The sequence below is a fragment of the Scytonema sp. HK-05 genome, from assembly GCF_963872035.1.
Taxonomy (GTDB): domain Bacteria; phylum Cyanobacteriota; class Cyanobacteriia; order Cyanobacteriales; family Nostocaceae; genus Kalymmatonema.
The window spans coordinates 1-57,671 of record NZ_CAWMYC010000119.1 but is presented as its reverse complement, the minus strand read 5'-3'; the positions used below and the strand labels follow the sequence as shown (position 1 = coordinate 57,671).

The following is a 57,671-nucleotide window of genomic DNA, read 5'->3' as shown; positions in this document are numbered from 1 at the left end:
GCTAGGAGTGGTGTTTGAAGAAGCAATCATTCTGGCGGTGTTAGGGTTTTTACCAGGTGTCACCGTATCCTTTGGGCTGTACGCCATGACACGGAACGCCACCAACTTACCAGTGATCATGACCTTGGCAAGAGCAATTCAGGTACAAGTACTGACCATAATTATGTGTATGATTTCTGGCGCAATTGCTACGCGCAAAGTCCAATCTGCTGACCCCGCTGATATGTTCTAAACTCATGTTGTACAGAGGACACGGGGAGGCACAGAGTAACTAATGACTAATGAAGATGTAGAGACGCTTCAAACAGCGCGTCTCTACAAATGACTAATGACTAATAACTAATGACTATGAAATCTGTCATATCTGTTCAAAATCTCAACCACTACTTTGGTAAAGGTCAACTCCGCAAACAAGTGCTATTTGACATCAGTTTGGAGATAAACGCCGGTGAAATTATTATTATGACAGGTCCGTCTGGTTCTGGTAAAACCACACTTCTAACCTTGGTAGGTGGGTTACGTTCAGCCCAGGAAGGGAGTTTGCGGGTGTTAGGACAAGAACTCTGTGGTGCAAATGCAGGAAAACTCACACTAGCACGACGCAGTCACGGCTATATTTTCCAAGCACACAACCTGCACGGTAGCTTAACAGCAGTGCAAAACGTCAGGATGGGTTTGGAACTGCACAAGGGTATTTCCCCACAAGAAATGCACAGACGCTCCGCCGAGATGCTAGAGGTGGTAGGATTAGGGCATCGTCTCAATTACTACCCAGATGACCTGTCGGGGGGACAAAAACAACGGGTGGCTATAGCCCGTGCGCTGGTGAGTCAACCCAAAATTGTTCTCGCAGACGAACCTACCGCCGCCCTTGATAGTAAGTCGGGTCGAGATGTAGTGAACCTGATGCATAAACTAGCAAAAGAGCAAGATTGTACCATTTTGTTGGTGACTCATGACAATCGCATCTTGGATATAGCCGATCGCATTGTTTATATGGAAGACGGTAAGTTAGCAAAAGCCCCTGCTACCGTTGGTTGACGTACTCCCCGCGCCTCAATGCACGGGGATTCTCAATCATATGTTTCAATGTAGGCTAAAGCCATACATTTCCACCTTTGTTCCTGTTTCTTAGACTCTTAACTAGATTGTTACCAATCCCCGCTCCTACCGTCTCCGCAGGCAATTTTATTTAAAGTCTACGACGCGTCCCGCCGCCGACTACGGTACAGTCATTCAGACTACGTTTCTACTCTCGGAGTCCACTCAAGGATATCCTGTATGGGTCGTCACCCAGTACCTTGTGCAATTCTACCAAAGAAACAACGAGTTAAAACTCGTTATCGTCGGGTTTCATCCCCCCCTTAAAAACACAGATGTAGTTTTCCTCCGTGCGTCAAACTACATCTTCCCTTCGGGACGCTACGCGAACAGGGGTTCTCACCCTGCCAATATGTTTTGATAGCAATAGACATTATTGTTCTTTTATTTTGCCCATTGCCCAAAAGACAGATATCTGCTGTTTAGCTTGGGCAAAGGCGCTGCTGATCAGCTACTGATTGCGTTGTTGACGACGAGTACGCATTTCCTCCCGATATTTTTGCAGTTGCTGTTTTTGCTCTGGAGTCAGGACTGCATCAATCTGGGTTTTCTGTGACTGCATGACTTGACGCATTTGGTTTTTCTGCTCATCAGTCAGATTCAAAGCAGCAAACCCACCCCGCTTTCCCTGGCGGTTTTGCATAGCGGTTTTTAACTGTTCTCGTTGCTGTTCAGTGAGAATTTTCTCCATTTCGGCGCGGGTACTGCTGCGGATTTCTTTGATTTTGGCTTTTTGTTCATCCGTCAGTCCCAAACGTTGCAGTGCTCCCCCTTTTTCCTGAGATTGTGCAACAACTAAGGGTGAAGAGGAGTTCGCCTCTGCTTTGACTGCGAGGGAGGTTGCACTTAAACTAAGAGCGATCGCCGCACCAATGAGTGATAAGTTTTTGAGTTTCATAAACTACCGCTGGGTTTCTCCTGCTTGATACTACTATCATAAAAATTTAAGTTTAAGGGTTACATGAGGAGAAAGTCACGAATACACCCATGACTTTAGTCATGGTCTATACAAGGAAATTCATCAGGCAACCTTGAAGTGCTTCGTTATCGGATGAATAATGGTGAAATTGTTTCTAATGATTGGAAATTTATATTTTTTTGTCAATCCGTAAATTCTCTGATTTTTACCCAAAAAGAGAGAAATGAAAAAATATACAAATTATACGCGCATTAGCTGAGCAATCTCTATAGCGGTTCGGGAGTTGAGTGCAATACATCAAGAAGTAAGAACCACAGATGGACACAGATGGACACAGATAAATAATTACTTCATCCAAACGAGAAGCGCTATAAAGCCAACCCTGTTTCTCAGAAAAATCAGATTTTTAGGATTATTATAATAACTAGTTGAACTTGGGTATTTTTTTGTGACCCGTCCAATTCAATTCAACAATCATCCTTTTCGATTTCTCCTTTATTTGGAGTGGATATTGCTAGCGTTTGCTGCTTTGACAGCAGCGCTACCATCTCACTCATACCGACTTCAGGCTAGGTTTCCCGAACTGACAATTTGTAGTCTGATGCTTTTTGGTTTGATGGGCTTAAGATTGCCCACTCGTAACCATATAACTAAAATAGTTTACACCGCAGCAGAAATATTTTTAATTTTAATAATTGATTTTTTCGGAGGAAGAACTGCTCGAATTTTTCCTTTTTTTTACGTAATATTAGTGACTCGTAGTTGCTTAATTTTCCAGTTACCAGGTCGCTTGGTAGTGACAGCTTTATCATTTGTTTTATTTTTGATAACATTTAGAAGGCGATTTGCACGCATAGCATTATCACCTGCATCACAAGAGCGTTTTTTGTTTTTTACTTTAAGTTTTGTGCTGGTATTCGGATTAGCTTTATTGTTTGTTTTACTGTTGATGAATGCAGTTATATCTGAGCGAGAAAGTCGAGAGAAACTAGCAATTGCTAATGAAAAACTCCGTCAATATGCTCTGCAAATTGAAAATCAAGCCACTCTTGAAGAACGCAACCGTATTGCTCGTGAAATACACGATTCATTAGGACACTCTCTGACAGCTTTAAATTTGCAATTAGAAACTGGTTTGAAGCTTTGGCAATCTAATCCAACAAAAGCGCAAGCTTTCTTAGCAAAGGCAAAAGAGTTAGGTTCTAAGGCGCTACAAGATGTGCGTCAATCAGTTTCTACTATGCGTTCTCATCCTTTGCAAGAGCAATCTTTAGAACAGGCGATCGCCTCACTTGCAGAAAATGTTCAGCGTTCAACTGGTGTCGCACCAATTTGTCAAATTCAGTTATCTCAACCTCTCCCAGTTGAAATGAGCACTGCTATCTACCGCATCGTCCAAGAATCATTTACAAATATCTGTAAATATGCCCAAGCCACAGAAGTTAAACTAGAAATAACCACAACTAAAAACAGTTTGCAGTTGACGATTTCGGACAATGGTATCGGGTTTGATTTTACGCAAAATACTACAGGTTTTGGACTTCAAAGTATGCGCGATCGCACTTTGGCACTAGGAGGCTATTTTAATATTAACAGCGCTCCTGGTTCAGGTTGCCAAATTACAGCTACTATTCCTCTTTCTAGGTCTTTACTAACTCCTCTGGGAAACTCATGACTAACATGATTCAAGTCTTAGTTGTAGATGATCAGAGTTTAATTCGTCAAGGATTAAAAGCTTTATTGGAATTAGAACCGGATTTAGAAGTAGTAGGAGAAGCAGAAAATGGGGAAATGGCACTTCATTTCATGGAAGAATTGTCCCCAGATGTGGTACTAATGGATATAAGAATGCCTGTTATGGATGGTGTTGCAGCCACTCGGGAAATTCAAAAGGGTTTTCCCGAAATTAAAGTCTTAGTGCTGACAACTTTTGATGATGATGAATATGTGAAGGCGGCGTTACAAAATGGAGCAATGGGTTATTTGCTCAAAGATACACCCTCAGAAGAGTTAGCTGTTGCTATTCGTGCCGTCTACAAAGGATACACTCAATTAGGACCAGGAATAGTTAAAAAACTTTTAACTCAATTTTCCAGCGTAACGCCGACTCAGTCATCGCCTCCGCCACCTAGCTTAGCTGAACTTACTCCGAGAGAAAAAGAAGTTTTGCAATTAATTGCTACGGGTGCTAATAACCGAGAAATTGCACAGCAACTTCATATTTCTGAGGGAACAGTGAAGAACCATGTCACGAATATTTTGAATCGTTTAAATTTGCGCGATCGCACCCAAGCTGCAATTTTTGCTAATTCTTTTTTGCCCTATTTAAATGACGATAGTTAAAATTTGAAAGCTACTTAAATAATTTTAGACACTCTTCTCTTAAAACCCCTCTTTGCACCTTGATTTTTCTAAAGCTTTTAGCAATAACCTCTTCACAGGATATGTTGATTTGAGATTGATGAACCGAAACTAAATCTTCAATAGAAGCACCATAGACAATTTCTGATATACCCGTCCAAACGCAAGCAGTTGCACACATCGGACAAGGTTCACCAGTGGTATATATGGTATAACCTTCTAAAGAAGGGTTTTGAAGTTGAGCGGTTAAATTGCGAATGACATTAATCTCTGCATGGGCAGAAGGGTCGCTGTCTCGCTTCACAGTATTATAAGCTAGAGCAACTACTTGGTTATCTTTGACAATCACAGCACCGTAAGGCGCATCTCCTTTCTTTGCTTCTTCCAGCGCCAAACGCATAAATTCTTCTGAGTTCATATAAGCTTAAGAGCCGAAAATTATTATTATCAAAAATATAACACATTCAATTTTATTGCATTAAGCAGTGCTAAATTATCAGCCTTGAGGTAAAAATAAGAAATGACAGGCTCAGCATTTGGTACTCAGGACTATTGTGCTGCATTTGTTAGACGTGGCTTTTGTGAATTATGTTACTTACCAGAGAAAAAACAGCATTTTACTTGCAAGACTTGGAGACACCAGTAGGTAAATCTGTGAATTTAACCATTGCTGGTCTGGTTTTTCTATCTTCAGTAAGTTTTGTAGCACAAACTTATAATATTCCTGACAATTTACGGCTACTTTTAGATGGTATAGACCAGGCAATTTTGTTAATTTTTGCAGCAGAGTATTTACTGCGGCTGTGGAGTGAAGAAAATAAAATTAAGTATTTCTTTAGTTTCTATTCAATCATTGACTTAATGGCAATTTTGCCATTTTTTCTAGGCGCAGATGCTATCAGCTTTATCCGACTGCTGCGATGGTTCCGAATTTTACGGTTAATCAGGTTTATAGATAATAAATTTTTATTTGGTATTAGTACAGAAGATACTTTGATTTCTGTACGGATATTATTTACTTTATTTGCAATTATTTTTGTATACTCTGGTTTAATTTATCAAGTAGAGCATCCTGTTAACCCAAAAAATTTTGCAACTTTTTTGGATGCTTTTTATTTTTCCATTGTGACAATGACAACTGTGGGTTTTGGCGATGTCACTCCAATTTCTGAACTAGGTCGCCTGCTAACAGTGTTGATGATTTTAACAGGTATTGCCCTCATTCCTTGGCAAGTAGGTGATTTGATCAAGCGATTAGTCAAAACCGCTAATCAGGTGGAAACCGTTTGTTCTGGATGTGGTTTGTCTTTCCACGATGCAGATGCTATATTCTGCAAGAATTGTGGAACGAACTTGAGAAAAGATTGACTAAAAAAGAACTGAGAAATCAGAATTTAGAAGGTTTTTTGCTTGCATATTGAGATTGTGCTCCACAAACTGGCAAATAATTGCGTCTAATAAAAATAAGTGGCTATTTGCTAGTTAAGAGTGCGACTGGAGAACTTTACTTAAGTAATATATTATACTATATAGTCGGATGCATCAAAAATTTTTACATTTGGAGTGCCAAAAAAAATAATTTTTTATAACTTAAGGTAGATGTTAAAAAGATTATTATATTAAATATAGCGTTTTGCTCTCTTACAAGTGTGATTTTGGCACTTTGCATCTGCCATTTTTATCAGCACCGTCAGGTGACTTGTCAAGATTTTTCGCTCTCCATGAGTGCGCCCCACTTGATGGGTGTCTTAGGGGTACTCATAGTTTACTTCTGATTTCACAAGTATCCAGTTTGAGATGAGGTTAATATAGATGCTCCTGGCAGATGTGGCGATGAGTAGCACTTACGATCCACGGCTTGTGGCGCTTTCGATAGTGATAGCTGTCCTTGCTTCGTACACCGCTGTTGATTTGGCTGGGCGGGTAACAGCAGCTCAGGGACGGGCCAGACTTGCATGGTTAATTGGCGGCGCGATCGCCATGGGAATGGGCATCTGGTCAATGCACTTTGTTGCTATGCTCGCCTACAGTTTCCCGATACCGATGAGCTATGACGTGTGGATTGTGCTGCTGTCAATATTGCCTGCGATTATTGCCTCGCTTGGCGCACTTTTCCTCGCCAGTCGCCAGTTCTTGAGTCAGCGACGATTGCTCATTGGTGGAGTGTTAATGGGCATTGGGATTGCGTCGATGCACTACATTGGTATGTTAGCAATGCGAATGCAAGCAGCGACTCAGTATCAGCCTGTGCTGTTTATACTTTCTATAGTCATCGCTATAAGTGCGTCGATACTAGCGCTGTGGATTGCCTTTCACCTGCGTTTGCAGATTGGTAAAGGCAGTATACGACGCAAGATTTTGAGTGCATTGGTTATGGGGGCTGGAATTTCCGGGATGCACTATACAGGGATGGCTGCTGCGTCTTTCACACCAACTCAGGTGAGGGGTGCAGGCACAGCAGCCCAGGAAATGCAAGCTTCTTTTACTTGGCTGGCTGTGGGCATCGGCATTGCTACGCTGATTATCTTGAGTTGCACGCTGCTGACTGCCTTCGTAGATCGGCGAATAGTGACTCAAGCAATGCTCCTCAAACAGCAACAAGCAGAAGCTGAGCGATCGCAGCTATTTACCGAAGTTACTCTCCGCATTCGGCGTTCTCTCAAGTTGGAAGATGTCCTCAACACAGCCGTCACTGAAGTCAGGAAAGCACTCAATCTAGACCGCGTTATCGTCTACTACTTCAATCGTGATTGGAGTGGCACGATCATCGCCGAGTCGGTAGCACAGGGTTGGATGAAAACGTTAGGAAAAACAGTCGATGATCCGTTTCGCGAAGATTACATCGAAATGTACAAAAATGGTCGAGTCCGAGCTACAAATAACATTTACGAAGCGGGTTTTACAGATTGTCACCAGAAAATTCTAGAAGGCTTTCAAATTAAAGCCAATATCGTTGCACCTCTTTTACAAGATAATGAGCTTTTGGGTTTATTGTGCGGTCACCAATGTTGTGGACCTCGCATCTGGCAGAAGTCAGAAATAGATTTGTTCGGGCAATTAGCTATTCAGGTAAGCATTGCTCTAGAACAAGCAAATCTTTTGCATCAATTGCAACAGGCACAAAAAGTGCTGCGGGTACGTGACCTGGCGATCGCCGCCGCTAGTAACTCTATCATCATTACAGACCCGCATCAGCCAGATAATCCGATCGTCTTTTGCAATGCCGCATTTGAAACCGTCACTGGTTATTCACCAAAAGAAGTGCAGGGACGTAACTGCCGATTTTTGCAAGGACCTGACACCGATCCAGATACTATTGAGGAAATACGCACAGCAGTACAACAGGAGCGTGAATGTCATGTCATTATCAAGAATTACCGCAAGGACGGTACCGCGTTTTGGTGTGAATTAAGCATTTCGACCGTGCGAGACGTAACTGGGAATGTGATAAATTTTGTCGGCGTGCAATCAGACATTACCTCACGCAAGCAGGCGGAAGAGGAATTGAAGCGTAGTAAAGAAACTCTCCAACGTCAACTTGTAGAACTTATTAGCGAGGTTCAAGAGGTCGCCAAAGGTGATCTGACAGCTCGGGCTGAAATTACAACCGGTCAAATCGGGATAGTCGCTGACTTTTTCAATGTGATCATCGAAAGCTTGCGGCAAATAGTTATTCAAGTGAAACAAGCTGCCCAACAGGTCAATGTTTCTGTGGGGGAAAACTCTCATGCTATCAGTCAATTAGCAGATGAAGCACTCAATCAGGCTGAAGAAATTACCCGCACCATTGATTCAGTCGATCAAATGAGCCTCTCTATTCAAGAAGTCGCCAATAGTGCCCATCAAACAGCAGAAGTTGCTCGCGCATCTGCGAGTACTGCCTTAGTTGCAGGTGAAGTCATGGAGCTTACTGTTTCTAGCATCTTAAATTTACAAAAGACAATTACTGAAACAGCCGAAAAGATAAAACGTTTCGGTGAATCATCCCAAGAGATTTCTAAAGTTGTGACATTGATTAATCAAATCGCATTGCAAACCAATTTATTATCTATCAATGCCAGTATTGAAGCCTCCCGCGCTGGTGAAGAAAATCAAGGCTTTATTGTCGTCGCTCAAGAAGTCGGTCGCTTAGCAGCCGAGTCAGCCGAAGCGACCAAAGAAATTGAATACATAGTACAAAATATCCAATCAGAAACCAACGCAGTCGTCGAAGTGATAGAACAGGGAACGACTCAGGTCGTGGAAAGCGCTTACCTAGTTAAAGACGTTAAGCAAAGCATGGAGCGAATTGTAGAAGTGTCTCGTCAAATCGACGAGTTGGTGGAGTCGATTTCTCTGACAACAGTGTCTCATGCTCAAACTTCTCAAGCTGTCTCTCTTTTAATGAAGGAAATTACCAAAGCATCAGTTCGCACTGCTGATTCGTCTCGCGTTGTGTCTACGTCTTTACAACAAACTGTAGAAGTCGCGCAGCAATTACAAGCATCGGTGAGTGTATTTAAAACTGAAGTGTAATTCATCAAAGTTAAAACCGAACTTTCCTTATAAGGTTATGATTCTGTTTGCATCCAATTTTCCAAAATAATTCCCGGAACTTTCAACATATCAGAATCATTAGAAACCAGAATTAAGCCGCGTGTTATTGCCGTTGCTGCTAGGCTCACAACCAAGATAAATTAATACTTTTCGCCGACTAATTCCACGAAATGGCTCTTTTCGTGGAATGCTCTATGTTTTGTCTATAAACCCCAAAATTTTTCGTTCTCCATTATGCAATCACAAGCGAAGATTACACGTCTGCTAGCAGTCTTGCCTTCCTAAGAAAGAATTGTAGTACAGTCTCTTCTTTGGAAATAATATCCGCTTTGCTGTCCATACCTAATTGAATGGAACACTGTTGTTTGCCCTTACCTAATAAAACGCTTTCTGGCTCAATTGTGACTTCATAAAAAGCACTTGGTGCACCCAACTTCTGGCTGGCAACTGTTGTAGTGCTGCTAGGAGCATGACCATTAGCGTTGGGTGAAATCGCATCTGGGGAAATCGTCTTCACCTGGCCCTTGAGGGTGCCGTAGTCTGGATAGGGACAAGCAGAAACCCGCAAATGTACCTTTTGACCTATCTTAACTTTGCTTATTTCTTGAGAGTCAACTACAGCCTTTACCACTAAGCCAGTGTTACTGGGAGCGATTTGGGCAATTTCATCTCCAGAACGGACAGTCTGGCTAGAATTTCGCAAGTTTAACTTAAACAAAGTACCATCGGCGGGGGCAGAAATTATGGTTTGACTGAGGTCGATTTCCACTTGTTGAAGTTCGCTGCTGTCCCTTTCTAGCTGTTTTTCAAGTTCAATCTGTTTCTGGATAATGGTTTGATGTTCTTTAGCTAAGGTGGCGAGAGTGGCTTTTCCCATGGCTTTTTCTTGGCCAAGACGCTCTGTTGCTATTGCTAGTTCTGCATTACTGGGATTCAGGGCAGTTTGAGCGCGTAACCGTCTAGCAACAGCCGCTGAGACCGCTTGTTGTAAACGTTTTATTGTTTGTTTTTGTGCTCCAACTGCTGCTATTTGTGCTGACACTGCTTGTTCCTGTTGTTTGACAGCTAGTTTTACCTCCTCCAATTGATCCAAAGTAAGGGCTCCTTCTTTAGCTGCACTTTTATATCGGTCTTGCTTTGATTGAGCTGCCTTCAAAGAAGCCTCGGCTGCCCTTAAAGTTGCTTGTGTTGATTTTAACTGCTCCTGGGCTGTATGCAATTCTTCCTGAGCTATCCCGATATTGGCTTCGGCTTCTTGGACTTCGGTTACCGTAGTAATTTGTTTATCTCGATATTCGCGGTGGCGACCGCTCAATTCTGCATTTGCAGAGGCAATAGCACGGTTAATCCTGTCAGTTTCAGCTCCTATTTGGCTATTAAGGGCGTTGATTTGGGCTTTGACTTGCATCAGTTGTAATTTAGCTTGTTCGATGTTGCTTTGCAGTTGGTTCTTTTTGGTTTGTAGTTTGGAATCATCAATAGTGGCAATCACATCTCCTTTTTTGACAGTTTGATTTTCTTTGACGGCGATGTGTATAACTGTGCCTTCTGTCGCTGCTTGCACAATTCTTAATTCACCAGCAGGACGAACAATGGCCTGTCCTTTCACAGTTACTTTATATTTGGCAACAGCAGCAACTGGGATAGCTAAACTCAATACACAGAGGATAAACAATCCACCAAAGTTTGTCCAACGACTGATAGGAGGTAAAAATTCCTTTTCAGCAGTGAATGAAGAGTCAGAATAAAATTGGTTAAACATAGCAAAATGAGAGAAAAAAAAGAAAATAAAGGTTAGGAGTGTAATAGAATCAAGGCTAAATTTTGAAAGTTATGGCGTTCACAAATGGAATGAACCACAGATGCACACAGATAAGTTTGTATTTCATGGCACTGCATCTTGAACTTGACTAATGACCAGTCACAAGCGATCGCACAAAACCATTTTTAGATGGGAGAAAATCGTCTAGAAAATCTAAGTGGCTGCCGGGAATGTGACGTAATTCTTCTGGAGTTCCTTGGATTGTTACACGTCCTTGTTCTAAGAGGACAATCCAATCAGCCCGCTGGATAACTTTGGGACGGTGGCTAATCATAATTGTAGTTTTCCCTTGGCGGTAATAGAAAAGTTTATCTAACACCTCAGCTTCACTTACTGGGTCAAGAGCCCCAGTGGATTCATCTAAAATAAGTATTGGCGGGTCAGTCACTATAGCTCTAGCTATGGCTAATCTTTGCCGTTGTCCACCAGAGAGATTAGCACCAAATTCTCCTAAAACTGTTTGATATTTGTCGGGAAGTTTTCTAATAAATTCATCTGCACCTGCTATTTGGCAAGCTTTCACAATTTGTTCAAAAGTAATATTAGGGTAACTAAAGCGGAAGTTGTCGATTATTGAGCGACTCCAAAAGTGAGGTTCTTGAGGTACTAATACCACCTGCTGACGCAGACATTCCAATGAGAGGTCTTGCTGATTATAAATGTCATAGCAAATATTCCCTGACTGGGAGGAATATAAACCGGCAATCAATTTAGCTAAGGTACTTTTACCACAGCCAGATTTCCCAATTAAGGCAATAACTTGACCACCTTTGATATTCAAGGAAAAATCTTGCAGAAGGTCAACTCTACCCGCATGATGAAAATTGAGGTCAGTGCAGGTAATATCAGCATCGCCAGGAATTTCTGCCCAAGGTTTTTTAAAGTCGTTTTCATCTTCTGGAGTCGCATCAATCACCTCTGTCAGACGTTGAATCACAATTTGAGCAGTGATAAACTCATCAGCTAACCCAATGACAGAACTTAAAAAACCTAGAAAGTTGCCACTCATACCGTTAAACATCAACAATTGCCCAATGCTTAAAGTATGATTAATTACCAAATGGCTGCCCAACCACATCACGCCAATATTAATCAAAGTCGAAAAAATACCTGTAATAGTACCGCTGTAAAGTCCCAGTTGCATACGACTCCAGCTTAGGTTAGCAAGGCGACCATAATTGGTTTGATACTCTTCCCAAGCTTGGGGTGTAGCTTGAGTCGTTTTTAACACCTGAACACCGCGAAATGTTTCAACAAGAAAGCCTTGATTTTCTGTACCTAGTACCAGCAGATTGCGGCTTTTCTGACGTAATGCAGGCAGAAACAGTAGGTTAATCGCTGTGACGAGAATAAATGCAATGATAGAAGCAACAGTCAATTCCCAACTGTAGAACAGCATCAAACCCAAAGAAACCAGAGCAATAAAAAATTGGCTAGGTAAACCAAGAACAATTTGGGAAACTAGGGCATTTATTGCATTCACATCTGCAATACGGCTAACGACTTCCCCACTACGACGCCCTTCAAAGTAGGATAGGGGCAAGTGCAAAAGTTTTCGCCCATATTCTAAAATTAAGCCTAATTGCAGACGTTGAGCAAAGTGACCAATGAGGTTAGATTGTACCAAAGCGATCGCACTCCTGATCAGGTTCATGGCGATAACCCCAATTGCTACAGTGCCTAAAAGTTGGGTATCTCCCCGTACCAGTACATCATCGGTAAGCAATTGCATCATAAAAGGTGAGGCGAGGGAAAGTAGTCCAATCACGATGTTGATGGCAATTGCTTGAGCTAGTATGAATCGATAGGGCCAAACTCGTTGGAGGTAACGAGCAAAACCACCGATTTTATCTGACTCTTGTTGATAAAAGCGGCTGTCGTCTGGTTGGAGTAGCAACATTACGCCATTAGCCCAACCGATCATTAACTCTTTGCGAGTCAGGTAACGAATACCAACGGCAGGATCGACAATTACGTATTTCTTGCGTTTCATACCGTATAAAACTACCCAATGATAGCCTTTCCAGTGAATCACAGCTGGTAGAGGAACTTCGTGCAATCGGTCGAGTAACTCTGCGTTAGCTTTCACTTGACGGGCATTAAATCCCAGGACTTCTGCACCCCGCTTCAAACCTAGCAAGGAAGTTCCCCGCGCACCAGTACCTACCGCTTCTCGTACTCGGTTGAGAGTAAAGGTACGTCCGTAGTGTTTAGCAATTGTAGCAAGGCAAGCAGCGCCGCAGTCTTCTTCTGAGTGTTGTAAAACAGTTTGGTATTTCATAATTAGGATTCAAGAAATAGGAATACAAAATTCAAACTTCAAAAAACTAAGGCAGACTTTTGAATGAGAGCAGTTGTCAGCAAATGAATGATATGCTTTATATTCAAATTATCTAGGAGATAAAAATTTTATAGTTGAGGTAAAATCAGGACTAGATGATTCTGTTTTTTTTCGACATCTCACAAAAATTCAGGTAAATTCAGGGGGTCAATTAGGTGACATTTTTATGTACTTCTGCACAAACTAAAAAAGTCGAGATTTTCATCTCGACTTAGAGAAATATTCAAAGTATGTTGATGGATAAGTTTCTTGACTTCACCTAGCAGCAAACATAAAGCCGACTAGAGCAATTATGAATTAGAAATTATGCAGTCATTGAGTTGGCTTGACAAGTGAGTTTATGCTAGAACACTGTACTTCACTTCATAAGTAGACCCATTTCCAGAGACTCTAATGGGTGGGATATCTCCAGTTGGGTTCTCACTAACAGTGAAACTACCTACAGATTCGTCACCAGAAAATCTGTCGTAATCGATAAGACTGACTTTTGCAGAACCGAAGAATCCGCGACCTTGGTCTACGTAGGCAGTATCTCCTGAAGACATCTGATGCTCTCCCCATACCTTTGTATCATTGATTTTGATATAGAGTTCGTCATCTTTCCCCTTTCCATCAGCACCAGCGACAATAGCTTTAACGCTATGAATCCGTAAGAAGGCACCGCCTTCAATAACAGCAGCTTCTTCAGCAGTTAATTCAGTAAACAATTGAGAATTTTGGTTGTTGGCGTTTGCTTGTTGTTGTGACATGATTTGTTTTTCCTTTCTTTTGTGTCTTGTTTGTTTTTGGATTTCAGCAACCTTTCGTTGCTTCATGTTCAAATTATGTTTGATATTTGAATGGAATTGTTGAGGTAAAATCAGGACTAGATTATTCTGTTTTTTTCGACATCTCACAGAAATTCAGGTAAATTCAGGGGTCAATTAGGTGACATTTTTTATGTATTTCTGCACAAAATAAAAAAGTCGAGATTTTCATCTCGACTTAGAGAAATATTCAAAGTATGTTGATGAATAAGTTTCTTGACTTCACCTAGCAGCAAACATAAAGCCGACTAAAGCAATTATGAATTAGGAATTATGCAGTCATTGAGTTGGCTTGACAAGTGAGTTTATGCTAGAACACTGTACTTCACTTCATAAGTAGACCCATTTCCAGAGACTCTAATGGGTGGGATATCTCCAGTTGGGTTCTCACTAACAGTGAAACTACCTACAGATTCGTCACCAGAAAATCTGTCGTAATCGATAAGACTGACTTTTGCAGAACCGAAGAATCCGCGACCTTGGTCTACGTAGGCAGTATCTCCTGAAAACATCTGATGCTCTCCCCATACCTTTGTATCATTGATTTTGATATAGAGTTCGTCATCTTTCCCCTTTCCATCAGCACCAGCGACAATAGCTTTAACGCTATGAATCCGCAAGAAGGCACCGCCTTCAATAACAGCAGCTTCTTCAGCAGTTAATTCAGTAAACAATTGAGAATTTTGGTTGTTGGCGTTTGCTTGTTGTTGTGACATGATTTGTTTTTCCTTTCTTTTGTGTCTTGTTTGTTTTTGGATTTCAGCAACCTTTCGTTGCTTCATGTTCAAATTATGTTTGATATTTGAATGGAATTGTTGAGGTAAAATCAGGACTAGATGATTCTGTTTTTTTTTCGACATCTCACAAAAATTCAGGTAAATTCAGGTAAATTCAGGTGCCTTATCTTTGCAAGACCTCCACTAAAAAGATTTATGCAAAAAGTCTATTGAGTTTCTCTGGTTCTTGAAGACCATTAACCGAACTGCATACAATACGACTCTCATAAGCTGATTTACGAACCGACAAACTCTGTAGAGAGGCTTGCCATGGCGCGTCTCTACACACCGAAATTTCCACTGATAACCCTTAACCAAGTACTATTGGAACCGTATTCAGGTATTGTTTATCTATAGCAAAATATGGAATAGTGTGATTTAAGTATGTATTTGAGTTTATTCACCCATTCCAGTCAAATAGAAAAGAATGCTGAGATTACAGTTAAAAACTTTATTTATCCTTCCTTTGGTAATCTTTAGCTGGAGTACCTTATCCATTTCCTCACTAGCACAAACTCAGAAATCAACCACAGACAACACTTCGCAGACCAAAATTCGCTTTATTCCAGCTCAAACTAGCCCTCCTCCTGACAGAGGAACACCCCCCTCAAAAGAAGGAACAGGAAGCCGAGGAGACTGTCTTTACAAACAAAATAAGCCACCATTAACTAAGTTAGTGGGTAGTCATAACTTGAAGTTGACTGCTAAAGAGCATCCTACTTTTTGGATATATGTACCTTATTCCTCTACCGAGGCGAACGAGGGCGAATTTTCTTTGCAGGATGGGGATGTGGAGGTATATCGGACTCGTTTTAAGTTAAATGCGACACCTGGAATTGTCAGTGTTAGTCTACCGTCTAGTGTTACACCTTTAGTAGTTGGTAAAGAATATCGTTGGTATTTGGACATCAATTGTCCCAGTTCTGTATCTTCTAGCGAATCATCTACACCAGCTTCTTTGACAGGCGTTGTGCAACGTGTATCAGAATCATCTCAACTTCAACAGGAGTTAAATGCAGCAAAAACACCTCTAGAAACGATTGCTACTTACGCTAAATATGGTATCTGGTTGGAAACCTTGTCGGAGTTAGCGCAACTACGTCTGAAGCAACCACAAGATGTCCAACTGCGCAATGCTTGGGTTGAATTATTAAGCGCTGAAAATGTCGGCTTAGCAAGCATTGCTAATGAGAAAATTGTTGGCAATGTTATAACCAATTCCCTACCAAAATAAAAGATGCCCAATGATATGGACGATGAAAGTCTGTACTTGGAAATTCTTTCAAAAAAGCAAGTTGGACATTGCGTAACGCTTCCGCTTTTGTAGTTTGTGGATTACTAAGTTCTTGGTAGAACTTAATCATAAACTCGGAGGTGGAGGCATCATTAATTTGCCATAAGGTAGCAAGAGTACTGCGTGCCCCTGCGCGAATTGCTACCCCCGCCAGTCCTAATGCAGCTCGTTTGTCTCCCGTTGCAGTCTCACAAGCACTAAGGACGAGTAATTCTATCGGCTTAGCACTTCTTTGATAATCTAAACGTAGTAAGCTATCTAAATCTTTAACTTCAATGCGTTCCTGCCAATCTAAAATAAAAGTCTGTTCTGGGTTAGAACTAAATTTCCCGTGAGTTGCCAGGTGAACAATATTAAAAGGAGTAGAATTAATTTTTTGGCGGATATTTTGTTGCAAAAAATTTTGATTTTCTATAATTTGACTGCGCTTAACTTTTTGTCTAATTCCTGTCAATTCTACTGCTACATTGTCTATATTTCCTAAGCCTTCTTTTTTAAAGCTGGGAGCGTTAGTAGCACCTCCAATTAGGAGACTTAATGATTCTCTTCGTAGTGCTTTTGGTTCAAGTAACTGCAAACCAGAGGTAACACTCACAGCATACCTTTCTACTAAATATTTTTTCCCATCGTAGAGGGCTGCCATTGGTAAGTTCTCTAAAGAACCATCGAGAACAAATACCAAAGTTTTAATGTTGCTTTGCTCTCGGTTTATTGTGCTTTCTAGTTGCGCTTCAAATGGTCTAATTAACCAGTTATACAGTTGTTGAGCTTCTTTTTTAATTTGATTCGGGCTAGTACTGCGTCTTTTTAAAGATTGCCGCAGTTGTCTAGCAGCTTCATCTACTTGCTCTATGAAAACATTTTGATTTCCATAGTGACGCAAGTTATCAGTACCTGGTAATTTGAGAACAACTTCCAAACGGTCTGGCAAAATAATTGGATAAATAACCGCTGTGTAGGGATCTAAATTATCAATATTTACTAATGCTGGTTTAGCGCAAGCATCCCCAAAAAAGTTATCTAATTCTGCTAGTCGGAGTGCTTCCATCACACTACGAACTTGAATCAGATTCTCTCGACTGGGGTTAGGGGAACGCAAGAGCAAATCAACCAATTGCCGATAAACTGGTTCTACGCTATCTCGGAAAGAAAACTGAACTTCTGGATTTAAAATAACTAAATCGTTACGTAAGTTATTCAGGGTATGAAAAGCTTGAGTATAATATATAATTGCCTGAGCATTAGCATCCCGAGTCTGTAATTTCTTTTCTGCTTGAGTTTGCAGAATTTTTCCCATTTGCCACTGCCACTGATAAGCAATATCCGGTGCATTGATCGCCTGAGCAATTACCAAGGCAGATTGAGTAAATTTTATTGCATTTGACCAGTCTAAAGTTGTTTCATAAAATTCCCCGAAAACGCCAAGGGCGTATGATTCAGCTCGTTTATCTGCTAGGGTTTTGGCTTGTTCAACTGCAGTACTCAATATCTGAGAAATTTGTGGAAAATGAGAGATTTTTTTTCCAAAAATCTCCAATTTTATAAGATTTTGAGCAAAATTGACATGAGCATAAACAGAAATTCGACTAGGAGGTAATTGACTAAGAGAGGAGGAAATTTGTGACAGTAAATCTGGTAGAGATGAGTATTGTTCAGTCTCAATTAACAATGTAAACTGATTTAACAATGCTTGATTTCGCGTGATGGGTGACTTTTGAATGAATGCTGCTTGTTGATAGTGGTTTAATGCTTTTTGAGTATATGTTTTAAAATTCTCTGTATCTTTTAATTCTTTTGCTCGGCGTGCGATCGCTATTTCGGTATTGCCTAAACTGAGTAAGGCTTGACTTTGTGTTTGGGGTAAACCTACTTGTTGGGAGATTGCTAAACTAATTTGTAAAATTTCCTGGGAACGCTCTAAATCCTTCCCTTGACGGCGGATATTACCAATATTTAGCAAGCCATTTGCCTTTAAAAAAGAGTCGGGTTGTTTATAAATTTGCTGTTCTACCTGAGCCAAAATCTTCTCAGATCGCCGATAAAGTCCCAATACTTGCAGTGCTAAAGCTTGATTGATTTGGCTACCAATGATACCTACATTATCACCAGCTTGGGTATATAGCATTTCTGCTTTTTGCCAAGTTTCTAAAGCTGCTTCAGCATTGCCCTTTGCCAGTTGCAAGTGTGCTTGCGAGTTCAAAGCCTGAGCGCGAACCTGGTTGAATTCTTTGCTTGGTGGTATTTTTTTTAATAAATTAAAGCTAGTATTAATTGCCGCTTCTGCTTCTTGCCATTGCCCTAGTTTTTGTTGAGCTAAAGATGTAAAACTCAATGCTTGAACCTGTTTAAGTATATCTCCTGCGGCTTGAGAGATTTTTGTTGCCTGCTGTAATGTTCTCGTTGCCTGTGTAAACTGCCCAGCATCATAATATTTTTTACCCTCTTGTAGCAATGCGATCGCCCGCAAGGGCTCGGCTCCCTTTGGGAGCATCGCCGTAAGGCGTGCGCTCTGCGCAATCGGCCTTGGGCGGGTGTTCTGCACCATCGCACTTTGCTGTGCAGTCACAGGAAACAAGGTGGGGATACTCAGGCTAAGTATCAAACTCAAAGTAGCGATTAGTATAAACCGGAAATATCCCATTTTTGAAGGTAAAACAGTCGTAGTGTTTGAGATTCTTGAAATTTAAAATTAGCATCCTACTTTTTTCTTTGACTGTTAGCATCCTTGAGGACTTAACCAAGTACCTTGAGGTGTTGCTACCGCAGGTTCTGCCGTCAGAATCACTGTGCCATCTGCACTCACGATCCAACCTTGAGCTTCAACAATTTTTGCAGATTCGCGGTCTTGTTTATTGAGTTGGTTATTGCTTGTAATAGAAATTGTCTTAGGTAAAACTTGTTGTTCTACTATCCGCCAATCTTCCCAAGCCGCATCCGGATTGAGGACTTCACGGGGAGAGGGAGGCAAACCACCACGACCTGTAACAATAAATTCGCTACCCTCACTGGCTGCAACGCATAAGTTCTGGTTAACTAATCCAGCAACATCAACGATGTCTGCGGGCAATTCTATCAGTCCTTGAGAGGGATCTACCTCTGGGGTGTTGAGTGTTACCTGACCGCTTAAGGAGGGGTTTTTTTGAGAAATGGCAGTAATATCATTACTGAGCAGCTTACTAGGGTCGATTTCTTCCGGGTCATCTGTTCCCAACAAAGTTTGGAGTTCTTGCCGACTCAGTGGTTTTATTCCAAAAATACTTTGGGCTGTAATGTTGACTTTACCTCCGCTTCCCTCAAAAGCATTAGCAGTGATGTCACTGTTTTCTGAAGGAACAGTGACTATGAAATTGGTCTTGATGTCGATATTGCCACCATCACCACCAGTAGTGCCTGCAGTACCTGCCGTTGCAGAAATGAAACTTCCACGACGCAAAAGCAATACATCTCCTACTGCCAGTTTAATATTGCCACCATCACCAGATACAGAATCAGCGGTCAACCTGCCAGTGTTGTCCAACTGGACTTTTGGTGAGTTCACTTCAATGTTGCCTGCGCGTCCCAAACCTTGAGACAGAACATAAAAGCCACTGGCATTCCCTAAATTGAGAATTCCTCTGGTTTGACCAGATTGAGCATATCTGGCAACTCGGTCACTGAGAGTAGCATCAATGCCATTGACAGTAACTCGGTCATTAGCATTCACCTTAATCTGACCTGCATCTCCCCTACCACTAGCAGTTGATAGAAGTTGCCCTCCATTGATAGCCTCAACTCGCCCCGCATTGACTGTAATATTGCCACCATTGCCATCACCATCGGTTCGGGCATTTACAAGGGCACCGTCTGATACCCTAAAGGAGCGAGTGTTAATAATAATATCTCCTCCTCTGTTGGGGGAAGTCGTGCGTGTAGATATTTCACTGGAGTCTCCTCTAGTGGCGCTTGCTCCAGAAATGTTGACAAAATCAGTAGCATTAATTTGAATTGTGCCTGCATCCCCTTGTCCATTGGTGTTGGCAAATACATTAGCACCATTAGTTAAGGAAAAAGAGCTAGCAGAGATGGTAATGTTACCCCCTTTGCCTCTTCCCCCTCTAGATACCAAGCTATAAATTCCGGTAGGTCTTTGTTTCAAACCGTCTATTGTCACCGCACCTGTAACATCAATATTGACATTTCCTGCATTTCCCTGTCCGGCGGAAGTATCACCCAAAAAAATTGCGCTTTGCAGTTGAGCGCCATCTTTTATAGAGAGTGAACTCGCACTTATATCTATGTCGCCGCCTTTACCCACACCCCTAGAACCCACACCAGTGCTTATGCCTGTACGGTTACCTGTGATCAAAATAGAATCGGAAGCACGTAGTAATATGCTGCCTGCATTCCCTTGTCCATTCATACTGGTATTTAATACACTATTATTTAAGGACAAGGAACCAGAGGAGATAATAATATCACCACCATTTCCAGTAGCATTACGAGCTACGAGATTTTCAATTCCACTTGATTGTTCAAATCTAATTGCTCCTGTAGCATTGAGTGTAACGTCTCCTGCTTGAGCGTTAACCGAGCCCAAAGCTTGCCCGATACCAGCAAAAAGGGCACTATTTTCTAAAATGTCTAAATTCTGAGCATTAACTATAATGCTACCACCCGCATTACCATCTACAAATACACGCGCTCCATTAGTAAGACTCACATCCGCCCGCGCTGCATCACCAACAAAATTTAAACGGAAATTACTGCTGTCTCCTTGAAGTCCGACTGTTCCAGGGGAAGCCAATCCTCCCAACTCAACTCGACCATCAAAAGCATTTAAGTTCCCTCCATCCATACTAATATTCCCACCTACAAGCAATAGGCTTCGACCATTGGGAACACGCAAACCAAATGCCCTAAAGCCTGCTAAATCAAATCCTGCTGATGCTACTGAGTTATTTTGGATAGATGTATTGGTCGCAATTTGATTGAATAGAAAGGCAGAAGGATTAACGGTCAATAAGGAGGGAGTTTCAGGATTGGTAGCACTAAAAAATCCCTGATTACCAAATTGTAGAGCATTGGCAGTACTCACCACAAATGATCCCCCAACATCCAATCTGGCATTGCGCCCAAAAATAATCCCATTGGGATTGATCAAAAACAAATTTGCATTGCCATTAACACCCAGTACCCCCAAAATATTCGATGGGTTAGCGCCTGTCACTCGACCGATAATGTTTATAATTCCCTCTGGATTGTTGAAATAAACTCGTTGTCCCTCGCTAATATTGAATTCTCGAAAACTATGAAAAATATTATTATTCCGAATTGCCCCGCCATCTATACGGTCACCAGGAATGCCTTTAATATCAGCATTTGGGGTGACTAATGAAGCTTCAGCCCCCAAAGTTTCATCTGGGATAATTTGGGCTATAGCTGTGTTGCTCCAGCAAGCAAACACTAAAAATCCCACAAGTGCAGGCAGTGAAACTATCGCAAAATTAATACTCTCCCAAATTGATTTGGAAGGCTTGAGACTGTTCTTAGTCAGTCCTTTAGTGGTAAGACCCCAACTACGAACACGGGAAATTGTCCTCAATGAGTGACTACCCACACCAACAAGCTGGCTGAACATTTATATATATGTGTCTCTTGCAAAGCTAAAAAATATTTAAGCTGACTTTGGCCGTATCACAATCTATCTTTAAAAAATTTTTATTTTTTAATTTTATGTATTAATTATATCAAAAATAGTGAAATAAATACGTAGAAATCGTATTCACTACCGTTTTCCTATCCACTGCTCGTAGGCATCCTCTTCCTCTCTCCAAATAATAATGATCATTTTAATTAACGAATCAGCGAATATTTTATTTCTTGGAAATCCTAAGTAGTGTTATAGCTTTGATACCTTGTCATATTGTTGTATTGATATTAACAGCTTAATTAGTGTCTGGACCTTTGTCTTGCCTCATATTTTCTCAGTAGCAGTGGGGTTTTGGTGTAAAATATTCTTGAATAATTATTAGTATACAAGTAAAAAAGCGCAAATAAACAGAAGTATGTAACGAAAAGTAAACTTAGCTAAAACCCTCTTACTTTCTGTCGTCTGCCTTCTGCCTTGGCTCAACGATAAACATTCACGCCGACCTACTTAAACTATAAACTCGTTATGGATTTCAATTTAGATGAAGCTATTAAAACAGCAAATCAAGTTGTGTCTTCAAAATTCAACAGAAACTTAACAGATCTAGAAATTATTATTTTAAAAGGAGCTTGGCAGCGAGATGATTATGATACAATTGCTGCCAAACAACAATATGCTACTACTTATATTAGTCAAGATGTAGCCCCCAAATTGTGGAAAATATTAACAGATTCTTTAGGAGAAAAAGTTAAAAAAAGTAATTTTAAGGAAGCTCTTAAGAGACATTGGGAAATAAATTTACTATCTCAAAGTAGTTCTAAGCAACAAGTAATAAGCACTCAAAGTAATGTCAATAATATTTCAAATATTACCTTAAGATTTCAGGAATCTCAGCCAGAAAAAAATACGCCAATAAACAATGGAAACAGCGAAATAGAAAAACTAGAGATAGCTAATCTCGACTTTTATGTAGAGCGTCCTCCGATTGAATCACTTTGCTATGAACATATTTTGCAACCAGGTTCTCTCATTCGGGTTAAAGCTCCTAGTTTGATGGGTAAAACTTGTTTGATGACAAGAGTTCTAAGTCAGGTTGGAAATCAAGGTTATCAAACCGTGTATCTGAGTTTTGAACTAGCAGAGAGAAATATACATTTTACCAACCTCAATAAATTATTACGTTGGTTTTGCATAAATATTAGTCGCGAACTGCGGTTACCAAATGAATTAGATGAATACTGGGATGAGGAAGGAATAGGTTCTAAGGTTAGTTGCACTACGTATTTTGAAGAATATCTTCTGACACAATCTGAAAATCCACTGGTTCTCTGCTTGGATGAAGTGGATTTACTTTTTCCCTATCCCGAAATTTACGAAGATTTCTTTGGGCTATTACGCTCTTGGTATGAAAAGGCAAGAAGCCGTAAACTTTGGCAAAAATTACGATTAGTGATTCTCCATTCTACAGATGTTTACATTCAACTAAATATCAATCAATCTCCATTTAATGTTGGTTTACCTATTGAGTTATCTGAATTTAATCAAGAGCAAGTTTTAGAGTTTGCTCAGCAACATGGACTGGAGGCAAACACAGCTTTAGTTGAACCATTAATCGAATTAGTGGGAGGGCACCCTTACCTGTTAGAATTGGCTTTTGCTCACCTTAAAAGTCATCCGGATCTAACACTGGAGCAACTTCTAGCAGAGGCACCTACAGAATCAGGTATTTATCGTCATCATTTGTGGGAATATTGGTTGAATTTCCAACAACATCCTGAATTGGCTGCTGCTTTTAAACAAGTCGTTGATGCTAATTATTTGGTACAAATAGAACCTTTGTCAGCTTATCAATTACAGAGTATGGGATTAGTAAAACTCTCGGGCAATAAAGTCCAGCCACGTTGCAATTTATATCGTAAGTATTTTCAAATGCGTTTGGGCAATACAAAAACTGCATAAACTTATATGAATAAATTTCTTGCAAAAGTCACATTTATGAAAATGAAACTACAGAGTAACATAGATACACACAGATAATTTATCTGTGCCCATCTGTGCTTCTAAATATCCATTCATCCTACTTTTGCAAGAAGTCTAATATACATAGTGAGAGTACAAAATGATATGAATTCAGAAAAATTGAGGTAAATTGAGGAAAAATAAGGGTTTAATAACTAAGATTTTCTTTGACAGATATTGGAGTTATCGTATTAACATAACTTGCTTCTTTGAGGAAATCTCCGATGAGTGCTGCACCCCACTTTTACTATAAATATCAACCTGGGGGAAGTTTGCCTCCTAATGCTCCTACTTACATTGTCAGAGAAGCAGATTCGGAACTCTACAACGCTTTATTGGTAGGTGAATATTGTTATGTGCTCAATTCCCGGCAGATGGGCAAGTCCTCGCTCCGAATACATACAATGTTCAAGTTACAAGCACAAGCAATAGCCTGTGCCGAAATTGAATTAAGCGGGATTGGCACTCAAGAGATTACGGCACAGCAATGGTATGGAGGTATCATTCAAGAGTTAATTAGTGGTTTTGAACTAAAAGTAAATCGCCGGAATTGGTTGCGCGAACAAAATGACCTATCACCAATACAGCGTTTAGGAGAATTTATTGAAACAGTTTTGCTGAAGCAAATTAGTCAAAATATTGTTATTTTTATAGATGAAATTGATAGCGTTCTCAGCCTAAATTTTCCTACCGATGAGTTTTTTGCTTTGATTCGTAACTGTTATGAAAAACGGGCAACTAAGGCAGAATATAAGAGGCTTACCTTTGTACTTTTAGGAGTCGCAACGCCATCAGATTTAATTCAAGATGAATTTGCCACACCTTTCAATATTGGTAGAGCAATCGAATTAAAAGGTTTTCAAATTCATGAAAGTGCGGCTTTAGTTCAGGGATTAGTTGGTAAAGTGAGTCATCCCGAAGCTGCATTAGAGAAAATTCTTTACTGGACTGGCGGACAACCGTTTCTGACACAAAAATTATGTTGGTTAATTTCCCAAGAAGCAGAAGTACAAACCCTCGAATCTATTAACAAATTAGTCCATGAGCGAATTATTACTAATTGGGAATCTCAAGACCAACCAGAGCATCTGCGCACAATTCGCGATCGCCTTTGTCGGTGTGCAGAACGCGATGGCGCAGAGCACCCGCCCAAGGGCGATTGCACAAAGCCCAGTGCCAGAGGCAATCGCATCTTACGCAATGCTCGTTCTCGCGAACGGTTGCTGAAGTTATATCTACAAATTTTACAAAAAGGCAAGATTCCTGCTAAAAACACTCATGAGCATTTGGAATTACGCCTTTCTGGTTTGGTGAACTTGCATCAGGGTTGCTTAATCGTCAAAAACCCCATCTATCAAGCTGTTTTTGACCGCAATTGGATTAAGCAACAACTTCAGGAATTTGAGAGTCGGGTTAGTTTCCTGCCAATGAGAACTGTTGCTGTTGCCAGTGTTTTAGTCACTAGCTTCATTATTGGCATACGAACAGTTGGTTTTTTGCAAGCTTGGGAATTGCAAGCTTATGACCAATTGATGCAATTACGACCGAACGAAGGGCAAGATAAACGAATTTTACTAGTCACGATTACAGAAGAAGATGTTCAATCGCAACCCATCACTGAACGAGGCATGGCTTCCCTATCTGATCGCTCGTTAGCGCAACTACTTGTCAAATTGGAGCGCTCCCAGCCACGAGCTATTGGTTTAGATATTTATCGGGACATTCCTGTGAGAGGGAACAACAAAGAATTAACGACTAGGATAAAAAACAACAATCGCTTGTTTGTGATTTGCAAGTATGGCCAACCAGGTATTTCCCCTCCAAAAGAAGTTCCTGGTGAGCGTCAAGGATTTAATAATGTTTTATTGGATTCTGATGATATTCTCCGTCGTCATCTTTTAGCTGTAAGTGACAGTTCCCCTTGTCAGAATTATTATGCTTTTAATTGGCAGCTAGCCAAGCGTTACTTGGCTGACGAAGGAATCAAGAGTGTCTTTAGTTCAAATAAGTATTTGCAATTTGGTCAAACAGTCTTTAAAACTTTGGAAACAAACACGGGCAGTTACCAAAATATTAATGCCAGTGGTCACCAAATATTACTCAATTACCGCGCTGCCGAACCCATTGCTCAAAAAGTTACTCTTCAAGAAGTCCTTAGCTATCAGTTTAATCCTGACTTAGCGAAAAATCGCATCGTTATTATTGGTACGACAGATCCTAGTTTGAACGATCATCGTTGGCGGACCTCCTATGGTAGAGGTCAATGGTCTGTACGAAATTTGTCTGGTCTGGAAATTCAAGCGCACATGGTCAGCCAAATCCTTAGCGCCGTGTTGGATAATCGGCCCTTGATTTGGTGGTTGCCAAAATCACTGGAATTTCTCTGGATTTGGTTTTGGTCATTAATTGGCGGATTGATAGCTTGGCGCTTGAGGTTATCAGTAGCCATCTTACTAGGAGAAGGAATTACAGTTGGAGTTTTATACGGCAGTTGTTGGAGTTTGCTAGTTATACATGGTGGTTGGATACCTTTTATTCCTTCAGCTTTGGCTTTGGTAACGACTGCCAGTAGCTTAACTTGTATCTTGCACCTACCAGGAAAAAGAACGAATACACGAATAAGTCATGCAGGGAAGTAACATCAACAAACACTTGTGTTTTCACGCCTCGCTTCGGGGTTTACAGGAAGCCATCCTCTGAGCATCTTCGCGATTCATTAAACAAAAAAAAGGCGGGCAATAAAGCCCACCTTGAAAAGAAAGAGAATAGTTTGTTGCTAATTAACCCAGCAATTGTTTCGCTTTAGCTAACACATTATCAACACTGAAACCAAACTTCTCCAAACAGACACCGCCTGGAGCTGAAGCACCAAAGCGATCAATGCTAACTGTATCGCCTTCAGTACCGACGTACTTGTGCCAACCGAAACTGGCAGCAGCTTCTACAGACAAACGCTTGGTGACGGCTTTAGGCAGAATAGACTCTTTATAAGCCGCATCCTGTGCTTCAAATAGTTCCCACGAAGGTAGTGAGACAACACGGACTTTCTTGCCTTCGCTGGTGAGTTTCTCGGCTGCGGTTACACAGAGGCTCAATTCGGAACCAGTACCAATTAGAATCAGTTCCGGGGTACCCTCGCTATCGACCACTGTGTATCCACCCTTGGTCACGCCCTCAATCGATGTACCTGCCAAGTTCGGGACATTTTGACGGGTGAACGCCAACAGGGTGGGACGGTCTTCTTTCGCGTTCTCAATCGCCACTTTGTAAGCACCGGAAGTTTCATTTCCGTCTGCGGGGCGAATCACCGTTAGCTTAGGAATTGCTCGCAGGGAAGCGAGAGTTTCAATCGGTTGGTGGGTTGGACCATCTTCACCTTGTCCAATTGAGTCGTGCGTCATCACCCAAATCACGCCAGCTTGGGAGAGGGCAGATAAGCGGATAGCAGCACGCATGTAGTCTGTGAAGATCAAAAAGGTTGCGCCGTAGGGAATTAATCCAGAATCATGCAGCGCTATGCCGTTACAGATTGCGCCCATACCGTGTTCCCGCACGCCAAAGTGGATGTTGCGGTTTTGGTATTGTCCTGGCTGAAAGTCGCCAAAGCCTTTGATTTCTGTAAGGTTGGAGTGAGTCAAGTCAGCTGAACCACCAATGAGCTCAGGTAAAACCGGTGCCAGTTTGTTGAGGCAGGTTTCTGAGTGTTTGCGGGTGGCGACTCCTTTGTCTTCGGGTTTGTAGGTGGGTAGTACTTTATCCCAACCATCGGGCAGTTTGGCGCTAGTGTAGCGTTCAAATTCCGCAGCTTCTTGGGCATACTTGCCTTTGTAGGTGTCAAAGGTTTTGTTCCATTCAGCTTCGTAGTTTGCGCCGCGCTCAACAGCTTTGCGCCAGTGCTTAAGAGCATCTTCTGGAACGACAAAAGGCTCGTGTTCCCAACCCAAGTTTTCGCGGGTGAGTTTAACTTCGTCGCCACCCAAGGCAGCACCATGAACACCAGCAGTATTTGCTTTATTGGGCGAACCGTAACCAATGGTGGTTGTTACCTTAATAAAAGAAGGCTTATCGGTGACGGATTTGGCTGCTTCAATTGCTTTGGCAATTGCTTCTAGGTCTGTGTTGCCATCTTGAACGTGCTGGACGTGCCAACCGTAAGCTTCAAACCGCTTGGAAACATCTTCGGTGAATGCTATATCTGTAGAACCATCGATGGAGATGTGGTTGTCGTCGTACAGAGCGATGAGTTTGCCTAATCCCAAGTGTCCCGCGTAAGAACAAGCTTCACCAGAAACGCCTTCCATGTTGCAGCCATCACCTAAAATCACGTAGGTGTAATGGTCAACAATCTTGGCATCGGGTTTGTTGAACTTTGCAGCAAGGTGCGCTTCGGCGATCGCCAAACCGACTCCATTGGCAATTCCCTGCCCCAGTGGTCCTGTGGTAACTTCCACGCCTGGAGTCATGAAGTTTTCGGGGTGTCCGGGGGTTTTGGATTCCCACTGACGGAATTGCTTAATATCTTCAATGCTCACGCTGTCGAAGCCTGTCAGGTACAGCAGGGCATACTGCAACATAGAGCCGTGACCGGCAGATAGCACAAAGCGATCGCGGTTGAACCACTTGGGATTTTTGGGGTTATACCGCAAAAAGCGATCCCATAGCACAAAAGCCATTGGCGCTGCGCCCATAGGCAGCCCTGGGTGACCAGACTTTGCCTTTTCTACGGCATCAATTGCCAGAAAGCGGATCGAGTTAATACAAACTTCTTCGAGGGTTTGGGTTGCAACAGCCATAATAAGAGATTGTTCTTTACGACGGGTTAGCACTCTTTTGGTTTCACTACAGGGGAGGCAAAAAGCGATGACACTGTGTCCTTAGTGGTTCTTGAGGACAGTTCCAAAAAGGGTTTCCCTGTAGAAACTGTCCGGGTGTGGATTTTCCTTGCGAGTTTCCGGTGTGGATGTTCCTCAAGGGAAAACTCGCTTCCTTCCTACCGAACTGCTGAGTGGCGGGTTTTGCTAATCAGAGTTGTCATTCGCTTATTGCCGTGTTGCTTGAGATCCCCAATGCAGTATCCTCATCATCCCATTGGTACTTGTTGCCGGACAAGCGGCATATTTTGGGATTTTTGTTATGGATTTTGGATTAATTTTATGAGGGAATCCCCCTGTTATCGGTATTGAATGAACTTAATTATCAAGCGAACAGCCCTACACCCGCTCTTCACACCGTTGTTAACTACGCCTGAAGTCAGATACACGCATCTTAAATTTCCAACCTTAGACGTACTTCTTAAAGGCTAGTGTCACATTATGACCGCCAAAACCAAAAGAATTGGATAGGGCAACCTCAACTTTTGCTTTCCTGCTGGTGTTAGGCACGTAATCCAGGTCACAATCGGGATCGGGGTTTTCCAGATTAATTGTCGGTGGAATCTGGTCATTGGCGATCGCCAGTACTGTTGCTACCGCTTCAATTCCACCAGAACCACCCAATAGATGACCTGTCATTGATTTGGTGGAGCTAATTGGTATTATTGAGGCGCGATCGCCCAAAGCTCTTTTAATTGCGGCTGTTTCCGTCGGATCGTTCACTGGCGTACTGGTGCCATGAGCATTGACATAGCTCACCTGTTCTGGTATTAGTCCTGCGTCTTTGAGTGCCAGTTGGATGGCTCTTGCTGCGCCTTCGCCTCCGGGTACTGGAGAGGTCATATGGTAAGCGTCGCAGGTCATACCATAGCCAACAATTTCTGCATAAATTCTGGCTTTGCGACTGAGGGCGTGCTGTAGCTCTTCTAAAATTAAGATGCCCGCACCTTCTCCCATGACAAATCCGTCGCGGTCTTTGTCAAATGGTCGGCTGGCATGAGCCGGATCATCATTACGAAGCGAAAGTGTCCTAGCTGATGCAAATCCAGCCAAAGACAAGGGTGTAATTGCCGCTTCACACCCGCCACAAATCATTGCTTGGGCATATCCCCCTTGAATCAGGCGAAAAGCATCCCCTATGGCGTTTGAGCCTGCGGCACAAGCAGTGACTGAGCAGGAATTTGGTCCCTTAGCACCAGTGTGAATTGCTGTCAACCCTGCTGCCATATTGGCTATCATCATCGGTATCATGAAGGGACTACAGCGGTCGGGACCACGATTTAAGTAGATTGTTTGCTGCTCTTCCATCACCTTCAAACCACCAACGCCAGAACCAATAATGGTGCCAATTTGTTCTGCGTTTAGGTCATTGATGACTAATTGCGCGTCGCCGAGAGCTTGTTTTGCCGCCGAAACGCCAAATTGAGCAAAGCGATCCATGCGTTTGGCTTCTTTACGATCCATGTACTCATGCGGATCGAAGTTTTTTACCTCACCAGCAATGCGACAATCATGACGAGACGCATCGAACAAGGTGATTTCACCAATGCCATTGCGCCCGCTTATCAATCCTTCCCAATATTGGGCTGGTGTATTACCAATCGGTGTAATCGCGCCAACACCAGTGACAACAACGCGTTTACGTATAAAATCAGTCATGACAATAGTTAAGTGGCTCTTGATGCAGGCAGAACAAAATAGTGCTGAGTCATGAATGCTGAGCCCTGAGTAAAGTTCCGAGTTCCAAGCAATGTGTTCCGAGTCATTTTTTTTTACAAATGAGGCAACGCCAGTCGCTACCCTTACGGTAAGCCGCTGTTGCGTCTACAATCAAAGACACTTCCGCACAGCGCTGGCTTTTCGCTACTCAGCACTCAGCACTTTTTTAGGCGGATGTGGCAACTTTGTTGTTAATATAGTCAACTGCCTCTTGAACTGTTGTAATTTTTTCGGCAGCTTCATCGGGAATTTCAATGTCAAACTCTTCTTCCAAAGCCATGACCAATTCAACAGTATCCAAGGAGTCAGCCCCTAAATCATTAGCAAAATTCGATTGTGGTGTCACCGTCTCGGCATCAACGCTAAGTTGATCGGCAACAATTTTCTTGACCTTGTCAAAAATTTCCGTTTGGCTCATAGATAAAAGTCCTCAACAAGTTGCTATAATCCGCTGTTTATGGGGGATATGTTTTTGAGCATATTGATCTTAACGGAAAGCGCGATCATCCGTACACTGGTCTTGGATTTTCTTTGTTGAAAATCTGTATTCCGTTCCATTTCTAAATTTCGATAGAACAACCACTCCAAGAGCAGTTCGAGAGTAGAAGGTGCTACGCGATCGCTTACACTGTGTAAACAATGATGTTTTACAACTTTTATTAAATTTTTGTGAGGATGTGCATTTTCAGGATCGATAGCTTTGCTACCAACATTAAATAGTGATGATAAAACAGTTATTGACTAACCAGAATACTATGCTAACCCATACATTAAAATACGCATACTTCCCCGGTTGTGTTGCCCAAGGAGCTTGCCGGGAGCTTCATCAATCAACTGTTGCCCTCAGTCAAGCTTTGGGCATTGAACTGGTTGAACTTAAAAAAGCTGCTTGCTGTGGTTCCGGGACGTTTAAAGAAGATTCCCAACTGTTGGAAGATACGGTTAATGCCCGCAATATTAGTTTAGCAGAAGAGTTAAATCTACCACTGCTTACCCATTGCAGCACTTGTCAGGGTGTGATTGGTCATGTTGACGAAAGCCTCAAAGAATGCCAAAAAACAAATCCAGCATACGTTGAACAGGTGAATGGCTTGCTGCAAAAAGAAGGCTGTGTACCCTATCGCGGAACGACCGAAGTCAAACATCTCCTTTATGCCCTAATTACAGACTATGGTTTAGAGGAAATTCAAAAACGTGTGACCCGCAAGTTAGCGGGATTAAAATGTGCAGCTTTTTATGGCTGCTATCTCCTACGTGCCCAAAAGTCCATGCCTTATGATGACCCCTTCCGACCGGAAGGAATGGAAAATGTGTTTCGCACGTTAGGCGCAGAACCTATTTACTACAGAGGTCGTACGCAATGTTGCGGATGGCCGCTTTCCAGCTACGCCACCACCCAATCTTTTAAAATGGCGGGGATACATATTCAAGAAGCGCTAGAAGCTGGTGCTGATTGTATGGTTACGCCTTGTCCTTTGTGCCACCTTAACTTAGATTCGCGTCAGCCAGAGGTGGAAAAGGTAATTGGACAGAAATTAGGTTTACCAGTGCTGCATTTACCCCAGTTGATTGCTTTAGCAGTTGGGGTGAGTCCGAAAGAACTCGGTCTAGAACGGCACATCGTTTCCACCAAACCAGTTTTGGAAAAATTGGGATTGTGAGCAAAAGCTTGTAGGGTGCGTTAGCATTCGCTATCACAATTAACGTACCCTACAAGTTCACTTCCATGATTTGTCCGTAAAGGTCATTCTGTGTTCTGCGTTCTGGGTTCTGTATTGTGATCAATTGTTGAGTTACTGAGTTGGGTCACTGGTGTGAGCATGAACGCTGAAGTAGGTGTGCTTTCGCTTATTGATATCAGTACTGTATTGTGATCAATTGTTGAGTTGCTGAGTTGGCTCACTGGTGTGAGCATGAACGCTGAAGTAGGTATGGTTTCGCTTATTGATATCAGTACTGTGTTGTGATCAATTGTTGAGTTGGGCGATTCCGCCATTGGTGTGAAGGTGAACGGTGAAGTAGGTGTGGTATCACTTGTTAGTGTCGGTAGTGTATTGTTCTCAATTGTTAAGTTGCTTGGTTGAGCAACTGGTGTGGTTTCGCTTGTTAGTGTCGGTAATGTATTGTTCTCAATTGTTAAGTTGCTTGATTGGGTAGTTGGTGTGGTATCGCCTGTTGGTGTCGGTAGTCTATTGTTCTCAATTGTTAAGTTGCTTGATTGGGTAGTTGGTGTGGTATCGCCTGTTGGTGTCGGTACTGGATTATTATCAATTGTTAAGTTGCTTGATTGGGTAGTAGGTGTGGTATCGCTTGTTGGTGTCGGTACTGGATTATTATCAATTGTTACGTTGCTTGGTTGGGCAGTTGGTGTGATTGTGAACGCTGAATTAGGTGTGGTTTCGCTTGTTGGTGTCGGTACTGGAGTTGGAATTGGTGTAATTGGAGTAGGTGTAGGTTCTACGGTCGGTTGATTTTGTTCAGAATTTGGTGCCGCCGACGGCGTGAAAGTTGGGGTAGGTGTAACTTCTTCCGGTGTTGGTGTTGGTACTACAGTTGTCTCTGGAGTAGGTTGTATAAGTGTGGGTGCAACTGTTGTCGTGGGTGTCGCGGGTGCAGGTGTAAGTTTTCTTTTTAACTTCTCGCGCTTGGGAACGATTGGTTGTTGGTCTTCGATGTTTGGTTGTATCGGTGGACTGACTTTGGGTATAACTTCAGGAAGAGGTGACAGCGGAACAGTGACTGTGGATGGAGGTTCGATAATCAGTGACGGTCTGGCGGGCGCTGTGGGTTTCGGTTTGGGAATAGGTGACCGTTTAGTCGTTTTCGGCGCGGTGGTGGATGTTGGTGAGGGTAAGGGTGTGAAACGATGCCAGTTAAACCAAGCGAGTAATCCGCCTGAGGCTACAATTCCAGTCGTGATGACTCCTGTTGGAAACAGCAAGGCTTTTTTATACACACTTTTACCGGAGGGGGAAGTGTTCTCTGACGATACTATATTCATTCGAGTCAGGAGATGGTTAGTATCGTTGGTTGTCGGTAGGGGAGATTGTGTAAAGTTTTTTGGGGAATCGTTTACATTTGGGCGCTGGCTATTTTGAGTTGATGACCAAGATGGAGAATTTTCTAATAAATTAAGATTGTGGCGAGTTGCTGCAACTCCCATCGCGTCATCAAGCGATTCCCGTAATTGTATTGCTTTGGTAAGGTAATCTTTAGCTGTGCTGTTTTCTTCTAAACAAAGGGCACGAGTCCCTAATTGATGCAATGCCCAAGCTTGGGCAACTTTATCTGTTTCGCCTTGAGATGCTTGTAATCCCCGAGACAGGACTTGCTCCCACAAACCCCATTGCTTACTTAAAGCAAGTGTCTCTTCCACTGCTTTTACCAAGCGCAAGACATCTTTCCAACGACTCTCTCTAACTGCTATCTCTATAATTTGTACGATTGCATCGGTTTGGGATAACAAAATGTTGGGTTGCTGTTGATGTCGTTCCGCCCAATTTATAAAGTAGGCAATTGCTTTTTCCACAGGTGCTGTCAACTTCCATTCTGGCGGTAAAAGTTCAACTACAGTCTTACTGACCTGATATCGAGAACCATGAAACTGCACGAGATGACGCCTACGTAATCCCTCAAGTATATTAATAGCATCAGAAATTTCTGTGATATCAATTATCTGTTCACTTTCAAGCCCAACATCACCCATGACAGTTAATAAACTCAGAATAGTTCTTTGTGATGTTGATAGCGATGTGACTATTTGTTGCAGCAGATAGTTGCCAGGAGCATCTGTTGATAATAAACTCACAACTTCCGTAAGCGATCGCCCTTCTTCCAGTATGTTTGCCACTGCTATCTGCACTTTCATCGGATGCCCGTTGAAAATAGTACACAGCGATTTTGCCCCAGCGAGTTCTTCTGTGTTGAGAGAACGTTGCAGTTCCCTTTCCACTAAAGCCAGAGTATCATTTATCGATAATCCAGAAAGCAACATTGAGCGCCCCCTTTTTTTCATTCGCCCTTTTGACGAAGCGATCAAAAAGGTACACTGATGAGCCGCATTCATCAGCTCTTCCAATTCATCTTGGATAAGTCCATCATCATCCAGCACCACAAGAGCTTGTTTTTCTTGGAGTTGTTGACAGATTTGCTTATGAGTTGGTTTATAGGGAATGTTGCTTTCATAAAATGCATCCCATATAGACTGAAGTAAATCGTCTACATTTGGATGCACAGGAGATAAGCTAATAACACCACTAGGGAAAAGTGATTTGACTTGATTGTTCTGCGCCAAGTCACGCAATAAAACTGTTTTTCCAATACCGACTGTGCCGTAAAATTCTACTGATTCTCCCGATTGAAAGGCAGCGATCGCTTCTTTGATTGATTCTTGTCGATTCAGTATCGTATCTGAGGGCTGCTCAACTATCAATGGAGTGGAACGCAATCGCCAAGTCGATTTTTCTTCCTTGGTTGCGATATTCGCTGTCGCGCCTTGAGGTGAACCAATATTTATGATCCAATTTCCAACTTCCAGTTGGTCAGTCATTTCCTCCGGAATGTTTGTTATTATACTGTTTTTGCTCATATATTTTTCTTCAGCCAGATTTAGATTACTTTTTCTCTATTAACCGCAACATAGCTATCATTAAATATGCATTTTACATACATTTTTTCATTTCAAGAGATTTTTAAGTATATATACTTAAAAAGTTATTCTACAAAATTGTTTTGCTTTTATGACTTGGTTAACAAACAAAGCGAAGTGCGAATTTAACAGCAAAATGAACAGCTAGATGCTTGCTAATATTGAGTTAAAAATTAGCTTTAGGATGACAAAACTTGAGGCTATACGTACAAAGCCTACAAGGCAAGGGCTATAAATAAAATGAAGAGTCTTAAAAGCCAGATTCGATATTAAGTATGTCAGTAACAATAAATATTGCTAGGCAAAGAATTCTAGCAATCCTAAATAAATTGTGAAATTTTTTCTTCGTGTCTTTTACATCTACGTGGTTTGTCAAAAAATCTCACAACTCAAATAGGGCTCCTATAGTTGCTATAAAATTGAAACACTTTGCAATTGTCAGCGATAGTAGTCGATAGCAGTAAATTGAGCCACTCCCCTAACTAGAAGTTAGGGGATTCTGGCTGAAAGTTGGCGTTGACTTGTTGCCCGAACTCATTCGAGTTGGCTATCTGGTCAACGTTTTTCAGCTTGTCGGAGAACCGCTCTAAGGGAATCAGCCTACTTTCAGCGTCGCCTACTTGTTTGCGGTTTTTGGACTGTTGCTCAAACGCCTCCAACAGGAGCGACTCCGCCCCACAATACCCATTACGGGCATCTTGCAATAACAACGTATCGTCCTGATTAACGAACCTACTCAAATACGCACTCATTAAATCACGATGCATGACTACACCAGTTGCATCGTAATGCACTCTTTCAGACAGCGATTTCTTGATACGAGAACCGTCGTTTAGGAGTTTGACTAAGCGCTGTTTTTGGAGTAGAGAACTTGTGAACAGACCCGCCAGAATTTTCAGCTTTGCGAATGAGTTCTGATTGTACAAAACCTGGAGATTTAGCAGCTAGGGCTTTACCATAACGCTTCTGCCAACCTTTTACAGAGACTTTTTCAGTCTTGATATCTTTGCCATGTCGCAAGATTTCGTTAATCGTCTTGCGGTTTTGGGTTTTAGCGTACGCTGCCTTTTTACGTTGTAATTCCCGTTTCTTTTGAGCAGCTTTTTTATAATTACTAGACTTCTTCCATTGACGCTTACCCTTCTTGACTTTGCCTTTTTTAGTGACGGTGCGATGGCCTTTTTTTGCTTTGAAATGGGCTTAGGAGGGTCTCCCGACAGCAGGGAACTGGCTCTCCCGTTGGGCATTCCACCCCGATATAAATAACGTGCAATTGTCAATTCCTTTAATTCCTTGACACTTGCACTTCGGGGCTACCTGCCTCCCGTGTCATTCAGGTGTCTAAGTTTGATAATCCAAAGCATTTTGCAAAGCGAGAAAAAATTCTCAAGCGCAGACAACAAAAACTAGCACGTAAAATCAAAGGGAGCAAAAGGTACAAGTACACAAAAAGAGTAGCCAAAGTGTACGAACGGATGCGCTTTATTCACCTATAAGTTAAATCGCACACTCAGCAAACAAAGCCTGCAAAAGCAGCCCTTAGCGGCGCATCTTCATAGAGAAACGCTATTAGTCGTTACCATTGTTAAATTTACGTTGTAACTGTTTGAGGACTTGATACATTTCTGGTAGGCGGGTGAGAATAGCTGACACCTTCAAGTATTGTTTATGAGGTATAGCTGGAGTTCCAGAGACAATTTCTCCTGGTGCTACATCATTATGAATTCCAGTTTTTGCAGATGCGATCGCCCGATCACCAATCTTTACCTGATTGGCAATTCCCACCTGTCCAGCCAAAATAACACCATTGCCAAGTGTCACGCCTCCCGCCATACCAACATGACCTGCCAAAGCACAACCAGCGCCTATTTGGCAACCGTGACCTATTTGTACTAAATTGTCAATTTTTGTATTGCGACCTACTCGTGTTTCTCCTACGGCTGGGCGGTCGATAGCGCTGTTGCAGCCGACTTCTACACCATCTTCTAAAACTGTGTAGCCGGATTGTTCCATCTTCACCCAACCAGTTGAACTAGGAACAAAGCCAAAGCCTTCAGCACCAATAACAGCACCACTGTGAATCACACAATCTGCACCAATGCGAGTCCGTTCGTGAATGGTGCAATTAGCGTGCAAGGTGGTGCGATCGCCTATTTTGGCATCTGGATAAATTACCACATTGGCATGAATGCACACATGATTGCCAATTTCTGCTCCCTGCTGAATGACGACATGAGGACCTACATACACCTCGTTACCAATTTTTGCTGTCGGGTGAATAACAGCAGTAGGATGAATTTCTGGAGTGGGACGCCAAGGTTGGTAAAAGAGCGCGATAATTTTGGCAAATAAGAGTCTTGGTTCTTTTGTTGCTATCCAAACAATACCCCGTTCTAGTGCTTGTGTCTGCAATGTTTCATCTAAAGGCAAAATTAAAGCACTGGCACTGGTTTTGCTGACCATAGAAGCAAATCTTGCTCCTTCAATGTAGCTGAGAGTGCCCGTTGTCGCTTCATCTACTGCTGCTAACCCTGTAATTTCTGGGTCATTATCTTTATTACTGGAGTTGCTATTGGACGCAGCGGCGTCACCAAGTTTTTCTAAAATTTCACTGAATTTCATGGTTATTTTTTCACAAGTCCTAGATATGGACAAAATAATTGTCGCTTTTTGTTAGGATTATGTTCTTTGCATGGCGTACAATCAGGCAATAGTATAAAAAGTTACCTGATTGCACTCTGACTTCTGTATTGTGTTTTATTGCTTCAACAACAAATAATATAGGCTGCCATTGCCGCCAGTTACACCAGCGCGATCGCCAGCTAATTTGCCACTTCCCATAAAATAATCAACTCGTCCTGGTCCTTTGATAGCACTTCCTGTATCTTGGTCAAGGACGTAGCGGTTTACAGTACGATACTCTAGCTTTCCACCCCCAGCAGGATAAGGCAAACTAGTGTTGATGAGCGCCAATGCCCCTGGAGGCATAACAGATTTATCAGTCGCGATCGAACGTTCTGGTGTGACTGGCACACGAATACTTCCTGTAGCAGGTGTACCACCAGTTTCTTTGAAGAAGACAAAGCGTTCCCAGCGCGGCAGATAATTATTCATCTCTTTGGGATTTTGCTGGAAATACTGAAGCATAATTGGCATCGTCAAACCCTTTAAGGGTAGTTTGCCATCTTTCGCCAGTTGTCCCCCTATGCTTGTCCACGGGTAATCTGTTCCACCTGCATAGCCAACGGATGTTGTTGTGCCATTAGTTAACTTCAGTTGGGCAGAACCTTGAATTTGAACCATGTATGCGTCTAAACGATTAGGAAACCAAAATAACTCCAAACCTCGTAACGGACTTTTGTTGGTTGGCAAACCATCTTTTCCTTCTAACTCAATCCGTTTCGGGTGTGGTTTAGCCCATTTGTCGAAGTTAGGGGGGAGTCGATAAACAGGATATTTATATACTGAGGTGCGAACACGACTGGCGGAATAAACAGGCTCATAGTAAGCAGTAAACTTCACAGTCCCATTGCCATCGTTCCCAACTGACTTGTAAAAAACAAACTCCCTACTCACACCAGCTTGCAGTTGTGCTGGTGACTCAGAGTTGACAACCAATTGGCGGAAACGTTGCAAACTACGACGGACGCGCTCAAGGGTAATCTCTCTAATAGGATAATTCTGATACACTGCTATAGCTTTATCAGTTGTTAGGTAACGCAAGCTGTTGTCTATTGCCGTCAAAAGTGCGTTGCGGTCGCCAAGTCTACCGTTTCCACCCCAAATTTGTTCATCCCAACCCAAGCAAGTGTATGAAGTGTTACAGGTTGTTTCTATATCTACTGGTACTAACGATGGCAGAACCTGCTGGGGTTGGCTGGGTTGTGACGGTGGCAAATTCTCAGGTTGACCTGGAACTGGTATTGGTATCGGTGCTAAGTCAGGAACCTGCTGAGCAAAAACTGACCAAACCGGGTTAATAAGGGCAATTCCTAAACTTAATGACACAAAAGCAAGCGTTTTTCTCATGATTTAGGTAAATCTTTCGACACTAGAGCTAAAAATGGGTTTTACCCGGATAGCCACAATCCCAGACGGACGCACTACCATGTACTCACCCTGAATATTTTTGATCGGTACGCTGATGAAGTGAGTAAGCGCGCTGCAGGAGGTGAGAGCAGTGCTGTTTGCTCATCCTCATCCCCTTGGTGCTGTCGCCTATGACGGTTCCCATCCCACAAACAGTTCCCAAGGAAGTAGGAAGCAGGAACTCGCAACCAAAATTTTGGTAATTGCTCAAATTTTGCTAAAATTTAACAATAACTGAGTCTTTACTTATTTTTCATAATAGTCTGGTTGATATAAATAGTCAGATATTAACATGATTTGATAAATATTAGTTTACTTAAAAAAGTAAACTAATATTTCAATAAAAACCCCTAAGATTCAAGACATGCTAACTTAATAATTGAAGCTGAAAAGCTTCCCTGGCAGATAAAACAGCTAGAGGGAAAATAAGCAAAGAGGTAAAAGACGCTGTTAAATCTACATCTGTCTCGCAACAACGCAGCAACACCCAACTCGAATGATGATATTTCCTCAAATGTAGAGATACAGGGGGCAATGTAACTGAGGAGCGATCGCTTTTAAGAAGAGTGATAAACTCAGTACATCCCTAGGTAGAATAAACAAACAGAGGAAATAACTCATCTAGTAGAATGTTGGGTGTTGTTGTCATAATAAGCGCACCTAGGTGTAAGCTTGTACAAAGTTGAATAGATAGAGACAGTTGAAATAGCGCCTTATGTCAATTATTGCTCTGGGAGCATGGTATCTAGAGAATTATGAGCCGATTTTAGAACTGGAAAAACGCCCGCCGGATATTCGCGTCAATAAAAAAAGCCTACTGAAATCAGGATTAAGAGCGGATTTCTTGGAAGAGAGTGAGCAAGTAAAGAAATCGATTTGGTTTGGGCGCTATCTGGCAGGAGAAAATGTTGAGTTCTATATTGAGGGTAGTGGTGGTTATTGTGTGGCTAATATTGACTTGATAAGCCATGAAATATATTTCACCAAGCAGACTGTGTTAGCGCAGTTAGAACCCACAATTTTTTTATGCCATCAAACGGAGTATCCAGCAGCTAGTGAAGCGTTACGAGAGGGGCTGCTTGAGAGTTTGGAAATTTTGAACAGGCGATCGCGTTTACCTTTGTCTTTAATAGAGTCCTACCGCCCGAAGGAAGGTTCTCTGCGACTGAGCCGCACAATCATGCGAAAAATTCATAGAAGTTTGTTGTTTATTGCCGACGCCACGCCTGTTGCTAAAACCGACACTCAAGAAACTGCGCAATTGATTCCCAGTCCCCATGTCTGTGTTGAAATTGGCTATGCCATTCAAAGTAAGCGATCCGAGCAAATTCTCCTAGCTCAAATGCAGCGCCCAGACTTGCCGGGGCAGTTTCCCTTTGACTTACCATCATCGCAAATTTTGCAATTTCAAGACACTACAGAACTTGGTCAAATCTTGCCCCAAACAATTGAAACTCAACTTCTCCGATTTAAATTATTTGCTTGATCAGCTGTTCTTGCATATAAGGCATATTTCTTCGTGTTTTTTTTGCTAACTGAAAGCCACAGATCCCCGACTTCGTAAAAGTTGTCGGGGATCTTGTTTCGGGAGAAAAAGGGGGAGGTATTTCACAACTCCTGCAGGGATTACTATATGTGCCTGAAAAATATTATCATTAACACAAGATCACTAACCAGTTCCTACTTTTTTTCTTGTCCTTAATCCCTCACAATGATTTTAAAATCTGTACAACGGTAGATGTAAACAAAGTTAATGAAAAGCATAAATGACTTAGGATAGAGAATCAAATTTTCCCAGCCGACAATAAACATTACCACGCTAGATAGATGCGGTTAAAAAGCGTTCAATGTTAAGAGTCAACCGCTTGCGCCAACAAAATTCAGATCAAATCTCTTCACATTCAGTGGTTGCACAAACTGCAAGTGCAATCACTCTATTTGTCGGCTGCTTGGTACTACTTGGCTGGTGGCTCGACCTAGAATTTATCAAAAACTGCTTTTCTTTAAGCAGTGTGACCATGAAGGCAAATGCAGCTGTGTGCTTCATTTTGTCTGGCGTGTCCCTGTGGCTGGCTCAAGGGGCAGTAGGAGGAGAAAATACTCCCATCACCCCCTCATCCCCACGCCAGTCGCCTCAACGGGGGGAACCCCCGCACGGCGCTGGCTCCTCACTCTTATCCAGGCTGTGTGCAACAAGTGTCCTCGTCATTGCTGCGCTCACACTGAGTCAGTATGTGTTCGGCTGGAATCTCGGTATAGATGAATTGTTATTGCCTGACTCGCCAAATGCTTTTATGACATCTCATCCAGGGCGAATGGGATGGAACACAGCAGTGAACTTTTTGTTGATTGGCAGAGCGTTGGAGCTAGTGGGTGAACCAAAAACTCGGCGTAGCTATTGGTATGCGCAGATTTTCGCCCTGATTGCCGCTTTGATGTCCTTACAGGCGCTCATCGGCTATGCTTACGGCGTTGATATTCTCTACGGCTTTCCTCCTTACAGTACATCAATGGCGTTACACACCGCACTGGCGTTTACAGTGCTTTGTGTAGGTGTACTGTGGACTCATCCCGATGAAGGGTTGATGCGGATAGTCACGAGCGAAACTTACGGCGGCTTGCTGGCACGTCGGTTGTTACTAGCAGCGATCGCTGTACCTTTAGTACTAGGGTGGTTGATTCTCCAAGGACTAAGAGCAGAAGTTTACGAGCCAGCATTCGCGGTATCGCTTCTTGTCGTGGTGCTGATTGTCAGTTTCAGCGTCTTGATCTGGGAAAGTGTCGCGGCGCTGGAACGCATGGAAATTCAACGCGATCGCGTTAAAGAAGCCCTCAAAGCAAATGAAGAAAAACTCAATAGTTTTGTAGATGCTAACCTCATCGGTATTCTTTTTGGTGACATTCACGGTCATGTCCGCAACGCCAATAACGAATTTCTGCGGATGATTGGCTACACACCAGAGGAGTTACAAGCAGATAAAATCAGCTGGGTTGACATCACACCACCAGAGTATTTACCCCTAGATGCAGAACGCATAGCCGAAGCAAGGGACAAAGGTGCTTGTACGCCTTACGAAAAAGAGTACATTCGTAAGGATGGTAGCCGCGTCCCAGTTTTAATAGGTTACTCGTTACTAGGCGAAAAGCGCGAGGAGTCGGTGGCATTTATCTTGGATTTGAGCGCTCGTAAACAGGCGGAGCAAGCGCTACAACAGACCCAAGAGAGATTCCGTTTGGCACTTGATAACATCCCCGATGTCTTTGCTATTTACGATGCTCACCTGCGGTTACAGTTTGTCAATACAGCCGCATTGCAGCGAGTTAAAAAACCAAAAGAGGAAATTCTTGGACGCACTGACGAGGAAATTTTTCCCCCTCAGGCAACACAAGCTTATCTTCCCACTTTAATTAAGGCGCAAGAAACCCGCACCTTGCAAACAACAGAAGCTACAATCACCTTACCCGATTACGGCACATTCACCACAGAAATCAAATATCTGCCGCTTTTGGATGAAAACGGTGAAATAGAACAAATTCTTGCCTTTACTAACGACATCACAGAGCGTAAGCAGGTGGAGGAAACACTCCGCAATCAGCAAAAATGGCTGGAAGATTTGCTCAACCTCATGCCAATGCCGATGCTGTTGATAGAACCAGGAACAGCAAAGGTCACTTTCGCCAACGTTGCTGCGGACGTTGTGGCTGGGGGAAAATTCCCCAAGGCTGAATCATCCCAAGACTATGGTACTTATTACTACTCCACCGACGCGGCGGGAAATACTATTCCAGTAGAACAGGCTCCAGGCATGCGAGTTGCCCGTGGCGAACGTATTGAGGGATTTGAACTCGACTGGCACACCCCAGTAGGTGTGCGTTCCCTGCTGATATTTGCCGATACCCTAAGCGCAATGCATGGTCATCCAGCGACCTGTGTCTTGGTATTTCAAGACATTTCCAATCTCAAAAAGGTGGAAAAAGCGCTTTCATTGGGTTATAGAAGGCTCCAGTTATTATTCAGCACAGCAAGTGATTTACTATCAAGTCAGCAGCCTGTGGCATTGATTGATGGGTTGTTTAGAAAACTCTCGGAACAAATTCGTTTAGATGTTTACTTTAACTATTTAGTTGATGAAGATAAGCAGGTATTGCAACTGGCATCCTATAGTGGTGTGACAGAGGAATTGGGAAAACAAGTTGAGTCGATGAAGTTTGGTGAAGGGGTGTGCGGTACGACAGCACAAGACCGTCGTTCAATAGCTGTGGAAAATGTGCAGCAATCCACTGAACCAAAAACAACGTTTATCCGCTCTGTGGGGATTACAGCATATTACAGCTACCCTTTAATAGCGCAGGGACGGCTTCTGGGGACTCTTGCCTTTGGCAGCCGTAAGCGGTCCAATTTTACTCAAAATGAAATAGGGATGATGCAAGCAGTTTGCGACCAGATTGCCATTGCAATGGAACGCGCTGGCTTGATTGCTTCTTTACAACAGCAAACTGAGCAGTTGAGAGAGGCAAACCGCATGAAAGATGAATTTTTGGCAATCTTGTCTCACGAGTTGCGATCGCCCCTCAACGCTATCCTGGGTTGGGCGCAGCTTTTACGTTCCCGTCGCCAGCTAGATCCAACCAAGGTCGCTAAGGCATTAGAGACAATAGAACGAAACGCTAGAGCGCAAACGCAGCTCATTGAAGATTTATTAGATATCTCGCGGATGATTAGAGGCAAGTTACGGCTTAATGTCCGCGCTTGCGACCTCGTTGCCATCATTGATGCCGCCCTTGAAACCGTACGCTTGGCTGCTGAGGCAAAAGAAATCGATTTAAATTTTTATGTTTTAGATAATGGCTTGAGTAATACTGATGAAAATCCAGAATTTTCTCACACTCAAAATCTAAAATTCGCCCAGGAGCAACCTCATCATTTAAAATCGAAAATTCAAAAACCCAAGTTCTTGGTTTCTGGCGATGCAGAGCGTTTGCAGCAAGTCATTTGGAATCTGCTATCTAATGCCATCAAGTTTACACCCCAAGGTGGTCGAGTAGAAGTGCAGCTTAGGGTAGCCAAAGAAGGTGACAAGGAAGAGAACGGACTGGTATCCCCCTCATCGCACACCCCACAATATGCCCAAATCTCGGTAAGCGACACGGGTATCGGTATTAGTTCCGATTTTCTGCCATACGTCTTTGACCGTTTTCGTCAAGCTGATAGTTCCAGCACAAGGGCACATGGTGGACTGGGACTGGGGTTAGCAATTGTGCGTCATTTAGTAGAACTGCATGGTGGTACCATCCACGTAGAAAGCCCAGGTCAAGGGCAAGGTGCTACCTTCACAGTCAAGTTAGCGCTGCTCAATCATGAAGAAAAGAGGACAAGCGGACAAGCGGACAACCAGACAAGCCAATTCATTGCACAACCGCTTGCTGAGTTTGACTCCCAAACCTCAGATCCATATATTTCCCTTGAGGGCGTGCGGGTGTTGGTTGTAGACGACGAAGCTGATACCCGAGATTTTCTGGTCACTGTACTGCAACAGTGCCAAGCCGAAGTCAAGGCGGTGGGTTCAGCACGGGAAGCACTCAATACCATGACACAATGGAAACCAGATGTTTTGGTAAGCGACATCGGAATGCCAGAGGAAGATGGTTATTCTTTGATCCGCAAAGTGCGATCGCTTGAACGTGCTGGAGACATCTCCTCACCACAGCAAGGCGCAAAGATTCCAGCAGCAGCATTAACAGCATATGCCAGACCAGAGGATAGAATGCGAGCCATTCAAGAAGGCTATCAGCTGCATTTGCCTAAACCTGTTGAACCTGCTGAGTTAGCTACAGTCGTTGCTAGCCTGGTTGGGCGTACTTGACACCTTATATCATGTCCGCCTACTGAAATCTTGCACCATTCTCAAAACTCTTCGGGTGGGCACTGTTCACAACGTAAAAATAAGGGTTTGAGGAAAGTTAGGCAGTGCCCACCCGAAAAAAATTGCAATAAAGTAACTGGTGCAAGATGTGAACCTAATTACTTATAATTCCTGCTTTACCTCACCCCAACCCTCTCCGCGAGGTCGGAGAGGGTGCCGAAAGCTCTTGAGGTTGTTCGTTTTTTATAAGTGTTCATCCGGACATGATACCAAACTTCAAACTAAAAAACTCATCACTGCTAAGCATCATGTTTATTTCCTAGATGCTTTTATAAAAATTTACCTATACATAAATTAATTAAATTATTGCAATATCTGCATCCGAAATAGAGCATTCAAGAGCTGTATTTACAATCAACTTGTCAACAAGGCTATAAAAACTTTTGAAAGTTTCCTATGATAGTGTGGCACGTCATAAATGGCACACTCTTCTGCATTTTCATGTGTCATTCATCTACAATTTTAAGACGATTCAAGGTGCATATCTTCAACTCAAATAAAATTATTAAATTAATAATATTGTGAAAATTGAAGCATCTCCCATGATCATAACAAAAATATCCGCAAAAACACCAGTTCAACCACAACAGCTAGATACCATTAAGTTGCATAATTCGCAGCAAGCTTCTTTTTTGCAAGAAGTGATTGAAAACTTACAAGACGGTATCTTACTCTTAAACGAGACGGGCGAACTCATTTATACCAATACATCTGCTTATCGTATTCTTTCTCAACTCAATCAAGACAGTTCCAACTCCAATTTTATCCCACCTGCTATCTGGCGTCTTTGCAAAACATTACTAGACCGTAGCCTTTACCCCAATAAAATCATAATTTTATCTAATGAAATTGTAGTAGATCGGTCAAAAATTTTTCGCGTCAGGGCGAGATGGCTAAGCTTAGATCGATTTAACCGCTCTTGCCTTTTAGTGATAATTGAAAATAAATGTGAATCTTTGAAAAATGTTGCACTGGCTGAAGTTAGAAAATACGAATTGACACCGCGAGAAGCTGAAATTTGGTATCTTTATCGAGCAAAATACAGCTACAAAGAGATTGCTGCTCAGCTTTACATTACTGTAAATACAGTGAAAAAGCACATGAAAAATATTCACGCAAAGCGACAAGCCTGTTTAGATTGTGAGAATGAAGATTAGTTAGCATTCATAATTCATTGGCACGAGGCATACGTCTAAGGCGTCTAAAGCCCTACGGGCATGCGCCTTCATGCATAGGACGGTAGCCTACGGCACGCCGAACGCGTCTACGTTTTAGAAACAACTACTATTCATCCAAGAGTACCCTTGAGGGTACTTTGTTGCTATATGAAAATCATTTATTGTGTAATTACTACAGAAACGGGATATTTGGTAGTCATACCAAGTTGAAATTTCAAATGTCATTCTGAACAAAGCAAAGATGCCTAGTTCTTGCGGCTTGCCAAAGGGTATTTGCAAGAGACTATGTTTTTCTACGTTACGTTCAGCGTGACATTTTTATGTATATAGATACACGCACTTTAGTATTTAAAAAATAGGAATTTACTGCAACTAAACAAAAAGCAAGTCGTCAATTAAAAAAAAATACATCATATCATGCAGCAGCTTAAGCAAAGAAATACAGAGACTGGATTTAAAAATCATGTTAAAATGACTACTCTTAAGCTGACGGTTGAAAACTTGACCCCGCCAAAAGAACTATGTATAAGCCATTTTTGGTTTGGTTTGCATGATGGTAATTTTGATACTTTACATTTAGAAGATGCTACGAGACAAGGTATCAAACGAACGGCTGAAGATGGCAATCTTATGAATCTCACTCAAGAATTTACAACCAGTGGTTCTGGTCTTTTTCAAGGAATCATTGTTGGTCTATTTCGACCATTGGCTAATACCAGTGCGGCTAATACTGTATCATTTACCTTCTCGATTAATACTGAAATAAAACGTCAAATTTACTTCAGCTACAAGGCAGTGATTATTGGGAATGATACTTTTGTTGCTAATCAAGACAAACTTGCTCATCAAATTTTTGACACAGAAGGTAACTTCATTGGTGCTGATTTCATTGTGTTCAGTTCTGAAGTGATTGGTGCAGGTGTTGACGTGAATGATGAATTATCAGCCAATCAAGTAGGAGTTTTCTTCTCAGAAACATTCAGTACTTACGCAGGCGCTGCTAAAGACACATTTATACATAAGCATATTGGTTATCATTGTATGTTTGCTCATGGCAATGTTACAATTCCAAACTATGAGATAGCTCGTATCAAAATTGAAACGGTGTCTGTACCACCGCAAGAGAGAGTTTTTTAAGCTAAAGCCGTATTTTTGCTATGGAGACTTTTTCTGCTAAATTGGATACCTAAGATTCCGATTCTTAAAAAGCTTTCCCTGCAATAAGTAGGTCGGTACAAATAAAGTTCACTTGTTAAGGCAGTCCGACGTCATTAGTAAGGGTTTTAGGCGTTTTTACAAATCTTTATATAGCTCAATTTATTTCCGCCTGCCTACTTACGTGACTGTGTATCAAGCACTGTGTAGTGCTACACAGTGACGCAATACATAATGTTTGCGTCTACACTAAATAATTACTCATTCACAATCAACTCCTAAATATATTTAGGGTCATTCATGGTTCAACCACTTATTGAGTTATTTAAGTTTGGATTTATGACATCTCCTCCTTTGCGGTTGAAACGAGTTTCATCAATTTTTACTTGGAAAATATTTCATCTTTTTTTCGATGGTGTCAACAGAAATTAAGGATTTTTTTGTAGGCGAAGTAGTAGATTGTACATCTGTCGTTTTAAATCTTCGTTACTTTGTACCTGTGTAGTAATCGTGTTGTATCTGTCAATTGTTAGACCATTTTCTTCAACAACTTTTTGATAGCTTTGGCAGTAATTCACAGCAATATCTCTAGCCTTGCCAGGAAGACCACCTAAGCTGTTCTTATCGTTACAAACAATCTTAGGAACTTCGCCGTTACCAATAATTTTTTTTATTTCATCAAAGGCTTGTTGACGCCGTGGCTCCATTGTTAACACAGCTTTAGCGTAACTTCTAAGTTCATTAGGGTTAACTGATTGTGGAGCTTGAGCATCGGCTTTTGAACTCAAAACTAAAGCACTAGAAACCAAACTGGCAGTCGCAATAACGCCCACAAACAAAGATTGGGAAAGTATCCGAACTAGACTAAGTCGGAAAAAGCCATGGTAATATCTTCTCATTTGCTTTATGAAACAACTACAGTCGGGATATGTTAATCACTGTGAATTATTTTAGGAGTGAGAAGTTCCAGAAAACACCCAAACCATCAAATGTTTGTTTTTGTTGTCAAGTTCCTCGACATACTTGACAAAGCTCTATAACTTTAGTCTGTAGTGCTGACATCTCTGAAGCTCCTTGTTTGAGACTAACTTCCAAATCTAACAATATAGGTAAACTGGCAATAAGTTGCTGCACAGAAACAGATTGAATTTCTTTTTGTAAATAGTAAATGCGATTCGGGTTGCCTATCTCCGCAGCTTTAGCAATAACTTGTGAATTGCGCTCACCATTTTCTATCATCAGCTTGACCCATAACCAAGTGCGAAATTGACCAATAAGCGTAGCAACTATTCGCAAAGGAGGCTCACAAGCATTGATGATGTCGGTCAATATCGCGCTTGCTCTAGCTGTGTCGCCTGTTCTGATTGCTGCTGCTAATTGTAGGCTATTTTGAGTTGTATTTTGGACTAACTGAGCGACGGCGTCTGTATCTAAAGCCTGATTGCTACCTTGAGCATAAAGCCGTAATTTCTCTAACTCGTTGTGCAGAAGGCGTGTATCATTGCCTACACTTTCTGCCAACATCTCTACACTTTTGGGAGTCAGCTTCACTCCTAGTGTTTGAGCAGCTTGAGTGACAGACTGCACCAATAGTTCGGTCTTCCAAGGCGGGATTAAAGGAAATTCTTGGAATTGGGCAAATTTTTTCAAAATTTTGGTAGATTTGAGGCGTTCGTCTGGTTTGTGACTACTAGTGAGCAACAAAAATGAATTTTCCGGGATGACTGGTAGAGTTCTTACCAATTCAGATAGCACATTGTCTGAACATTGCTGGCAAAGGGTAGTATTTGCAAGCCATACCAAGCGTCCACCGGCTCCAAAAGGTGGTGTCATCACTTGATTTAATGCTTGGATCGGCGCATCCGGTAGATCTGGAGGCAGTACTGTGTAGTTAAAACTTGTCCATAAGGGATCTAGGACGCGATCGCGCACAAGTGCAACCGCCTTTTCTATAGCAAAATCATCCTCACCCCAGTAAAAGTAGACAACCATAGGGAACCTCACTGTAACTAGAATTGACTCTTAACAATCTCTATGGCTTCAGCCCAGAGATTGTCATGCATATTTCCTCATCCCCCTCATCCCCCTCATCCCTCTCATCACCCTACCACCTTAAAAAAGCTAAATAGTTTTTAAATTGCTTATTTAATGCGAGTAGTTTTGCCTACAATCAATAAGCGTGGAGTTCGAGGATATGAAGGTTGGACGACAAATATCAAACTTACTTAAATCGTTTAGCGCGGATGACGCTACCAGAAGCGTGTAAAACTCAGATCCAGCATATCCAGGAATCTTCTAAATTTCAGCCTAATTCCGAGGGAGTAAGGCAAGCAGAACCTTTTCCTGGCTATACGGTGATTACTCCACCTTGGGAAGAAGAAACAGACAACTCTACTTTCTACGCACGCTTACAGGGTTACCAACAGGAACTTTTACAGCTCAAACGTGTAAATTCTGATTGGATTGTGCTTGTACCTCCTGCTAGCTTTCATTTGACTTTGGCGGACTTGATTTGGGATAGTGCTTACCATGACGCTTGCGAAAAGAATCCACAATTTGAAGAACAGCTACGCTCTTGCGTTGCGCAAATCTTTGAGCAGTATCAACAATCAATGCAGCGGCAAACTCATCCCATTCGCTGGCTTCTTCAGGGACTCGTAGTGATGCCAAGAGCTGTAGGCGTTTGTTTGGTACCTCAGGATGAAGCCTGTTACGAGCAAATTGTCAACCTGCGTCGCGCAATTTATCAAAATTCCAACTTGATGGCATTGGGAATTGAACAACATTATCATTTCACAGCACATGTGACATTGGGCTATTTTGGAGAGATTTCACCGAGTCTAGACCGCGATCGCCTTGCTACCATGTTTTCTGAGTTGAATCAGCAATGGACAGAGAATTCCCCAGAATTTACCATACATCGTGCCGAACTCCGGAAGTTTGACGACATGACGCGCTATTATCGCCAACCAGACTGGCCAAGTTTAGATTTTAGTGCTTAAACATTCAGTCATCGTCAGTCTTTTGCAGCCTAAAATTTAAAGTCAGAAAATTTTTGATATGCAAGGTAAATAGCTTCTAAAAACACATCTGGGGTGACAGCTTCTGGTATCTTTTCTAAGTGAATCATTGCTTGAATATCCTTAGCTAGTCGCAGAGCTACTGAGGCTCTTGCCTTTGCTACCATTGCACTGCGTCTAAGTAAATATTCCCTAATAACAGCAAAATCGTCAGGTAGTATGGCTGACAAATCGGCTATTTGTAGCAATTGCTCGCTGACAGACTTTGCTTGTTCTGAAATAGTTAAAGTTGTGGATGGAGTAGGTATCTGAGTTTGAATCACTATTGTGCCAGCAGCCAAATCACCCAAACGCTTTTCCTGGTTACTAAACATGATAAGAATTGCCCCGATAAACAGAACTTCGTCAAATAGTCGCAGTAAGGCACGCAGTGTTGCTTGTTGCAGCCCAATCGGTCTACCATCATCTCGCACGACACGAATTTTTGCAAAGCGTTTCCCAGGGGTTTGACCTTGCCATAGAGTTTCAAAAAATACAAAGTATCCTCCATAAATAGCAAAGCCGATGAGAGATGCGATCGCCAGCAACCAAAAAGCTGCTTGATCACGGAATATAGATTTCCACAAATCAGATAGTTGAATGGAAACTGTTGTCCAAGCACTTAAGAACAGTATCAATATCACACCCAAAACGAGATAGTCAATCAGTAGTGCCCAAGCGCGATTACCAATCCCAGCAAGGGGAAACTCGAGTTCGACACTTTCTGGTGTGCTGAATTTAACACGTTGAAATATATGCATAGCAATTTTTACGCTGGCGTTTAAATATCATGGTCGCGTAATCTCAAGCCTAATCCCTCACGACGACTCCGTAGGTCATAGTAAACAACAGCTTTAATCGCTTGCCAAAATGGTAGCACCACCGCACCACTGGCAAAACTCAAAGCCAGAATCAGCAGCAAATAAATGAGACTGAAAACTGGTGAGTTTTGCTCTATTAAAGGCGCAAAAAGCAACTGAATAATAGTAATAAGAATCTGAACAAAAATTTGGATTGGTATTGTAATCAAAAAGGCAACCAACGAAATCAAAAGAACCCGCCAGACGTAACCCTGAGTTAACTCCCAACTTCGAGCAATTGTTGATGTACCATCAACATTATCCTCAATAACAAGCAGCGCATCTACTAAAAAAAATCGCGTCAATAGCCATAAAATTGCCACAAGGACAACAAGACTTACCACGATGTTTAGTAGAACAAATAGGGCATATAAAACAGATGTATTAAAATTGCCTAGTTGACCTATTCCCCCAACCAGCACCACCGATAAAAAGCTATAAAAGACAATTAAAATCACAACAGCGACGACTATTCCAATACCTAAAAGAAACATCAACAGTATCGTAATAAAAAACTGCCACAACCGAGAATTGACAAAACGCTGACCAGAAGAAATACTTTCAGGTTGATTCACCAATTCACCAAAAGCCAATCGAGAAATGAGTGCTGATAAAGCATAAAACTTTGCCCACCCATAAAATGGAACAAGTAGCCATACATAAGCTTTCAAAGCGAGTAAAAAATAATCCTTAAGATGAGACCGATATAACCGTAATCCGGCGTTGACAACATTTCCAAGACTCAGAGGTTGTATTGGACTCGGAGAACCAATATTATATGACATGATGTCTAAGTCTCTCTTATAAAGTAGGGCGATAAATGTGAGGCTATTTTAGGATAAGTTAATATTCAGTATTCCTAAAATTCATGAATATTCAACGATGGATCGCGCGGCGAGAACCAAATTGGCAGCGATTGGATGCCTTATTAAGGCAGGTAGAGAAAAAAGGACTAAAGTCTCTACCGGCAGCAGAAATTAGAGAATTAGCAAGTTTATATCGTTCAGTAGCCGCAGATTTGGCTCGCGCTCGTACTCAACAATTAGGTAATGTTTTGGTACAAAACTTACATTTATTAACAAATAGAGGTTATAGCCAAATTTACCAAGGTTCACGACGACAAGAGTGGCAAGCCGTAGTGCAATTTTACAAATGGGGATTACCAGCCGTAGTGCAACAGACATTCCCATATACAGCGACTGCCATTGCCCTATTTTTACTAGGAGCGATAATTGCTTGGTGGTATGCGTGGCAAGATCCAACTTTTCTGTCAATTGTAGTCCCAGAAAAACTGATCAAATTGGTACGAGACGAGCGTAAATTGTGGATGGGGTCTATTGTCGGCATTGAACCGCTAGCGTCTAGTGGTATCATGATTAACAACCTGTCAGTATCCTTTGGTGCGGTTGCTGGTGGAATCACCGCAGGAGTTTTTACAGCCTATTTGATGGTTTTTAATGGCTTGTCGATTGGTGCTATTGCTACTTTGGTAGGTCAAAATCATCTTGCTTATCCTTTTTGGGCATTTGTTTTTCCGCATGGTTCTCTAGAATTACCAGCCATCTTTTTTGCAGGTGGTGCAGGTTTTTTACTTGGAAGAGCTATTTTATTTCCTGGTAAATATCGCCGTGTAGATGCACTGAAATTCTACGGTTCTCAAGCGGTACAGTTAATTTTTGGTATTGTACCAATGTTGATTATTGCTGGCATTATTGAAGGCTTTTTCTCTCCTCATCCTAATGTTCCAGAACCTATTAAATATCTTGTTGGAATGGGATTATTTATATTTTTGGTGGCTTATTGTAGTCGCAAGTTTACAGCAGTGAACAGTGAAACCTGATAACTGATAACTGATAACTGATAACTGATAACTGATAACTGATAACTGATAACTGATAACTGTTAAAGCAAATTCCGTGCTTTGATTTGCAAATATTTATCTACTAATTGTTCAGTTATTTGATTTGCTGGCGCATCTAACACCAACACACCTTTGTGTTTGAGTTGGGCAAATGCGACTTGCCTTTGCGCTAATAAATCTAAAGCGACAGCACGGGTATAGGCAGCTCTCACCCCCCCTTCCCCCTCTTTCAAAGAGGCGATGGTAGTATGTGCCAAATGGTCAACTAGAGGATCGCGTAGGGTAACGCAAAACGACAAATAACGAGGTGTAAGCCTGGAAAGTGCGGCTAGAAGTTCACCAGAGGCGGTCATATCAACTAAATCGGTAATCACCACCACTAGACAACGCCTAGTTTGCTGCTGCACAACACGTGTAACCGCCCCTACGTAATCAGATTCTAACAACACCGGTTGAATGGGAGTTAAGCGCTCAATGAGGCGACTCAGCTGATTTTGACCGCGTTCTGGAGGAATCCATGTATGCATTTGGCGGTCAAAGACGCCTACACCGACGCGATCGCCCCTCTGTAGTTGTCGTTGTTCTGCTTTTCCTAGCATCTCTACAACAAAGTCGCTGGATTTAGCTTTTTGTAAAACTCCTGCCAAAGCTTTGATGTAGGCTTCACTGTTGTCAACAACTTGTGTATCTAACGCTACTGGTTTACCAAAGCGGCGATTTTGTGACCAAATGAGTACCAACAGTAGTAGAAGCAGTTGTAGAAACGCTGGAAAGACAGGAGTTTTGGTAAAATAACTTAATAAATTTCCTTCACCTTCTCTTTTTCTGACACTCGGTTCCTTGTAGCCGTGGATGTATTCATCTACAAATAATACATGACCTTTTTGGCTCACTAAATCTGATAAATACTGAAAATTACTTTGCTCATCTTGGTAGGCATTAGCAGCTAAGTAGGGAGTTGTAGAAAAAATAGCTTTTCCTTGCCCGTAATTTTTTTCCCACACAACAGCACCAAAGCGATCGCCTAAAGAAACCTTTTCCTCAGCTTTGATCTGTCGCCGTCGTCGCGTCTGTATTTTGACATCTCCAACTGGAGATTTGTGCATGGTGGTAAACTCTGCTGCTGTCACGCTATCGCGCACACCCAAAATAATCAAAGTATTGCCTTTTTCTAGCCATTTTTTCTCTTCACTATCCAGATCAGGCTGTGTCAATTGGCTATTGATTTGTAATAGAGTGGCACGTTTTTCTGTATTGAAATCACTAAAAGGCTTTTGCCAGCGCTTGATACCAGTTTTTTGCTTTTCCATATAAGCATACCAAGCGCCGTAACCATCGGGAGCGCGGTTGTAAGTGGAACCACTATTGATGTTGCTGCTGGTTGGAGCTGCAAAGAAGCTAAGTATTACCATAACTCCCAACGCGATCGCCCCAATCCAAGCCAGACGGTTTGAGCGTTTCATGTGTTGGAAATCTCCTGATACGCTTGCTGACAATGCTCATAATTGTCTGCCGAAATTTCAGCATTGCCAAAACACAATTGCTCGTGAGTGATCATCAAAGTCTCATAAGGCTGTATTGAAGTTGTAAACATTTGTAGTAATTGTAGATATTCTCCATCTGTACGGCTGGATTTGTGAGGGAGAATTCCTTGCTCATGCAAGTGCTCCAACATCGCGAAGTAAAGACACCGGCATGCCTGGTGGTAATTACCTTGATGAGAAAATTCTTGCGATCGCGTCACCCATTGAGCTACAGATAATTCACTTTCTACAATTTTGAAATGAGAATTAGTGGAATTGTGACCAGCAAGCCTTGAGTTAAAATAAGGGCGGAGTTCTCGCCACAAACGCCAACCAACCCAAACTAAACATAAGCCTAGCGAAAGCCAAAAAATAAAGTTCAGCAACTTCAGCACCCAGTCATCAATTGACCATTGAGGTGACAATTTTGGCAAAGCCCAATCAAATCTGGATAACTGGTATTCAAACCATTCTCCAACTTGTTGTTGAATCTGGGAAACTTGCCAACCCCAGCTTGTTTTTTCAAAAGCATCTGCAGACATAGTACAGGTTATGAATTATGAAATTTTTCAACATTTAGCACTCATAATTCATCATTTTTACCGTTCTTTTGTATCATTACCCACCCAACGACAACAAGAAGCGCACCCACGGCAAGAAATCCCAAATCCCAAGCCAACTGATGCGGTCCTGGTTTTACATGATGGATGCCAAGAATATGATGGTCAATCACTCCTTCAACCAAGTTGAACAAACCAGCACCCATCAGTATTGACCCAAAGTAGATGTTAGATGACCAAGGAACATCTTCACGCGCTCCTGCCCGCCACAGCAACACCACTCCAATCACAGTCATTATCCAATCAAAGGCGTGAAATAAGCCGTCCCAAACTGTATTGACATCTATATTAGAAATTGTGGTCATAGGTCGAACATTGCTCAACATATGGTGCCACTGAAGAATTTGATGCAGTACAATGCCATCAAAGAACCCACCAAGACCCAAACCAAGGAAAATTCCAGCAACAATCAACGGGGCACGTTGCTTGCTCTTTTCACTCTTCGCTTCCATCATCAACCTCTCAAACACACTTTTCTATCACCATAGAACTCTATTTTGAAAGCAATCTTCTGCCTTTAGACAAGTACTGTGGTGGAATTCAAAGCAAACCACTTCTTGCTAGTATCTACCGTGATGATGGATATTGATGTATAAAACAGCAATTTTCAAATGACTATTTACTTTTACAAGGTTTGGCAGCCCTATGGGTGTTTTTCCAATTTTTCTCCTCATGGAATCATCATGCAGGACATCTATTGGTCAACAGTTGAGCATTATTATCAAGCTCAAAAGTTTGTTGGAACCTCAGATGCGGTCATTATACCTCTGATCCATAATGCTGAGACACCAGAACTCGCTGCGGCATTAGGACGCGACCCCACGCACCAAATTCGTGTGGACTGGGAGGAGGTCAAAACTCAAGTGATGCGAGAAGCTGTACTCAAAAAGTTTCTTACGCATACCGATATTAGAGAAATCCTTTTAACCACGGGTGACAACCTGATTGTAGAAAACTCGCCAACCGATTATTTCTGGGGTTGCGGTGCAGAGAAAACGGGTCACAATCATCTTGGTAAAGTCCTTATGAGTGTGCGCGAAGAAATCCGCAAGTTACCATCTTTGTCAGTCATTTTTGATTAATTTACCGCTCCTGTGCCTATATTTTCACAAGAAATTAGGTGATTTCATTCAAATGGGGGATGACCATTTTCCCCCAGACACTTGGTAGCTGCACCATTGCTAAATCTAAAAGTCCGTTAAATATTCGACAAACTCTTAGATTTTTGTATTTGAATTTCTTGATTTGGAAACAAATTCATTCTCGACGTCATTTTAAATATATAGAACGAACCAAGCAAAGAAGTTATTAGCATCACTCCCGATATTGTCAGGAAAATGCTGTTTACAGGTTGGAAAATTGCAGCTTGTAGACGCTTTTTTGATCGCTTTTCCTTGCCTAATAACAAAACTATATAAAAGCCTTGTTAAAAAAATGGCATCGAAAGCTTAACATCCACAGCATGACGTTTGCTAATGCGCTCCTTAAAGACCTGTTTGAGCGCAGCTAATTGAGTATCGGTAAAAGTCGTTGCTGTTTTAGGAGGAATGCGGGCGAAAAACTCTTGTACAAAAGGGTCAGTTTTAGAAGAATCTTTGGCGAAACGGTTTTGAGGCATATTGTTTTTCCTGTCACTAGGAGTACGCTTTAGAACATAGGATTGTGTTCAGAATCCCAACAATCTCCGTCTCTCCAAGTTCTACCGGTGTGTTCACATTCAAACTTATTATGAAGCCAGGGAATTGATGTAGGGTAGGGCGAAGTAGGTACGGAAGTCAGTAAGGAAAATAAAAAGGAAAAAGTCGTGAAGCTAGAAGCCAATAGGATAATCAAAAATCCTGTGAGGAACACGATCTTACCAGCAGTCCAAAGAGGATATACGGTTTTTTCATATTGCAAGCGCTGTTTCAAGGCACGTTCCGAACCAGCTAATAACACCAAATAAAACCGTAGTCCTGGAATAGGAACGGAAACTCGCAAGTCTAAAGGATGACGACCCCAATTACGAGAGCCAAAAACCTTTTTGATGGCTTTTAGTTGCTCTTCTGTGAAAGTATCAGTAATTTCCGGGGGAATTTTAGCAAATAGTTGGTCAAAAACAGGATCAACGTGCTCCAGACGTTTCATGACTTGCGTGTTTTACTAACTGTGACTGAGCAAGATACAAAGTTTAGCTTTTGCTGAAATTCCTACTAGCATAACTACTAATATTTAAAATTATTATTAATTTATTATTTAGAAAAAATATGATTTTTGCAAATATTTTTTAATACTTAACTAGAAAAGATTTTGACAGTATGGCTATGGCAAAGTTAACACTTCAAGTATTAAGTGCTTATGCTTTGTCTGCTGCAATAATGTTGGTGGTTGTCGTTGCCTTGACAGTTAAGGAGTAGGTCAACGTAAGACAAATCTACAAATTTGTCTTAAATAGATTTACTGAAAACATCAGTTGACGTATGGCGACTTACCACGAGTGCAATGCTATACCTCAGATCTTGCACCCAACAAGAGCCAGAGGCTCTAATATCTCGTTACCAGGTTGAACCTGGTAACGAGG

Annotated in this window: 44 protein-coding genes and 1 pseudogene (1 of these 45 running past the window's edge); 19 read left to right on the top strand and 26 right to left on the bottom strand. The window is 42.0% G+C overall.

Annotated features, from left to right (window positions below):
• Positions 1–232: the 3' portion of an ABC transporter permease DevC gene (gene devC / locus AACT52_RS25115; protein ID WP_083630538.1), read on the top strand. Its footprint begins 962 nt before the window's first position; only the last 232 of its 1,194 coding nucleotides appear in the window; its start codon lies beyond the left edge, outside the window; the stop codon is at positions 230–232.
• A gap of 116 nt (positions 233–348) precedes the next feature.
• Positions 349–1,041, top strand: coding sequence for a DevA family ABC transporter ATP-binding protein (locus tag AACT52_RS25110; protein WP_073633767.1), 693 nt, complete (start codon positions 349–351; stop codon positions 1,039–1,041).
• Positions 1,042–1,552: 511 nt separating this feature from the next.
• Here AACT52_RS25110 and AACT52_RS25105 read toward each other — a convergent pair.
• Positions 1,553–1,999: a Spy/CpxP family protein refolding chaperone gene (locus AACT52_RS25105; protein WP_073633766.1), complete on the bottom strand. Its 447-nt coding sequence runs from the start codon at positions 1,997–1,999 to the stop codon at positions 1,553–1,555.
• 469 nt (positions 2,000–2,468) lie between these two features.
• Between AACT52_RS25105 and AACT52_RS25100 the strand changes: the two genes are divergently transcribed.
• Positions 2,469–3,695 carry a sensor histidine kinase gene (locus AACT52_RS25100; protein WP_073633765.1) on the top strand — a complete coding sequence of 409 codons (1,227 nt, stop codon included), beginning with the start codon at positions 2,469–2,471 and terminating at the stop codon, positions 3,693–3,695.
• Positions 3,696–3,700: 5 nt separating this feature from the next.
• Positions 3,701–4,363, top strand: coding sequence for a response regulator (locus tag AACT52_RS25095; protein WP_073633786.1), 663 nt, complete (start codon positions 3,701–3,703; stop codon positions 4,361–4,363).
• Positions 4,364–4,373: 10 nt separating this feature from the next.
• Here AACT52_RS25095 and AACT52_RS25090 read toward each other — a convergent pair whose 3' ends face one another.
• Positions 4,374–4,799 (bottom strand): nucleoside deaminase, encoded by a 426-nt coding sequence (locus AACT52_RS25090; protein WP_073633764.1) that lies wholly within the window; start codon positions 4,797–4,799, stop codon positions 4,374–4,376.
• A gap of 170 nt (positions 4,800–4,969) precedes the next feature.
• Between AACT52_RS25090 and AACT52_RS25085 the strand changes: the two genes are divergently transcribed.
• On the top strand, positions 4,970–5,749 hold the full coding sequence (locus tag AACT52_RS25085; protein WP_073633763.1) for an ion transporter: 780 nt from the start codon (positions 4,970–4,972) through the stop codon (positions 5,747–5,749).
• Positions 5,750–6,193: 444 nt separating this feature from the next.
• On the top strand, positions 6,194–8,896 hold the full coding sequence (locus tag AACT52_RS25080; RefSeq protein WP_073633762.1) for an MHYT domain-containing protein: 2,703 nt from the start codon (positions 6,194–6,196) through the stop codon (positions 8,894–8,896).
• Positions 8,897–8,931: 35 nt separating this feature from the next.
• Here AACT52_RS25080 and AACT52_RS25075 read toward each other — a convergent pair.
• The 5 genes and pseudogenes from AACT52_RS25075 to AACT52_RS25055 all read right to left on the bottom strand — a co-directional run.
• Positions 8,932–9,045 (bottom strand): annotated as a pseudogene (locus tag AACT52_RS25075) (VapC toxin family PIN domain ribonuclease); the annotation flags it as partial.
• Positions 9,046–9,170: 125 nt separating this feature from the next.
• Positions 9,171–10,679 carry an HlyD family efflux transporter periplasmic adaptor subunit gene (locus tag AACT52_RS25070; protein WP_073633761.1) on the bottom strand — a complete coding sequence of 503 codons (1,509 nt, stop codon included), beginning with the start codon at positions 10,677–10,679 and terminating at the stop codon, positions 9,171–9,173.
• Between the two features lie 148 nt (positions 10,680–10,827).
• Positions 10,828–13,020 carry a peptidase domain-containing ABC transporter gene (locus tag AACT52_RS25065; protein ID WP_073633760.1) on the bottom strand — a complete coding sequence of 731 codons (2,193 nt, stop codon included), beginning with the start codon at positions 13,018–13,020 and terminating at the stop codon, positions 10,828–10,830.
• A 398-nt stretch (positions 13,021–13,418) separates the two neighbouring features.
• A complete protein-coding gene (locus tag AACT52_RS25060) occupies positions 13,419–13,829 on the bottom strand; it encodes a hypothetical protein (protein WP_143172876.1) in 411 nt (136 codons plus the stop codon).
• Positions 13,830–14,191: 362 nt separating this feature from the next.
• A complete protein-coding gene (locus AACT52_RS25055; protein WP_143172875.1) occupies positions 14,192–14,602 on the bottom strand; it encodes a hypothetical protein in 411 nt (136 codons plus the stop codon).
• 487 nt (positions 14,603–15,089) lie between these two features.
• Here AACT52_RS25055 and AACT52_RS25050 point away from each other — a divergent pair, with 487 nt between their 5' ends.
• Positions 15,090–15,896, top strand: a complete 807-nt coding sequence (locus tag AACT52_RS25050; RefSeq protein WP_073633757.1) for a DUF928 domain-containing protein — start codon at positions 15,090–15,092, stop codon at positions 15,894–15,896.
• On the opposite strand, the gene AACT52_RS25045 is transcribed toward AACT52_RS25050, so the two are convergent.
• The gene (locus AACT52_RS25045) at positions 15,871–18,564 is read right to left on the bottom strand and encodes a CHAT domain-containing protein (RefSeq protein ID WP_233154066.1); all 2,694 of its coding nucleotides are present in this window, start codon (positions 18,562–18,564) and stop codon (positions 15,871–15,873) included. The genes AACT52_RS25050 and AACT52_RS25045 overlap by 26 nt on opposite strands.
• Positions 18,565–18,672: 108 nt before the next feature.
• Positions 18,673–21,573: a two-partner secretion domain-containing protein gene (locus AACT52_RS25040; protein ID WP_083630536.1), complete on the bottom strand. Its 2,901-nt coding sequence runs from the start codon at positions 21,571–21,573 to the stop codon at positions 18,673–18,675.
• A gap of 537 nt (positions 21,574–22,110) precedes the next feature.
• Here AACT52_RS25040 and AACT52_RS25035 point away from each other — a divergent pair.
• Together AACT52_RS25035 and AACT52_RS25030 are read left to right on the top strand one after the other, a co-directional pair.
• On the top strand, positions 22,111–23,544 hold the full coding sequence (locus AACT52_RS25035; RefSeq protein WP_073633755.1) for an AAA-like domain-containing protein: 1,434 nt from the start codon (positions 22,111–22,113) through the stop codon (positions 23,542–23,544).
• A gap of 284 nt (positions 23,545–23,828) precedes the next feature.
• Positions 23,829–26,243 (top strand): CHASE2 domain-containing protein, encoded by a 2,415-nt coding sequence (locus AACT52_RS25030; RefSeq protein WP_073633754.1) that lies wholly within the window; start codon positions 23,829–23,831, stop codon positions 26,241–26,243.
• Positions 26,244–26,384: 141 nt separating this feature from the next.
• On the opposite strand, the gene tkt is transcribed toward AACT52_RS25030, so the two are convergent.
• The 3 genes from tkt to acpP form a co-directional block, all read right to left on the bottom strand.
• Positions 26,385–28,397 carry a transketolase gene (gene tkt, locus AACT52_RS25025; protein WP_073633753.1) on the bottom strand — a complete coding sequence of 671 codons (2,013 nt, stop codon included), beginning with the start codon at positions 28,395–28,397 and terminating at the stop codon, positions 26,385–26,387.
• Between the two features lie 486 nt (positions 28,398–28,883).
• Positions 28,884–30,134 carry a beta-ketoacyl-ACP synthase II gene (gene fabF, locus AACT52_RS25020; RefSeq protein ID WP_073633752.1) on the bottom strand — a complete coding sequence of 417 codons (1,251 nt, stop codon included), beginning with the start codon at positions 30,132–30,134 and terminating at the stop codon, positions 28,884–28,886.
• A gap of 226 nt (positions 30,135–30,360) precedes the next feature.
• Entirely contained in the window at positions 30,361–30,612 is a 252-nt protein-coding gene (gene acpP / locus AACT52_RS25015) for an acyl carrier protein (RefSeq protein WP_073633751.1), read from the bottom strand.
• Between the two features lie 337 nt (positions 30,613–30,949).
• Here acpP and AACT52_RS25010 point away from each other — a divergent pair, with 337 nt between their 5' ends.
• Positions 30,950–31,855: a CoB--CoM heterodisulfide reductase iron-sulfur subunit B family protein gene (locus tag AACT52_RS25010; RefSeq protein ID WP_073633784.1), complete on the top strand. Its 906-nt coding sequence runs from the start codon at positions 30,950–30,952 to the stop codon at positions 31,853–31,855.
• Positions 31,856–31,938: 83 nt separating this feature from the next.
• On the opposite strand, the gene AACT52_RS25005 is transcribed toward AACT52_RS25010, so the two are convergent.
• From AACT52_RS25005 to AACT52_RS24995, 3 genes are all read right to left on the bottom strand, one after another.
• Positions 31,939–34,782 carry an NB-ARC domain-containing protein gene (locus AACT52_RS25005; RefSeq protein ID WP_143172874.1) on the bottom strand — a complete coding sequence of 948 codons (2,844 nt, stop codon included), beginning with the start codon at positions 34,780–34,782 and terminating at the stop codon, positions 31,939–31,941.
• 542 nt (positions 34,783–35,324) lie between these two features.
• On the bottom strand, positions 35,325–35,609 hold the full coding sequence (locus tag AACT52_RS25000) for a hypothetical protein (protein ID WP_445263929.1): 285 nt from the start codon (positions 35,607–35,609) through the stop codon (positions 35,325–35,327).
• 31 nt (positions 35,610–35,640) lie between these two features.
• A complete protein-coding gene (locus tag AACT52_RS24995) occupies positions 35,641–35,862 on the bottom strand; it encodes a hypothetical protein (RefSeq protein WP_233154064.1) in 222 nt (73 codons plus the stop codon).
• A 317-nt stretch (positions 35,863–36,179) separates the two neighbouring features.
• Between AACT52_RS24995 and AACT52_RS24990 the strand changes: the two genes are divergently transcribed.
• Positions 36,180–36,338 carry a hypothetical protein gene (locus tag AACT52_RS24990; RefSeq protein ID WP_443216667.1) on the top strand — a complete coding sequence of 53 codons (159 nt, stop codon included), beginning with the start codon at positions 36,180–36,182 and terminating at the stop codon, positions 36,336–36,338.
• Between the two features lie 73 nt (positions 36,339–36,411).
• On the opposite strand, the gene lpxD is transcribed toward AACT52_RS24990, so the two are convergent.
• A complete protein-coding gene (lpxD, locus tag AACT52_RS24985) occupies positions 36,412–37,464 on the bottom strand; it encodes a UDP-3-O-(3-hydroxymyristoyl)glucosamine N-acyltransferase (RefSeq protein ID WP_073633749.1) in 1,053 nt (350 codons plus the stop codon).
• Between the two features lie 135 nt (positions 37,465–37,599).
• Positions 37,600–38,871 carry a murein transglycosylase A gene (gene mltA / locus AACT52_RS24980; protein WP_073633748.1) on the bottom strand — a complete coding sequence of 424 codons (1,272 nt, stop codon included), beginning with the start codon at positions 38,869–38,871 and terminating at the stop codon, positions 37,600–37,602.
• A gap of 151 nt (positions 38,872–39,022) precedes the next feature.
• Between mltA and AACT52_RS24975 the strand changes: the two genes are divergently transcribed.
• The 5 genes from AACT52_RS24975 (at position 39,023) to AACT52_RS24955 (ending at position 47,170) form a co-directional block, all read left to right on the top strand.
• Positions 39,023–39,169 carry a hypothetical protein gene (locus AACT52_RS24975; RefSeq protein ID WP_158054767.1) on the top strand — a complete coding sequence of 49 codons (147 nt, stop codon included), beginning with the start codon at positions 39,023–39,025 and terminating at the stop codon, positions 39,167–39,169.
• Positions 39,170–39,646: 477 nt separating this feature from the next.
• Positions 39,647–40,417: a hypothetical protein gene (locus tag AACT52_RS24970; protein ID WP_073633747.1), complete on the top strand. Its 771-nt coding sequence runs from the start codon at positions 39,647–39,649 to the stop codon at positions 40,415–40,417.
• Between the two features lie 361 nt (positions 40,418–40,778).
• The gene (locus AACT52_RS24965; protein ID WP_073633746.1) at positions 40,779–44,795 is read left to right on the top strand and encodes a PAS domain S-box protein; all 4,017 of its coding nucleotides are present in this window, start codon (positions 40,779–40,781) and stop codon (positions 44,793–44,795) included.
• A gap of 602 nt (positions 44,796–45,397) precedes the next feature.
• Entirely contained in the window at positions 45,398–46,012 is a 615-nt protein-coding gene (locus tag AACT52_RS24960; RefSeq protein ID WP_083630534.1) for a LuxR C-terminal-related transcriptional regulator, read from the top strand.
• A gap of 438 nt (positions 46,013–46,450) precedes the next feature.
• Positions 46,451–47,170 (top strand): spondin domain-containing protein, encoded by a 720-nt coding sequence (locus AACT52_RS24955; protein ID WP_073633745.1) that lies wholly within the window; start codon positions 46,451–46,453, stop codon positions 47,168–47,170.
• Positions 47,171–47,616: 446 nt separating this feature from the next.
• On the opposite strand, the gene AACT52_RS24950 is transcribed toward AACT52_RS24955, so the two are convergent.
• Together AACT52_RS24950 and holA are read right to left on the bottom strand one after the other, a co-directional pair.
• A complete protein-coding gene (locus AACT52_RS24950) occupies positions 47,617–48,087 on the bottom strand; it encodes a DUF4168 domain-containing protein (RefSeq protein ID WP_073633744.1) in 471 nt (156 codons plus the stop codon).
• Between the two features lie 106 nt (positions 48,088–48,193).
• Positions 48,194–49,180, bottom strand: a complete 987-nt coding sequence (gene holA, locus AACT52_RS24945) for a DNA polymerase III subunit delta (protein ID WP_073633743.1) — start codon at positions 49,178–49,180, stop codon at positions 48,194–48,196.
• Positions 49,181–49,389: 209 nt separating this feature from the next.
• Between holA and AACT52_RS24940 the strand changes: the two genes are divergently transcribed.
• Entirely contained in the window at positions 49,390–50,190 is an 801-nt protein-coding gene (locus tag AACT52_RS24940) for a DUF1868 domain-containing protein (protein ID WP_198940986.1), read from the top strand.
• 29 nt (positions 50,191–50,219) lie between these two features.
• On the opposite strand, the gene AACT52_RS24935 is transcribed toward AACT52_RS24940, so the two are convergent.
• Together AACT52_RS24935 and AACT52_RS24930 are read right to left on the bottom strand one after the other, a co-directional pair.
• Positions 50,220–51,008 carry an RDD family protein gene (locus AACT52_RS24935; RefSeq protein WP_073633741.1) on the bottom strand — a complete coding sequence of 263 codons (789 nt, stop codon included), beginning with the start codon at positions 51,006–51,008 and terminating at the stop codon, positions 50,220–50,222.
• A 20-nt stretch (positions 51,009–51,028) separates the two neighbouring features.
• A complete protein-coding gene (locus AACT52_RS24930; protein ID WP_073633740.1) occupies positions 51,029–51,892 on the bottom strand; it encodes a DUF975 domain-containing protein in 864 nt (287 codons plus the stop codon).
• A gap of 83 nt (positions 51,893–51,975) precedes the next feature.
• Between AACT52_RS24930 and AACT52_RS24925 the strand changes: the two genes are divergently transcribed.
• Positions 51,976–52,947 (top strand): stage II sporulation protein M, encoded by a 972-nt coding sequence (locus AACT52_RS24925; RefSeq protein ID WP_073633739.1) that lies wholly within the window; start codon positions 51,976–51,978, stop codon positions 52,945–52,947.
• 62 nt (positions 52,948–53,009) lie between these two features.
• Here AACT52_RS24925 and AACT52_RS24920 read toward each other — a convergent pair whose 3' ends face one another.
• The 3 genes from AACT52_RS24920 to AACT52_RS24910 are packed head-to-tail and all read right to left on the bottom strand — an operon-like array spanning position 53,010 to position 55,563.
• Entirely contained in the window at positions 53,010–54,431 is a 1,422-nt protein-coding gene (locus AACT52_RS24920) for a DUF4350 domain-containing protein (protein WP_083630532.1), read from the bottom strand.
• Positions 54,428–55,033, bottom strand: coding sequence for a DUF4129 domain-containing protein (locus tag AACT52_RS24915; protein WP_073633738.1), 606 nt, complete (start codon positions 55,031–55,033; stop codon positions 54,428–54,430). The genes AACT52_RS24920 and AACT52_RS24915 overlap by 4 nt, the downstream gene beginning before the upstream one ends.
• Before the next feature lie 41 nt (positions 55,034–55,074).
• Complete coding sequence (locus tag AACT52_RS24910) at positions 55,075–55,563, bottom strand: DUF2243 domain-containing protein (protein ID WP_073633737.1); 489 nt, start codon at positions 55,561–55,563, stop codon at positions 55,075–55,077.
• 159 nt (positions 55,564–55,722) lie between these two features.
• On the opposite strand from AACT52_RS24910, the gene AACT52_RS24905 reads away from it, so the two are divergent.
• The gene (locus AACT52_RS24905; protein WP_073633736.1) at positions 55,723–56,193 is read left to right on the top strand and encodes an NADAR family protein; all 471 of its coding nucleotides are present in this window, start codon (positions 55,723–55,725) and stop codon (positions 56,191–56,193) included.
• A gap of 344 nt (positions 56,194–56,537) precedes the next feature.
• Here the strand turns inward: AACT52_RS24905 and AACT52_RS24900 are convergent, their stop codons facing one another.
• Both AACT52_RS24900 and AACT52_RS24895 read right to left on the bottom strand, forming a co-directional pair.
• Positions 56,538–56,729, bottom strand: coding sequence for a hypothetical protein (locus AACT52_RS24900; RefSeq protein WP_073633735.1), 192 nt, complete (start codon positions 56,727–56,729; stop codon positions 56,538–56,540).
• A gap of 29 nt (positions 56,730–56,758) precedes the next feature.
• Positions 56,759–57,238, bottom strand: a complete 480-nt coding sequence (locus AACT52_RS24895; RefSeq protein WP_083630530.1) for a hypothetical protein — start codon at positions 57,236–57,238, stop codon at positions 56,759–56,761.
• Positions 57,239–57,671: the final 433 nt, after the last annotated feature.

What these genes read in the sequence shown, in the direction of transcription:
- AACT52_RS25110 (WP_073633767.1), top strand. Translation starts at nt 349, where the DNA reads ATGAAATCTGTCATATCTGTTCAAAATCTCAACCACTACTTTGGTAAA.
- AACT52_RS25105 (WP_073633766.1), bottom strand. Translation starts at nt 1,999, where the DNA reads ATGAAACTCAAAAACTTATCACTCATTGGTGCGGCGATCGCTCTTAGT.
- AACT52_RS25095 (WP_073633786.1), top strand. Translation starts at nt 3,701, where the DNA reads ATGATTCAAGTCTTAGTTGTAGATGATCAGAGTTTAATTCGTCAAGGA.
- AACT52_RS25090 (WP_073633764.1), bottom strand. Translation starts at nt 4,799, where the DNA reads ATGAACTCAGAAGAATTTATGCGTTTGGCGCTGGAAGAAGCAAAGAAA.
- AACT52_RS25085 (WP_073633763.1), top strand. Translation starts at nt 4,970, where the DNA reads ATGTTACTTACCAGAGAAAAAACAGCATTTTACTTGCAAGACTTGGAG.
- AACT52_RS25080 (WP_073633762.1), top strand. Translation starts at nt 6,194, where the DNA reads ATGCTCCTGGCAGATGTGGCGATGAGTAGCACTTACGATCCACGGCTT.
- AACT52_RS25070 (WP_073633761.1), bottom strand. Translation starts at nt 10,679, where the DNA reads ATGTTTAACCAATTTTATTCTGACTCTTCATTCACTGCTGAAAAGGAA.
- AACT52_RS25065 (WP_073633760.1), bottom strand. Translation starts at nt 13,020, where the DNA reads ATGAAATACCAAACTGTTTTACAACACTCAGAAGAAGACTGCGGCGCT.
- AACT52_RS25060 (WP_143172876.1), bottom strand. Translation starts at nt 13,829, where the DNA reads ATGTCACAACAACAAGCAAACGCCAACAACCAAAATTCTCAATTGTTT.
- AACT52_RS25055 (WP_143172875.1), bottom strand. Translation starts at nt 14,602, where the DNA reads ATGTCACAACAACAAGCAAACGCCAACAACCAAAATTCTCAATTGTTT.
- AACT52_RS25050 (WP_073633757.1), top strand. Translation starts at nt 15,090, where the DNA reads ATGCTGAGATTACAGTTAAAAACTTTATTTATCCTTCCTTTGGTAATC.
- AACT52_RS25040 (WP_083630536.1), bottom strand. Translation starts at nt 21,573, where the DNA reads ATGTTCAGCCAGCTTGTTGGTGTGGGTAGTCACTCATTGAGGACAATT.
- AACT52_RS25035 (WP_073633755.1), top strand. Translation starts at nt 22,111, where the DNA reads ATGGATTTCAATTTAGATGAAGCTATTAAAACAGCAAATCAAGTTGTG.
- AACT52_RS25030 (WP_073633754.1), top strand. Translation starts at nt 23,829, where the DNA reads ATGAGTGCTGCACCCCACTTTTACTATAAATATCAACCTGGGGGAAGT.
- tkt (WP_073633753.1), bottom strand. Translation starts at nt 28,397, where the DNA reads ATGGCTGTTGCAACCCAAACCCTCGAAGAAGTTTGTATTAACTCGATC.
- fabF (WP_073633752.1), bottom strand. Translation starts at nt 30,134, where the DNA reads ATGACTGATTTTATACGTAAACGCGTTGTTGTCACTGGTGTTGGCGCG.
- acpP (WP_073633751.1), bottom strand. Translation starts at nt 30,612, where the DNA reads ATGAGCCAAACGGAAATTTTTGACAAGGTCAAGAAAATTGTTGCCGAT.
- AACT52_RS25010 (WP_073633784.1), top strand. Translation starts at nt 30,950, where the DNA reads ATGCTAACCCATACATTAAAATACGCATACTTCCCCGGTTGTGTTGCC.
- AACT52_RS25005 (WP_143172874.1), bottom strand. Translation starts at nt 34,782, where the DNA reads ATGAGCAAAAACAGTATAATAACAAACATTCCGGAGGAAATGACTGAC.
- AACT52_RS25000 (WP_445263929.1), bottom strand. Translation starts at nt 35,609, where the DNA reads ATGCATCGTGATTTAATGAGTGCGTATTTGAGTAGGTTCGTTAATCAG.
- lpxD (WP_073633749.1), bottom strand. Translation starts at nt 37,464, where the DNA reads ATGAAATTCAGTGAAATTTTAGAAAAACTTGGTGACGCCGCTGCGTCC.
- mltA (WP_073633748.1), bottom strand. Translation starts at nt 38,871, where the DNA reads ATGAGAAAAACGCTTGCTTTTGTGTCATTAAGTTTAGGAATTGCCCTT.
- AACT52_RS24970 (WP_073633747.1), top strand. Translation starts at nt 39,647, where the DNA reads ATGTCAATTATTGCTCTGGGAGCATGGTATCTAGAGAATTATGAGCCG.
- AACT52_RS24965 (WP_073633746.1), top strand. Translation starts at nt 40,779, where the DNA reads ATGTTAAGAGTCAACCGCTTGCGCCAACAAAATTCAGATCAAATCTCT.
- AACT52_RS24960 (WP_083630534.1), top strand. Translation starts at nt 45,398, where the DNA reads ATGATCATAACAAAAATATCCGCAAAAACACCAGTTCAACCACAACAG.
- AACT52_RS24955 (WP_073633745.1), top strand. Translation starts at nt 46,451, where the DNA reads ATGCAGCAGCTTAAGCAAAGAAATACAGAGACTGGATTTAAAAATCAT.
- AACT52_RS24950 (WP_073633744.1), bottom strand. Translation starts at nt 48,087, where the DNA reads ATGAGAAGATATTACCATGGCTTTTTCCGACTTAGTCTAGTTCGGATA.
- holA (WP_073633743.1), bottom strand. Translation starts at nt 49,180, where the DNA reads ATGGTTGTCTACTTTTACTGGGGTGAGGATGATTTTGCTATAGAAAAG.
- AACT52_RS24935 (WP_073633741.1), bottom strand. Translation starts at nt 51,008, where the DNA reads ATGCATATATTTCAACGTGTTAAATTCAGCACACCAGAAAGTGTCGAA.
- AACT52_RS24930 (WP_073633740.1), bottom strand. Translation starts at nt 51,892, where the DNA reads ATGTCATATAATATTGGTTCTCCGAGTCCAATACAACCTCTGAGTCTT.
- AACT52_RS24925 (WP_073633739.1), top strand. Translation starts at nt 51,976, where the DNA reads ATGAATATTCAACGATGGATCGCGCGGCGAGAACCAAATTGGCAGCGA.
- AACT52_RS24920 (WP_083630532.1), bottom strand. Translation starts at nt 54,431, where the DNA reads ATGAAACGCTCAAACCGTCTGGCTTGGATTGGGGCGATCGCGTTGGGA.
- AACT52_RS24915 (WP_073633738.1), bottom strand. Translation starts at nt 55,033, where the DNA reads ATGTCTGCAGATGCTTTTGAAAAAACAAGCTGGGGTTGGCAAGTTTCC.
- AACT52_RS24910 (WP_073633737.1), bottom strand. Translation starts at nt 55,563, where the DNA reads ATGGAAGCGAAGAGTGAAAAGAGCAAGCAACGTGCCCCGTTGATTGTT.
- AACT52_RS24905 (WP_073633736.1), top strand. Translation starts at nt 55,723, where the DNA reads ATGACTATTTACTTTTACAAGGTTTGGCAGCCCTATGGGTGTTTTTCC.
- AACT52_RS24900 (WP_073633735.1), bottom strand. Translation starts at nt 56,729, where the DNA reads ATGCCTCAAAACCGTTTCGCCAAAGATTCTTCTAAAACTGACCCTTTT.
- AACT52_RS24895 (WP_083630530.1), bottom strand. Translation starts at nt 57,238, where the DNA reads ATGAAACGTCTGGAGCACGTTGATCCTGTTTTTGACCAACTATTTGCT.